The following is a 57671-nucleotide window of genomic DNA, read 5'->3' as shown; positions in this document are numbered from 1 at the left end:
CATCCTTCAAGAATCCCCTTAAGAATTTGAGAATTATTATTCAAAGTAATTTCCTCCTTTACCTTGTAATACATAGTATATTGATATTATATAACACTATACTATGTATTGCAAGGTATACCTTTTAGGTTAAATAAAAAAAGAGCAACAGCTTCTTAATTGCTATTGCTCTAACTTTTTCTATTTTGTATTGATAATCCTATAATTATTCTACCTTGAAATTTTTTGGTTGCTTTATTATAATTAATAAGTCTTTAAGCATGGCTATAGATTTAAATATTAATTTATCCGATGGCTACCATCCGTAACACCCCTATCCTCTTCAGGTGGGGGATGACGGCTGCTACGCCCCTGGATAAGTTCCTCTAAGACTCAGATTGAGAGATGTATTCCTTATAAGCAAACTCCACCCGAGTCTAAGAATCACTTGATCTCTACTTAAGCTTAGCCCTCAAAAACATTATCTTCATTCCCTTACTTCGAAACTTCTCTTCATATTCTGTCATTATATTTTCTTTGAAATCTGAGTTATGAAGATCGTAGGTATGGTAAATCAATTCAAATCCACTTTCGTTAAAATACTCTAATGAAGCATCAAATAAGTCTTTGTCATCACTTTTAAACCAAATCTCACTTTCAGGTTGTAAAAAGGTTTTGTATCTTTCTAGAAACCTTGAGTGGGTAAGTCTTCTTTTATTATGGCTTAATTTAGGCCATGGATTACAAAAGTTTATGTATATTCTATCTATCTCATTTTTATCAAATACCTCTTCTATAAATGCAATTTCTAAAGGAATTAGTCTTATATTATCTACTTCCCTTTCTACTTCATTTACTTTTCTTAGGGCATAAACCAAAACTTCATCTTTTAAATCTATTCCAATAAAGTTTATATCTTTATTAGCCTGTGCTTGTGTGCCTATAAATTTACCCTTTCCACAGCCAAGTTCTAGATAAATAGGATTGTTATTTTTAAATTCCTCTTTCCAATTGCCTTTTAATAGCTTTGGTTCTGTTATTACTTCTTTGCTTTGTTCTAATTCTGGTCTGGCCCACCATTTTTTTCTAAGTCTCATTTTTCCTCCTTGTAATAATGCTATAAAGCTTTTTAATACAAGATACGCTCATATTAAAAAGCCTTTGCATACGTAATATTATGTGTTTTTATTTTAAATTTCTAATATTTCAAAATAACTTTATGTATTTAAATTCAAATATCCATCCTAGTTCATTAAACTTACATCCCCGTAAGTTTAAATGAAACATTTATAAGCCCTTGTGCTAAAGCACGTGCAGGATTTCCAACTAAATACGAAGATAGTGGTGATACTATAAATATAATTAATACGATATTTTGGTATCTATTTATAGTTTCTGAATATTTATTAAATTCTTTAGGAAATATATCTCTTAAAATATGAAATCCATCAAATCCGGGTATAGGCATAAGATTTAAGAAAAATAACATACAATTAATTGTTAGGATAGGTTTAATAATTGCTATTAATACACTTACAAGCCTTCCCCCCACATAAAACTTACTCATAAATATAACTAATGAAAGTACTAAAGCACTAAATACAGCTAAAAATAAGTTTGCCAAAGGCCCTGCAAGGGATACCTTTAAATCATCTTTATATCTATTTTTAAATGCATAAGGATTTACCTGTACAGGCTTTGCCCAGCCAAAACCTAGAAGTAGAATCATTAAAAATCCTACTGGATCAACATGCGCTATAGGATTTAGGGTTAATCTGCCTTGAAACCTAGGTGTTTTATCCCCTAATCTATCTGCAACTAAAGCATGAGCATATTCATGTAAGGTAAAACCTAATAAAATTGCAGGTATACTTAAAATAATACCTAAAATATCAAAATTTCGTAACATAGTTGTCCTCCTAAAAATTAATCGATCTTTGTCTTGACTAGCTTACCTTGACTTGAACTTGCTATACCACCTTTATAAATTTGAAGAAATCTTCCTTCATACTTTAACTCTTCACCACTTATAGCATCTTTAAGTATACCTTCTAATTTAGCATTAATATATACTTTTCCATCTCCTGTTACATTTATATCTTCTTTATTTACTGGATTAGTTAGACTTATCTTACTCCAACTTCCTGGACTATCTTTTAAATTACCATAAACTATGGTTTTTATTTTTTCGCCCTCTTTATCTCCTATATAAATTGTATCTTCATTATCTACTCCTAATATATTAGGATTTTTTATCCCTGGAATTTCTATAGGATTTTTTATTTCTGTTGAGTATATTTTTTTATAAGTTATATCTTCATATAACAAATTATCCTCACGAGTTAATACCTTTATGTTACCTATTATATGAGACCTAGTTTCAACTTTATTTATGTCATGCATTATATTTACCCTGTATAGTGAAGATCTATTTCCTGTTTGTATACTTTTTACATATGTAGTGTTAGTAAGGGATGTTGCGATATTCTTTATAGATGAATCTGCATTAACTTTAGCTAAATTTACTCTTTCACCATCATTATCAGCTATTTCACCCTTTTCATTTTTTCCTGCATCATAGTATGTGAGTTTTAGTACGGTTCCTCCATTGTCTGAAGGCATCTTTTCTCCAATAAGCATTCTATTTTGATTTGAAATCCAGGTATAATAAGTTATGGTACATCCTTTTTCAGCTTCTACCTTTTTCTTTTCGCCAGTAAGTGTATTTATAACATCAATGGCTTTTTCATCATTATAAGCCAAATACTTTCCTGTAAAAGATACTGCAACATTTTGAGATTCTTCTGGTACTAATATATCTACATTGCTCTTCTTTTCTTCCTTTTTTTCTACCTTTTTAATTTTCATATTTGAAGTTCCCTTAGCTAAATAATAATTATTTATATAGAAGAAGCCTATAAATTGGATAGAAAGTGATAATAGACCCCATAAAATAATTCTTTTGAAATGTTTCATCTAATTCTCCCCTTTGATCGCTATTTAAACTATTTTACATACATACAAGAGGCACCGGTTCTTTCTCCTGTACTATCGCTTGGAGTATTTATCACTTCGTCTTCATAATACATAGTTGAAGATGATCCACCATCTAAATTAGTAGCATTTACTGCACCATACTCTTTTAACATTACGTCTTGGATATCTTCTAAAGTTGCTCCAAGTCCTGTAATGTTTCTTCCCTCGGTAACTAACATAAGTATAGCACCATCTTCCCTTTGTCCTATAGCTGTTCTAGGTGCATTTCCCCAAGCTTCCACACTAACCTTTTTACCATTTACTATAAGGGCTGGCCCGAAACTTACAGCTTCTGTGGCACCAAGCTTTTTAAGTTCAGCTACACTGTAGGGTCCTACTAAAAGCTTACCTTCCTTTGTTAAGGCAACCATCTCTCTCTCCTCACCATCTACAAGATCATTGTGTATTATCTTACCATCGGCCAATATTAACCCTTTAGGATTAGCTCCTGTACCCGTCCATTTTTTGCCTCCATTGGTGTCCTCAAAGGATCCCCCATTTATAGCTGCCACAGCATCCTTATCTCTAGCCATCTCACTAGTAAGCTGCCCTTCTGTATAAAGTTTACTCGTATATCCAACCTTAACTCTTGTAGGATCATGAACTATTAGCATATAGCCTTTAAATTTACCTGGTACATGTATATCTTGCCTCTCTATATTTTCATCATGCTTTTTAGATATCTTAATATCATTAGAACTTAGATCTTGCTTTACACTCTCAGCACCATGACTCCCTAATATGCTATCTATTCTTTCCTGTGACAAAAATGAAGTAGCTATCCATTGATGACTTAAAGTTGTCATAGCAGAACCTACTAGGGTAGTGGTTACATTCTTAAATGGTCCATAATAGGCTATAATTGGTGCAGTTGCTATTGTAAATATAATCTCGAATATAACAAATCCAGTAAATAACTTCCACGAAAATTTACTTTTACTCTTCTTTTTTATTTTCTTAGAATTCTTATTCATTCATTCCTCTTCTCCTTTATAACTCCATTTAGCTGTGCCTATATTTCCTATACGATGTATTTTGTAACTTAGTTATTTAAATGTAAATTTGTAGAATTATATAATAATACAATCCTAGAATATTGTTTAAAAGTTTTTAAATCTTTTTTATTATATAATTTATTCATTATAAAAGCAAATATATGCTTTATATCAGCCTTACAATATACTTATACATAAAGTTATACATAAAGTTATTAAATATCATAAAAAGCTTTAGTATTCCTGTAAATAATACTAAAGCTTTATTCTTTTAATCAATATCCATTAAAATATCAGTTAAGATACTTAAATCTATATTACTTTATTCTGCTATTTCTAAGGCAACTTCCATCATTTGAGTGAAGGTCTCTTGTCTTTCTTTTGATGTAGTTTCTTCTCCTGTTAACATACTATCACTAACTGTTAATATGGATAATGCCTTTCTATTAAACTTAGCAGCTATTGTATAAAGGGCAGTAGTTTCCATTTCAATTGCCATAACCCCAAATTTAGCCCACTTTTTCCAAGAATCTCTATCATCTTGATAAAAGCTATCTGCTGTAAATACGCTTCCTACTTTAACATTTATTCCAAGGCTAGTTCCATAATCATAAGCCTTTTTTAAAAGTTCAAAATTCGCTGTAGGTGCATAGTCTCTACCATCAAATCTTATCTTATTTATAGCAGAATCCGTGCAAGAGCTCATGGCTAAAACCATATTTCTAACCTTAACATCTTCCTGCATACTGCCACAAGTTCCTACTCTTATTAGAGTTTTAACATCATAACTTTGTATAAGTTCATTTAAATATATTGATATGGATGGTACCCCCATGCCTGTACCTTGAACAGATACTCTTTTCCCCTTATATGTTCCTGTATACCCATACATACCTCTAACTTCGTTATAACATATAACATCTTCCAAAAAGTTATCTGCTATAAATTTAGCCCTTAATGGATCTCCTGGTAATAGTACTATATCTGCTATTTGTCCTTCTTTTGCTCCTATATGTACACTCATTTAAACCCTCCTTAAAATATATGGCATCTTTAAATCTAACCTTCTAAATCTAAAACAGGTTAATATATGAAAAGTCCTCCTTCGATGCCTACAATATTATTAAAGTATATAACATATGTTAATCTTTTTCAATATGACATATTTATTGTATTTCAATCATAGATTATAATTTTGTATATTTAAAATGATACTTCTTGTTCAATTAAACCACTTAGAAGTACTCTTATATCTACAATTTTTAAAGAGTACCTTTTTATAATACAGATCTTTTAAATTCTTCTAGTCCTATTCTATCAATAAAGTCTCCTAGTTTTTCTCCAAAAGTTGCTGTTTCGTTATAAAAATTCAATACTCTCTCTACTAATTCATAAGCCTCTTTTTCACTTATATCTTTAGCTATTATATCCGCAAGTCTTGGGTTAAATCCTGCTGATCCACCTACTACAACTATAAACCCAGGTTTATCAGCTATAACACCAACATCTCTTGCATAGACACTTCCACAAGCATTTCTACATCCTGCCACGCCTATCTTAGTTCTATTTGGCATTTCAGCTCCATAAAACTTATTCAATAATTTCATGCCAATACCAATAGTATTATATTTTGATCTTTTACAAAACCCTGCTGGGCACATCTCCACATTTTTAACTGAATATTGACTTTTAACAGCTGGCTCCATACCTAGCTCTTCCCAAATCTTAGGCAAGTCTTCTTCTTTTAGATTTGTTATCATTATTCTTTGACCTGAAGTTATCTTAAGTACCCCATTATACTTTTTAGTTACTTCTGAAATTTTTATTAAAGTATCAGGAAGTATAAATCCTGCTGGTATAAATGGTGTAATTGCAAAGGTTCTCTTCCCATCTCTTATCTTTTGAAGGTTTCCGTAATGTGCTCCCATAATAAATCTCCTTATAATACATATTTTTTATTTTAACAATGAAATTTCATCTAAATTTAATAATAGAGTGATATATAAAAGTCCTCAATATAATTAAATTTTATCTGCTAAAATTCAATATATCAAGGACTTTTTATAATTATCATTTATTAGGTATTTTAAAAATATATTTGTTTAACCTATTTATTTTTAATACACCTTGATTATATAGATCTTTTATCTTATCCTAATATTTCTTTTATATCATTTTCTGCATTAGTTATTGGGCTAATTCCAAAGTTATCCACTAAAACTTGTAATACATTTGGTGATATAAATGCTGGTAATGTTGGTCCAAGCTTAATGTTCTTTATATTTAAGGATAATAATGTAAGTAATATACATACAGCTTTTTGCTCATACCAAGATAATATTATAGAAAGAGGCAGATCATTAACTCCACATTCAAAAGCGTCTGCTAGGGCTAAAGCTATTTTTACTGCTGAATATGCATCATTACATTGTCCTACATCTAGCAGTCTTGGAAGTCCTGCAACTGTTCCAAAGTCAAGCTTATTAAATCTATACTTTCCACAAGCTAAGGTCATTATAACTGTATCACTTGGAAGTGATGTTGCAAGTTCAGTGTAATAGTTTCTTCCAGATTTAGCTCCGTCACATCCACCTATTAGGAAGAAGTGCTTTATTAAACCTGTCTTTACTGCTCCAACTATTTCATCAGCATGACTTAATGTAGCATTGTGTCCAAATCCTACTAATATCTTCTTCTCATCTTCATCTTCATTCCATCCACCAAGCTCTAAAGCATGATTTATAACTTCACTAAAATCTTTAACTCCATTTTCATCTGCTAATATATGGTCACAACCTGGGAATGCTACTACTCCTGAAGTAAATATTCTATCCATATAACTTTCTCTTGGCTTTTGAATACAATTTGTTGTCATAAGTATAGCTCCTGGAATATTATCAAATTCCTTTTGTTGATCTTGCCATGCTCCACCAAAGTTACCTACTAAGTGAGAGTACTTTTTAAGTTCTGGATAAGCATGTCCTGGAAGCATTTCTCCATGAGTATATATATTAATACCTTTTCCTTCTGTTTGCTCTAACAATTGTTTTAAATCCTTAAGATCATGACCTGATATTACTATGAAAGGTCCTTTTTTCTTTGTAATTAAAACTTCTGTAGGTTCAGGATGACCATAGCTACCAGTATTAGCTTTATCTAATAGTTCCATAATTTTAAAGTTAACTTGTCCAAGATCCATATTTAATCCTACTAAATCACTTACAGATAAATTATTATCTAAAGTACTCATAAGGCCCTTATAAAAGAACTTATTCACTTCTTTATTTGTAAATCCTAGTACATAAGCATGGTGTCCATAAGCTGCCATACCTTTTAATCCATAAACACAAAGTTCTCTTAATGAACGTATATCTTCGTTTAATGACTTGTCTACCATTACTCCAAACTTTGCAGCATCTTCTATCATATCTTCTACTAAAGATGGAGCCATATAATCTGCTTCCTCAAATCCTTTTATATCAACATTTCCTGCTAAAGCTTTTACTTCTTTTTTTATTTCATTAGCTTTATTTATTAATTGAACTAATCTCTCATCATGGAAGTTAACATTAGTTAATGTTGTAAATAATCCATCCATCATAAATCTATCAATTTCGTCGCTTAACTCAATGCCTTTTTCCATGGCCTTATAACCATAAAAACCTATTCCCTTTAATTGATGTATTAGAAGATCTTGTAGTGCAGCAATATTTGCATTTTTACCACATACCCCTACTTTAACACAACCTTTTCCGCCTACAGTTTGTTCGCATTGGTAACAAAACATTTCACTTTGAATTTCTTTTTTTAGTGAAAGTCCTTCATTTAATGAATCTACCAATTCTGTAACATCCATACCATGTATTTCAGCTGCATCCTCTAAAGATTCCATTTGTGATGAAGGACATCCTATACATCCTAGTCCCTTTGACATTAATATTTCAGCTGCTTTTGGGTTAACCTTTAAAACGTCACCTATTACAGTTTCTCTTGTTATCATATGATCAATTCCTCCTTGAGATTTATTTAATTTCTTAACTATCTATATTCATATTCCAAAGTGTGAGCTTTATATTTTATAAAGCTAATCTTTTTAGTTTCTTTTGGAATACCTTATGATGCTATTCTACTAGACCTAACCTTTATTATCGGTAACAGATGTTACACTACTCTAAATTCTTTTAATTTCTTTTAATTTCTTTAAGTAATATCTTTAAAGGTTATATATATGAAATATTGTTTGCATCTAATTTTTTTTGTAATATATGTTACCGACAAGGGTAATATAATTTTATATTATTATATTAAATAATTAATTGGTTTTTGAAAGGAGAATAATATATGAGTAAATTTTTAGCACCTATACATTCATGGCTTTTTAATAAAATAAAGATTTCTGAAATGTTAGAAAAAGATATAGTAGAGGCCTTTGATAAAAAGTATGGTAATGCTTCTATTATATATGAAGAAATCGTTAATAACTTAGGACATCCTACAGAAGATCTGCCCCTTGAGGATATTATTGATAAATCTAATATTCATGGGTGGCTTCAAGAAAAGATATCTTTAACTGAAAAAAGAACTTCGGCCTTAGTTACAGAACTCATCTTAAAATTTGGTGAAGATTCTAAAAGTATCATTATAGATGCCTTTAAAGCTCAAGGAGAAATCTGCGGAAAAGAAGTTAAAGAAGATTCTTTCCTAGAAAGTCCAAGAGACTTATTTAAAGCTGTTAATAATTACATTTTAGAAGGTATGCCTTGTGATAATGTAAATAGCGTATCAGAGGATACTGAAGACAAAATACAATGGGTTACTTCTAAATGTCTTCACAAAAAATATTGGGATTTAGTAAATGGAGATATAAACACATTTTATATCCTAAGGAAGGCTTGGATTGAATCTTTTGTAGAAGCTATAAATCCGATGTTCCTATACAATCGAATTATAGAAGATAATAATGGAAACTGCACTTTTATAAATTCTATATATAAAAATAACATTTAATTTTCATAGTGTTAAAACTTTATAGTACTTATACAAAAGACGGAGGCTGATTACATATTTTATAAGTATCTTTTTATTTCTTCTATGGTTGCTACTTTTCCTATCATTTTAACTTTTTCATCTACAACAAGAGAAGGTGTTTGCATAACTCCATATTTTATTATTTCCTTTAAATCAGTTACTTTTTCTATGGAAGCATCAATACCTAATTCTGCCACTGCTTTACGCGTGTTTTCTTCTAGTTTCTTACACTTACTACATCCTGTACCTAAAATTTTAATTATCATAATTATATTCCTCCTAGTCTATATTAATAAAAATGAAAAAGCATTAAATAAATATCCTATAACTAGTATACCTACTGTTACAATAGCTATAAATGTAACTAGTAACTTTGATTTTACAACCTTACTTAACATTATTATAGAAGGTAATGAAAGAGTTGTTACTCCCATCATAAAAGCTAAAACTGTCCCAATACCAACACCCTTACCAACTAAAGCTTCTGCTATAGGGATAGTTCCAAATATATCTGCATAAATAGGTATCCCTACTAATGTAGCTATTAAAACTGAAAATGGATTATTATGTCCTAAAATTCTTTCTATTACTGACTGTGGAATCCAGTTATGAATAGCAGCTCCAATACCCACTCCTATTAAAATATATAACCAAACCCTTTTAATTATATCTTTAACCTGATCTTTTGAAAAGGATATTCTTTTTTTACGAGTCATTTCATCTGCTTCAATATCTAAATCTTGGGCTCCCCATACATAATCTTCAATATACTTCTCCATATTTAACTTTTCTATAATAGTCCCTCCTACTACTGCAAGAAGCAAGCCTACTATTAAATAAGCTACTGCTATCTTCATTCCAAAGAAAGAAACTAGCAACAAAAAAGATGCTAAATCTACTAAAGGTGAAGATATTAGAAAAGAAAATGTCACTCCTAGAGGAAGTCCTGCTGATGTAAATCCTATGAAAATAGGTATACTTGAACAGCTACAAAAAGGAGTTACAGTACCTAATAAAGCCCCTAGTATGTTTCCCTTTATACCTTTAAAATTGCCAAGAATTTTCTTCGTTTTTTCGGGTGGAAAATAACTTTGTATATATGATATCATAAAAATTAATACAGATAATAATATAAAAATCTTTATAGTGTCATAAATAAAAAAATGTATACTTCCTCCAACTTTATCATCTATAGATATACCCAATACTTTTTCAACAAATATACGTACAAGGTCCCAAAGCCATGTCATTTTCAATAATTGATTGTTTAACCAACCAAATATTTCAGATATAATAGTCATTAAAATTCCCCCATCTTTATATTTTATTAATGCATACTTGTAAGTTCAATATATTTTGCTGCAGCTTTACTTTTTTCTATATCAGATTTTAAAGTTGGATAATCATTTACGCTAGTAACTATATCTTCAAGTATCTCTTCAAATAATTTATCCCCTCTATTTAAAGAATAGAATATATACTGTTCTTTTCTTTCATCCTTTACTAATCCCATATCTCTAAGTCTAGCTAAATGCTTTGATACATTTGGCTGAGATATACCCGTAATACCACAAATCTGACATACACAAAACTCATTATGGAACAAAAGTACCATTATCCTAAGTCTTGTTTCATCTGAAAGTAGTTTAAAATAATTTATTAATTTATCTATGAAATTCATCTCCTTCCATGTTATTTAAAATAATTATCTTAACTTCATCTCTTCTCCTATTATTTCTTCCCATGCATTAAATATTGGTCTTATTATTTGAACTCCTATTTTCGATATAATCACCAATTCAGAATTTACCTTTTCATTATCAATTGGCTTATAATCTATTATGTTACCTACTACGTCCACTTGATTCCATCCATCTTCAAATTTTAAAAACCCTTTTATTCTATAACTATCTTTTTTAATAGTATCCAAAAACTTAGTAAGTTTTGCTTTAATTAATTCCCCATTATAGGTTAAGGTTAAGGTTTTTGGCTTGTTTTCAGGAGTATTAGTACTTTGCTCTGTACAATCCCATTCCTCATTTATAAGATTTTTTTCTAAGAAGTTGTAATCTGTTTTTCCATCTATAGACTCCACAATATCTACTTTATCATTTATATCTTTAATCTTTTCTTTAATTTCTTTTATCCTATCCTCCGCTATTAAATCTACCTTAGATATAACTACTAAATGACAAAATTTAAGTTGTCTTTCTACAGTCTCTATATCTTTTACTTGCTCTAAAAAGTTTGTGCCATCTACTATGCAAATTGCCCCTCTGTAATCATATGCATCACCTTTAGGCACCTTTACAGCTTCTAAAAACTCCCCTATATTAGATGGGTCCGCTAGCCCAGAGCTTTCTACAAAAACATATTCCATATTCCTATCTACCATTTCTATTAAAGAAGATATAAAAGAAAGTTGTAAGCATGAACAAAATATTGATCCTCTATTAATTTCTACAAGTTCCATTCCTTCTCTTTGTATTATGGTTCCATCAATCCCAATCTTACCAAACTCATTCATTATTACAGCTACCTTATTTCCTGATAAGTCATCTAGAATATTAGTAAGAAAAGTAGTTTTTCCTGCTCCTAAAAAGCCTGTAAGTAAATATAGTTTTGTTTTATTTTTCATTGATCTTCCCTCCTTATATTTTGGCTTTTCCATATAGTCACATGCTTATATGCGCATATGGGTATATTGATATATTAACTCCATTATTTTAGATTGTCAATAGTTCAACCAAGCTTAATAATTTGTCATCTAATAACAGTTAAACTTAATAATTCCATAGCTTAACATAAATCACTTCCTTCATCTTATTAATCACATCTCATCATAAATTACTTACTTCATTTTCTTTAAATTCAGGTATATTATAGCTTAGTTATATATATATATATATATTATTATTAATATTTATATAAAGAGGCTATGTATGAATATAAACGAAACATATAGACAAAATAATTATAGAAGATTTGATGCTGTAACCTATGCAATAACTTATGCCTTAAAGCATAATCCTAAATATAGATACTTTCCTCTTTTAGGTGACACAAGTGGCAATTGTGCTAACTTTATATCACAGTGCCTATTTGCTGGTGGTAGCCTTATGGACTTTAATCAACATCATCCTTGGTGGTATAAAAAATATAATGGAAATGTAATGAAGGATACTTGGTCCATTTCCTGGGCTGTAGCCCATTCTCTATATTACTTTTTAAAAGTAAATGAAAGTATTAACTCCCCCTATGTAAAAGGTTTAGAAGTCTCTAACAAAGAGCTCTTAGAGGTTGGAGACCTTGTATTTTTTGAGGACAATAGGCGCGTTATCTTTCATTCTGCTATTGTAACCTCTTTTATAGGCAAGGAACCTTTAATCTCTCAGAATTCATTTGACGCTTTGAATATACCTTTTAGAAGTTCTTGGACTGCTTATAAGATACATTTTGTAAAGATTATTATTTAATTTTCATTATTGATTATTTCTTATTATTATAGTATTATTAGCTATCAAGTGATTCTCAGGTTCAGGTGAGATTTACTTCTAAGAAGTGATATCTATATAAGCCTTATACGAATTTATACATTTGGGTAGAAGTGGTATCAAGTGATTCTTAGACTCAGGTGGAGTTTGCTTATAAGGAATACATCTCTCCATCTGAGTCTTAGAAGAACTTATCCAGGGGCGTAGCAGCCGTCATCCCCCACCTTGAAGAGGATAGGGGTGTTACGGATGGTAGCCATCGGATAAACTTTATTTAAGTCAAATAGAGTTAGCACAATCCATAAAAATGTAACTAGGAGAGATAATTATGAAAAAATATGTATGCATAGAATGTGGTTATATATATGACCCCGAGGTAGGAGATATTCAAAATGGTATATCAAAAGGTACTTCTTTTGATGATATTCCAGAAGATTGGCTTTATCCTGTTTGTGGAGAAGGTAAGTATGTTTTCGAAGAATTATAATAATAACTTTTAACATTTAGGATTTAGCTTAATGTAATAAATTAAGTTAAATCCTTTTTAGCTCTAAAGATCTATTCACATATAATGTATTTGATTCATATTTTATATTGTATCGATATTAAAAGGAAGGAAATTATGTTTAATTTTTATGATTTAGATTTTACTGAGCGTAACAACATGAGAGTTTATAATGACGACAATTCACTCCCTGAAGAAGTGGGCGAGTACGAGGTAGAAATAATGCCACCATATTATTATAATCCATATGGTATGAGGTCACAAAACCCAAGCTCTCCTCCTGGACTTCCACCTTCATTTATACCCTCTAAAACCCAATCAAATGTTAAGAGTTTCGGTGGACCTAGTACCTTTGCTATAGATGCTGGTGGTATAAGACCTTGTCTTTTTAAGTTTACTTATATATGGCAAACCAACGGAAGATCATATTGGTCCTACCTTACCTTTGTTGGTAGAAACTCCATAAGTGGTTTTAGATGGATGAATCGTAGATGGGTTTATTTCGGATTAGATTTAAACAGGATAGACTCTTTCTTTTGTTAACTAAAGGTTATATTCTCTTTTATAATTAGCTTTTCAATTAATTTCAATCCAATATAAAAAGCCCTTGATTGTTTTATATAAATCAAGAGCCTTTTATTTTTTAAATCTTTTTAACAACTATATGCAAATGTTCAGTGGAATCTCTATATTGTGGAAGCTCACAGCTTTCTACTGCAACCTTTAGTAAATTATCATATACTCCTCTATCTTCTTTATAAAGATTCAAGACTCTATCTCGAATCCCTGATAGAAAGCTTTCCACTCCAGCATATGATACAATATGAAATCCGCCTAGCCTTACTTCATCTAGTGCATGTACTGGTGTAGAAAAATATGCTTCTGTGAAACTATTGTTCTCATCAAAGGTCTGTTCATCTAAATACCCATAAACATTTTCTAATTCCCTAAATGTACTACTAAACTCTGTTATTCCAGCCTTTAATATCCCCCATGAATTTAAATAAGAAATTATAGCTATACCATCTTTTTTTAAAATTCTTAGGGTCTCTTTTAAAACATTTATTCTTTGCTCTTTATCTAAAATATGATACATTGGTCCCATTAATAAAACCCCATCATACTTATTACTTTCTAAAATGTTTAAATTAAGAGCATTTTCACATAAATATCCTTCTGCCTTTAGTCCTAATTCTTCAATATTCTGTTTTGCTATTTCAAGTTCCTTTTCAGATAGTTCTAATAGAGTTACATTGTATCGCTTTTTTAATAACTCTAATGAATATCTTCCTGGTCCAGAACCTATATCAATAATCTCACCTGTTTTAGGAAAATATTTATCTATAAGATGCATTGTACTATTAAACTCTATGCTACTATATGGATTATTTAATCTTTCAAGCTCCAATTGTGCATTTTCATCATAATAACCTTTTACTACCTCACTCATATTATACTCCTTTCAAAATCAAAATAAGATTCTATTAAAGCAATTTAATATTACTTTTTTCACAAAGCTTATGTATTTCTTCACCCCATAAAGAAGCTTGAACTTCTCCAATATGAGCTTTTCTAAGGAAGTACATACATATCCTTGACTGACCTATTCCCCCACCTATAGTATAAGGTAACTTACCTTCTAATAACATCTTATGAAATTCTAATGACCTTTTATGATCACAACTTGCAATGCTTAATTGTTTTTCTAGTGTCTTTTCATCTACTCTTATTCCCATAGAGGATAGTTCAAGTGCAATATTTAATATTGGATACCAAAATAATATATCTCCATTTAAGTTCCAATCATCATAATCTGGAGCTCTTCCATCATGTCTTTCACCTGACTTTAATGCTCCTCCTATTTGCATTAAAAATACTGCCTTCTTTTCTTTGCAAATAGCGTGTTCTCTTTCTTTTGATGTTAACTTTGGATACATATTTTCTAACTCTTGCGTAGTTATAAAGAATATTTCTTCCGGCAAAATTTTATTTAAACTAGCATACTCACTGCAAATATACTCTTCTGTTTCTTTAAATACCTTATATATGGACTTTACTATTCCTTTTAAAGTCTCCATATTTCTTTCTTCTTTTAAAATAATCTTTTCCCAGTCCCATTGATCTACATATATAGAATGTATATTATCTAGATCTTCATCCCTTCTTATGGCGTTCATATCTGTATAAAGACCTTCACCTTCCTTAAATCCATATCTATGCAAAGCCATTCTTTTCCATTTTGCTAGAGAATGTACTATTTGAGCTTCTCTTTCCTCCAATGCTTTAATTCCAAAGCTTACCGGCCTTTCTATTCCATTTAAATCATCATTTAATCCAGTATCGCTAGTTACAAATAAAGGAGCAGATACTCTTGTTAAATTTAATGCGTCCGTAAGATTATCTTCAAAATAATCCTTAACCTTTTTTATAGCTATCTCTGTTTCTTTTATATCTAACTTTGTTTCATATGCTTTTGGTATTATTGTTTCCATAATTGCTCCAACTTTCTATCACCATATAGGTTTTTTAGTTTAGAAAATAAATAATTTTATCCTTATAGATTCGATGAATATGGCCTAATTCATTGAAATAAAAAAAGCCCTTCATCCTAATAAATTAGGACGAAAGACTAAACTTCCGCGGTACCACCTAGGTTAACTAAAAGAGTTCACTTAATCAGCACGGAATCAATTAATGAATTCGATACTGTCCTAGCTTTAACGATTAGGCTCCGTTCAATACTACTCTCTTAGATTTCGCTTGAAAACTCCAGGATGTTCTTCCTTATAAATTTAGTATAGGACTTTCACCAACGCCTACTCGCTAAAACTTTCCCTTATAAGTACTCTTCCTATCAATGTTTATTATAAATATTTATTTCTTGTTATTATATAGTGTTAATAAGAAACTGTCAATATTATTATCATATTTTTTTATACATTCTTTATTATATATCAGATTTTAATATATGTCCCTTTAATATATTTGATGATTCTTTAAGACTTTTAAGTTCTTCTTCACTAAGTGGAACTTGCAATATCTTTTCCGTACCCCCTTTTCCAATTACTGTAGGTATACCTAGATATAAGTCTTCAATTCCATATTCACCGGTAAATAAACTTGAAACAGTAAGTATTGCCCTCTCATCTCTAACTATAGCCTCTACAATTCTTCTAATAGCAACTGCTACTCCATAGTTGGTATAACCTTTCCTATTTAGTATTTCGTAAGCTGCATTTTTAACATCTTCTGAAATTTTATTTTTAAAATTTGTATTGCAGCCCTCTATTAAATCATCACAATATTCATCCGCATTCATTCCAGCGATACTTGTAAGGCTCCATGCTGCAATCTCAGAGTCTCCATGCTCTCCTATTATATAAGTGTGTATATTTCTTGCATCAACTTTAAAGTGTTCACTTAACATATATCTAAACCTTGAGGTATCTAAAACAGTTCCTGAACCTATTACTCTCTCCTTTGGAAATCCAGAAAGTTTATATGTAATATAGGTTAATACATCTACTGGATTAGAAACTACAAGCAAAATTGAGTTTGGACTATACTTAACTACTTCTGGAATTATACTTTTAAAAACCCTTAGATTTTTATTTATTAAATCCAATCTAGTTTCACCAGGTTTAGGCCCAACTCCTGCTGTTATTATTACTATATCTGAATCTCTTGTATCCTCATAATCTCCTGCCTTTATATCTACTGGTTTCACAAAGGAAGCTCCATGAGATAAATCCATAGCCTCAGCTATTGCCTTGTCTTTATTTATATCTACAATTACTATTTCTGAGGCAAGCCCTCCAAGCATTAATGCATAAGCTGTGGTAGAACCTACAAAACCTGCCCCTATTATAGAAATCTTTGTACCTTTAATATTCATAAAACCTCTCCTTTGTTGTCAACTTCTAATTTATATCATTTATTAATATAATTTGCTATTTACAAAATATAATTCATGTAATTAAATATTCTATTATTTTATTTATACTAATATACTATATCAACTAAAAATTATTATCAATGATATAGCACAAAAAAACAGGCAAAGCCTGCTTTTTTATAAGGATTACAGTTGTAAAGGTTTAATAAAACTAATTTTACATGAAATGTGACAAAACAACGAAAAGCAGCCTAAAACCTGAATACGTCAAGTGATTCTTAGACTCAGGTGGAGTTTGCTTATAAGGAATACATCTCTCCATCTGAGGCTTAGAAGAACTTATCCAGGGGCGTAGCAGCCGTCATCCCCCACCTTGAAGAGGATAGGGATGTTACGGATGGTAGCCATCGGATAAAGTAACGTCAATACAAATATCAACTTAAATATGCAGCTTTAATTCTTAATTTCTGACCAAATTAAATCATAATACTTCACAGCATCACCTATATCCATTAAGTAATCTCCTTTTTCTAGTTCCTCTTTTGGTGGAAAAGACAAAGGACTTTCTAATATTTCTTTTGGTGTCATTGGATAGGTTGCTTCATTACAATTTGTATAAGGATAAACCTTAGTAAATTCTATACTAACATCTGATTCTAATACATAATTTAGGAATAACTCTGCCTCTTTAGAATTTTTTGAGCCCTTTGGTATTACAAAGTTATCTTGTTGTAAGAATAATCCTTCTCCTGGTATAATCGCTTTAAGATCCTTATTTTCAGCCATTGCAAAACCTGCTTCTGCAGACCAGGCAACCCCTATTGGAACTTCCCTGCTTATAAGCATAGCCTTAGAGTTATCACTATCATAAGCCTTTATATTAGGCTGAAGAGTCTTTAATTTAATTTTTGCCTCATTTAACTTATCAACATCCGTTTCATTAAAATCATATTTTAATGTTTTGAGTGTCATACCAATAACCCCTCTTGGGTCATCCATCATAACTATTGAATCTTTAAATTTCTCTTTCCAAAGATCATTAAAGTCTTTTATTTCGCCATCTTTTATTTTAGTAATGTCCACCACTATTATAGCCTCTGACCTCATATATGGAACACTATACTTATTTTCCTTATCGAAATATAAGTCTTTAAATTCCGATCCAATATTTGACCAATTATTTAAATTACTTGTATCTATCTCTTCAAGCATATCTTGCTTTCTCATTATATCCACCATATAATCTGCAGCTACAACTACATCGTATCCATTTCCACCCGCCATCATTTTAGCTAACATCTCTTCATTAGAACCATAGCTAGAATAATTAACTTTTATATTATATCGTCTTTCAAACTCCTCAATAACAGGCTGTGGTATGTAATCTGACCAATTAAAAATATTTAATTCTCCTTCATAATGAACAGCTTTACTAGAAGCCTTCCAAACTCCTAATGTAAATATAAAAATGAAGCTCATAAGAGTTGCTAGGAGTCTTTTTATGTTTTTACTTTTAATGTTATTAGACCTTATCTTTTCTGCAACTATAACCACAGTAACTGTTAGTATTATAAGTACAGTAGACAAGGCATTAATTTCTGGACTAACTCCGAACTTTACCATATTAAAAACCTTCAAGGGAAATGTCATACTACTAGGTCCCGCTACAAAAAAACTTATTATCACATCATCTATAGACAATGTAAATGCTAAAAGTCCTCCTGCAATAACTCCTGGCATAATGCTCGGAAGTGTGATCTTCATAAATGTTTGAAAAGGTGTTGCTCCAAGATCCATAGCAGCCTCTTCTATAGACTTATCAAAGCCTTCTAATCTAGCCCTTACTACCACCACAACGTAAGATATACTAAAGGTTATATGGGCTATAATAAGTGTTAATATACCACTACTGATTTTAGCCAAAGAAAAAAATGCTAGTAAGGCAATACCTAGAACTATCTCAGGTATAACTATAGGAATATATAGCATTCCATCCACTATAGACTTTCCCTTAAATTTTGATTTATATATACCAACTGCAGTGAGTGTTCCAATTATTACGGACACTATACTGCTCACAAATGCAATTATAAGGCTGTTTTTAACGGATACTAAAAGCCCACTATTAGTTAAAAGCTTTTGATACCATTTAAATGTGAATCCTGTCCAAGTAGCATTTAATTTGGATTGATTAAATGAAAATACTACAAGTATTATTATTGGAATATAAAGTATAAAGTAAATTAACGCTGAATAAACTTTTCCAAGAACCTTTAAATTATTCTTTTTCAACTCTACATCACCTTATCCTTATACTTAGATTTTGTAATCTTAAAATATCCACCTATTATAATAAGCATAACTACGATCAGTATAACAGAAATAGCAGATCCAAAAGGCCAGTCTCTTGCCATAAGATATTGATTCTTAATAAGGTTACTAATCAATATAACCTTACTACCTCCCATAAGGTCTGGTATAAAAAAGTATCCTAAGGTAGGTACAAATACCAAAAGAGCTCCTGCCATAACCCCTGGCATAGTAAGGGGCCATATTATCCGAGCAAAATTTTTAAATGGATTGGCTCCTAAATCTGATGCAGCTTCAATAAGGGACTTGTCGATCTTTTCTACAGAAGAATAAATAGGTAATACCATAAACGGAAACATCATATATACCATACCAATGAGCACCGATGTATTAGTATAAAGTAATTTTAAAGGTTCTGATATAAAATTTAGTTTTATAAGGTATGAATTAATTATCCCCTCTGTCCTTAAAAGTATTATCCAAGCATAAGTTCTTATAAGTGAATTAGTCCAAAAAGGTAACATTACCAACATAATAAGTGGACCACTAAACTTTTTAGGAGCTCTCCCAATAAAAAATGCAAAAGGATAAGCAAATACCAAGCAAATAACAGTGGTAAAAAATGCAATGATAAGGGATTTTAATAATATGTTTAAATATAATGGGTCCATGAATCTTATGTAACTTTCCAGGTTAAAACTGTATATAACCTCGCCAAACTCACCTCTTGTAAAAAAGCTTACAAGTACCATAAGCATAACCGGGACCAAGAAAAAACAAGTCATCCAAATTACTACAGGATAAAGAAGCCTATATGATCTTTTCTTTTTTTTCATTAGGCCCTTACCACCACTGCACTATTACTCTTCCAGGTTACAAAAACTTTATCCTTTTTATTTGTAAAATCAAAGCTTTCCCCCACAAATTCATTTATGACTATGTCTTTACCATTATTAAGTTCTACCACAGTTTTCAAAACAGATCCCATATATATTTTTTCCTTTAATGTACCCTCTAACCACTGGTCATCTAAATTAGGCTTGCTCTTAATCTTCAATCTTTCTGGCCTAACTGCTATACATACAAACTCTCCTATTGAAAATCCAAGGTCCTCTACTTTTATATTTTTACTTTGTCCTATCTCTAGTAAAGCCTTTTCATTTTCAATAGACGTAACTTTTCCTTCTATTAAGTTCGTCTCTCCTATAAAATCAGCTACAAATTTAGTTTTAGGTTTTTCATATATTTCTTCTGGAGAAGCTATTTGTTCTAAATTACCTTCATTCATCACAGCTATTCTATCAGACATAGTTAAAGCTTCTTCTTGATCATGTGTAACGTATATAAATGTAATTCCTAGTTCTTTTTGAAGATGTTTCAATTCTAATTGCATCTGTTTTCTTAGTTTAAGATCTAAAGCTCCTAAGGGCTCATCTAGAAGTAGCACTTTAGGGCTGTTTATAATAGCTCTAGCAATAGCTACCCTTTGTTTTTGGCCTCCACTTAGTTGTGATGGCATCCTATCCTCGTAGCCCTCAAGTCTAACTGTTTTAATCATTTCATTTACTTTTTCTTTGATTTTTGTCTTGGCTACCTTTTTCATAGTAAGACCAAAAGCAATATTATTATAAACATTAAGATGAGGAAATAAAGCATAATTTTGAAATACTGTATTAACATTTCTTTCATAAGGTGCCTTTAAAGAAACTTCTTCCTTATCAATATATATATTTCCACTAGTTAATTCTTCAAATCCTGCTATCATTCTTAAGGTTGTAGTTTTTCCACAGCCACTAGGACCTAAAATAGTTAAAAACTCTCCTTCTTTTACATCAAGAGATATTCCTTTAACCACTGGCTCTCCATTCTTTTCATAGGATTTAAACGCATTTACTAATTGAACAATTGTTTTACTCGCCAACTTATTCTCAACTCCTTACTTTACATTTGTTTTTTTATAAAAAAGAAAACTTCCCCACCTTTTTAAGGCAAAGAAGATATTTATTAAACAGTAGTCGAAAATATAATTTTCGTATAAAAATATATCATAATTACATAGTTTATACAATAGTTTTGCCTTAAATTTCACTGTTTTTTTTAATTAATACTATGAAATCACAAAAGCTACTAGATATGTTAAAAAACAATGCTTAAATATACCACTTATAATGTATAAAAATTTCTTTATATTTGTAAAACCTTTAGATTAAGTCTATCAAATTATTTAGAATACTTTTAATAATACATATTTTAATAAAGTACTTTATTTTTTTTAAAATACCTATATAATTGTTTTGTTTGTAAAAATAAATATATTCTATAATAAAATTTTTTTAATTTGATTATAGAATATATTTATGGAATTATTTAAGGAGGTGCTTTCTTATGAAAATAAATTTAATTGGTGTACCTATATTTTACGGTTGTGATAATAAAGGTGTAGAATTTGGTCCTGATATATTAAGAGAAAACGGTATCGATAATATTGCAAAGAAGTACGGTCATGAACTTTGTGATTTAGGAAATATTATTGTTCCAAAAGTGGATGAAAGTCATAAATATGTGGCACATAAAACTATGAAATATTTAGATACAGTAACGAAGGTAAATGAAGATTTAGCAAATGAAGTATACAATTCATTAAATTCAGGTGTTTTCCCTTTTATTATTGGAGGTGATCACTCCATAGGGCTTGGTAGTGTTTCTGGTGCTAGTAAATATTTAGATGATATAAGTGTTATCTGGGTAGATGCTCATGGAGATATAAACACAGATACAACCTCTCCATCTGGCAATGTTCACGGAATGCCTCTTTCCGCTTCTATGGGTATCGGTCACGAAGATTTAACAAATATCTTTTATAAAGGTAGGAAAGTTAATCCTAAAAATGTTTATATAATTGGAGCAAGAGATTTAGATAAAGGTGAGCAGGATCTCATTTCCAAGCTTGGTCTTAATGTTTGGTCTACAGAACATATAAAGAAAAATGGTATAGAATCTGTTATAAATGAACTTATTAAAATTTTAAGTAATAATGGCAGTAAAAATATCCATCTAAGTTTTGACATTGACGCTTTAGACTCAAAGTTAGTTCCTGGAACTGGTACGCCTGTGTCTAATGGATTAAGCATAGTTGAAGTTAAATATATCTTAATGTCTATTTTAGACACAAAGAATGTTAAGTCTATGGATTTTGTTGAGCTAAACCCTAAAATTGATAAAGATAATAAAACTCTAGAATTATCTTTAGAAATGATTGATCTAATATTTAGTCATATTTAAATTAATAAAAGTAATTCTCTTGTAGTGAGAGTATAATCATATAATTTTTAAGCTATCTTTTATTTAACTCAAACTGAACAACCTCTTCTTATTTAATAATAATAAGGTTTATGTTATAATTACTTTTATAGTTGTATTATTATCAGGAGGTTTACCAGATGAAATTAATTTTTTTTGATACCGAAACAACAGATTTAAGACCTGGCAGCATATGCCAATTAAGTTATATATTAGTAGACACTGCAACGAAACCTCAAAGAACTATAGGTAAAAACATCTTTTTTACAGTAGAATCTATGGAACCTTCTGCTGAAAAGATACATGGTTTTTCCTTAGAGTCTCTTTATGAATTAAGTGGTGGACTTTATTTTGAAGATCAATACGAGAGCTTCATGGATGACTTTTTATCTTCAGATATAGTAATAGGCCATAATGTTAATTTTGACATTAAATTTTTAAGGCATGAAGTTGAAGGTTGCGGGGAAGAGTTCAATCCAAAAATACCTTTTTGTACTATGGGCTACTACAAAAATATTTGTAGATTATCTAATAGTAGAGGAGATATAAAAAATCCTAAGCTAGAAGAAGTCATTGCCTTTTTAAACATAAGTAAGAGTAAAATTGAAGAGCTTAGCCAAAAGCTTTTTGGTGGATCAGGCAATTATCACGATGCAAGATTTGATACTACCGCTACCTATTTGATAGTTATAGAAGGAATAAAAAAAGGGTTTATTCCAAAGCAGTACTTTTCTAATATGCTAGAATCTAAAATTAACATTTAATTATCAAGTGAGTCTTAGAAGAACTTATCCAGGGGCGTAGCAGCCGTCATCCCCCACCTGAAGAGGATAGGGGTGTTACGGATGGTAGCCATCGGATAAATGAATTATTTAATATTTTTAAGGAATTATACTATTGGTTAATAATATAAACTTTTATTTTAACAAATTGTATATTCTTAATTCTATTACTTGTAAAGGATATATATTTTGTTTATAATGAATGTAGCTAATATTTATTACTAATAAATATCAGATCACTTATTTTAAACGTGAAGGAGGATTTTACCATGCAAAAATATATTTGTATAGTATGTGGTTATGTTTACGATCCTAAAATTGGAGATGAAGATAACGGAGTAGCACCAGGAACTAGTTTTGAAAATGTACCTGAAGATTGGGTGTGCCCACTTTGTGGAGTTGGCAAAGATCAATTTGAAGTAACTGAATAAAAAGACAAAAAGTCTATACACTTTTGAGTATAGACTTTTTATTTACTAAAATGCTCATTGATGCATCTGAAAGCTTGTCTTTTATTTGATTATAGTTTAAAATATTTATAAATAACTATTTAAGATAGTTGTACTATTTCATAAGTTTTATTCATCAAAGATTAAGTATTATATAATTAAAGGAGGCATTTTATATGGATTCTAAAGAATTAGATACTATCGATATGTTAAAGATTTTAAGAGATAAACCTACTTTAAAAGCTATAAATGATAAAGGGTGTATAGTTGGAGTTACTGGTGATGAAAAAAATATAAGCATTAGAAATACTGGTTATGAAAAGCTAAGCCTTGAAGATAATTGGGTAATGATTGAACCTATTGAATATGACAAAGCTAATGAGCTATTTAGAAAAGGTAGAATGGTAGAATTAATTTATCCAAGTGGCAGAAGAAAGCAATATAGAAAAATGCCTTTAGACGGCAATATAATTCTAGAAACAGACTTACCAATACCTAGCGATGGTCTTTGGTATTGTTACTGGTCTTAAACTATAAAATTATAAAAAATAGACTAGTGTACACTAGTCTATTTTTTATTTTATTTAGTCTTTTATCGAATTAATTAGTCAGACTTAAGATAAAATTTATAGGTTTAACAATGCTGTTAGTTTTGATTCTAATTCCTTGCATTTATCTTTATCCATAGGCTCAATGCCTTCTAATTTATACTTAATATCCATACTCTTATACTTATCTAGACCTAAGGTATGATAAGGTAATAATTCTACCTTTTCTACATTCTTTATTGACTTTATTAATTTAGAAAGCTCTGTTATATGTTCTATAGAATCTGTAATTCCTGGAATTACCACATGTCTTATCCAAATCTTAGCATTAGACTTTTCTACTGCATGCAAAAATCTCCAAGATTCTTTTCCATCCTTACCAGTTAAATTTAAATAGCTTTCTTCCGATACATTTTTTATATCAAACAAAACTAAGTCTGTGTATTTTAATATTTCATCATAGTCTGAAAGTCCGTATCCTGAGGTATCTAATGCAGTTTTAATTCCATTTTCCTTGCATAATTTTAAAACTTCTAGTAAAAACTTAGGTTGCATAAGTGGATCTCCTCCAGAAAACGTTACTCCTCCCCCTGACTTATCAAAATAAGACTTATACCTTGATATTTTCTTAATAAGGTCTAAAGCTTCAATTTCTTCTCCACCTTTAAAGTTCCAGGTATCAGGGTTATGGCAATAAGCACATCTAAGTGAGCAGCCTTGGAAAAATACTACAACTCTAATTCCAGGTCCATCTACAAGCCCCATAGTTTCAATAGAATGTATTTTACCTTTCATAATCTCCACTTCCTTTGTAATGCACATCAAATATAATCTTTCTACTAGAATATCAAGTGATTCTAAGACTCAGGTGGAGTTTGCTTATAATGAATACATCTCTCCATCTGAGTCTTAGAAGAACTTATCCAGGGGCGTAGCAGCCGTCATCCCCCACCTGAAGAGGATAGGGGTGTTACGGATGGTAGCCATCGGATAAATATAGAAAAGACTCCTATAGAGCCTTTTCTAAGATATATTACATTTTTTCGTGGAATGTTCTACTTATAACTTCTTTTTGTTGATCTTTTGAAAGTCTATTAAAGTTAACTGCATAGCCTGAAACTCTTATTGTTAATGTTGGATATTTTTCTGGATGTTCCATAGCATCTATAAGCATTTCCCTTTTAAGCACATTGACATTTAAGTGATGAGCCCCTTGACCAAAATAGCCATCCATTACAGATACTAAATTATTAATTTGGGTATCTTTTTCTTTTCCTAAAGCTTCTGGAATAATAGAGAACGTATTTGAAACTCCATCTTCACAGCAAGGATTATATGGTATCTTAGCTACAGAGTTTAGTGAAGCTAGCGCTCCTTCAAGATCTCTTCCATGCATTGGATTAGCTCCTGGTGCAAATGGAACTCCAGCGTTTCTACCATCTGGTGTAGCTCCAGTCTTCTTACCATAAACTACATTTGATGTAATAGTTAATACTGAAAGTGTGTGTTTTGCTCCTCTATAGGTTGGATGAGATTTTAATTCTTTTGAGAACCTTTCTACAAGTTCTACTGCAATATCATCTACCCTATCATCATCATTCCCAAACTTAGGAAACTCCCCTTCTATTTTGAAGTCTACTGTTATTCCATTTTCTCTTATAGGCTTAACCTTTGCATACTTAATAGCACTTAAAGAATCTGCAGCTACAGATAGCCCTGCTACACCAAAAGCCATAAGTCTCCCAATTTCTGTATCGTGAAGGGCCATTTGACCTGCTTCATAAGCATATTTATCATGCATATAGTGAATTATATTCATTGTATTTACATACAAACCTGCAACATACTCTAATACCTTTAGATAATTTTCTTTAACTTTATCATACTCTAAAATTCCATCTTCTATCTTTTCTATTCCAGGTACAACTAGCCTTCCTTTTTTCTCGTCAATTCCGCCATTTATAGCATATAATAATGCCTTAGCTAAGTTACATCTCGCTCCAAAAAATTGCATTTGCTTTCCTATTTCCATAGCAGAAACGCAGCAAGCAATAGCATAATCATCTCCATATATAGGTCTCATAATATCATCATTTTCATATTGAATAGAATCTGTTAAAATAGACATCTCAGCACAAAATTTCTTAAAACTTTCTGGCAACTTTTCTGACCATAATATAGTCATATTAGGTTCAGGTGCTGTTCCAAGATTAATCAATGTGTGTAAAAATCTATATGAAGTCTTTGTTACAAGGGGTGTACCGTTTTTACTTATTCCGCCTATTGATTCAGTTACCCAGGTTGGATCCCCGGCAAAAAGGTCATTATATTCAGGTGTTCTAAGATGTCTTACAAGTCTTAACTTTATTACAAATTGATCTATTAATTCTTGAGCTTGCTTTTCTGTTATAATTCCATTTTTCAGATCTCTTTCAATGTAAATATCTAAAAACGTACTTGTTCTACCAAGGGACATAGCAGCACCATTGCTTTCCTTTACTGCTGACAAATATCCAAAATATAAAAATTGAACAGCTTCTTTAGCATCTTTTGCAGGATTTGATATATCAATGCCATATTTTAATGCCATCGATTTCATTAGCTGTAGCGCCCTTATTTGCTCTGAAACTTCTTCTCTATGTCTCATAACTTCATCTAACATATCACCTTTTAAAGCCTTAAGATCTTTTTTCTTTTCACTTATCAAATAATCTACACCATATAAAGTTATTCTTCTGTAATCGCCAATTATTCTTCCTCTACCATAAGCATCAGGAAGTCCTGTTAAAAGTCCTGTAGATCTTGCTACCTTTATATCATCTGTATAAGCATCAAAAACTCCATCATTATGTGTCTTTCTAAATTTGGGGAAGTACTTTTCTATGTCCTCATCCAGCTTATAGCCATAAGATTCTAAAGACGTTTCAACCATTCTCCATCCACCCCAAGGATTCACTATTCTCTTTAAAGGTGCATCAGTTTGAAGTCCTAAAATGACCTCATTATCTTTATCAATGTATCCAGCCTCATAGTTGTCTATTCCTGAAACCCTGTCTGTAGCAACATCAATAATTCCTTTTTTAATTTCCTCAATTATTAATTCACTTGATTTTTCCCAAACCTTCTTTGTCCTTTCTGTTGGACCTTCTAAGAACTCCTTATCCCCTTCATATAACTTATAATTTTTTTGAATAAATCCCCTAACATCTATTCTTTCTGTCCATGAACCTAGTTTGAAATCTTCCCATTGTTTGAACATAGAAAACACCCCTTTTAAGTTTTTTTATATAAATCTTTTAATGTGGATCTTTTTAATGTGTGTCGTCTTTTTGCTTTTATTATCCATGATTTCATTATAATACTTTTATTCATGTTTGTTAATACCTTAACACGCTTTTATAATATTTTTAATATTCAAAACTGGCTGTAAGCATTGACTTTACTAGCTTTTAGTGATAAAATATTATTATAAAATATAACAGTAAATTTTATAAACTGATACAGTTCGTTAGCTAAATAGTTCTATTCTACTCTCTGTTTATCTTTTTATGTTTTATTATCATTTTTATGGCCTTTTAATTTAATTGCTTTAGGTTTAGGTAAAAACATAGAATTTAGCCAAACACTAGATTGGTATAGATATATAAAATGATAACTTTATTTCACAAACTTTCATTTGATAGTAAATTTCAAAAACTTAGGAGGATTTGTAATGGAAAAACGAATGTTAAACCCTACAGAAATAGCCAGTGAAGTAATAACAACTTACGAGGCAAAAGCTAACTACGCTCCCCTTAAATCATTAATTTTAGGTATCTTATCTGGAATGTTTATAGCTTTGGGTGGATTTGCTTCTGCAACAGCTTCTCATAGTATAACCAATTATAGTATTTCTAAACTAATTGCAGGTGCAGTATTCCCTGTGGGACTAATATTAGTAATAATTACAGGTACAGATCTTTTCACTGGAAACGTTTTACTTACAGTGCCTTTATTACACAAAAAGATAACATTTAAGCAATTAATAAAGAATTGGGTAATAGTATACTTCGCCAACATGGCTGGTGCAATAATTGTATCCTTATTACTATTTTACGGCGGATCTTTAGATGTAAATCACGGAGCCCTTGGGGCTTATAGTATTAAGGTAGCTTATACTAAGTCAAGCCTGCCTTTTATAAGGTCTTTTTTAAGTGGAATACTTTGCAATATACTAGTTTGTCTTTCAGTTTGGATGTCTTTTGCAGGAAAAGATATTATAAGTAAAATATTTGCTATCTTCTTCCCTATAATGGCATTTGTAGTATCTGGCTTCGAACATAGCGTAGCTAATATGTATTATTTTTCTATAGGTCTTTTAGCAAAAACAAACCCGGAATTTGTTTCTACTCTTGGTATTTCCGAGAGTCAATTACAAAGTTTAAATTTAAAAAACATTATAAGTAACCTTGTGCCTGTAACCTTAGGAAATATAGTAGGTGGAGCCCTTTTTGTAGGAGCACCCCTTTATTTAGCTTTTATACGTACCAATAAAGTCTAAATTATAATTTTCAATATTTACTAGGTTCTTAAACCATAATATAAAAATAAAATAAGCACGGCCTATATAGGTAGTGCTTATTTTATTTTGTTTTATATGTATTATCCTTAATTCCAACTATTTATTATCATATCCCACATCATCTTACCGCTCTTAGCTAAAGTAACAATTCCATATACATCGTTTGGTACACCTTTTGACATCATAGTAAATGCAAAGTTACCTTTTGGCACTTGTATAAATGATGTATCATTTTCTACTCCGCTTAAGTCGCCAGTCTTATTTGCTATATTTTCTTTAATTTCTTCTCCCATATAAAAAGCTAACTTATTTTTCATTTGCTGCTTTTTCATAATTCTTATAACCCAGCTGCTATTTTTTTTATTTAGATAGCTAGAATTGTATAAATGCTTCCAGCAAAGGCATAAATCATAACTACTAGTTATATTCTGTATTCTACTATCTACATCCTTTTCTTTTTCAACTCTTCTATTTAGTTTAGTGCTTTTTAAGTCCATTTCTTTAAAGATACTGTTAATTTTACTCATACCTACAAGATCCACAAGCTTATTTGTAGCCGTATTATCACTTTGTATAAGCATAGCAATAAGAAGTTCTATCAAACTATATTCTTTTTCTTCAAACTCATGGATTATACCATTACCCGAAACTTTATCATCTATCGAAACAGAAAGTTTATCATTAAGACTAATATTTCCTATTTCTGATTCTTTTAATATAGCCATGGCTATAGGGAGTTTGATACACCCTGCAGATATCATAGGAACGTTTTCATTATATCCATATATATACCCACCATCTAAATCCTCAAAGTAAAAACTATAATCACCTATTCTTGATTCTAAATACTTCTTAATTTCCTTCATGTTTACCTCCAACTTTAATGATTATTGTATGAATATTAAAGATATATTTTTACTTATTTAAGTGTTTCAAAATACGGTATTCTTTGTATTAGATTTAACCGCAACAACACCTCAAAGATACCTTTTTGGCATTAATTTTATATTATTTATGATGAAAGCAACTAAAACTACCTTTTATTTAATTATACACTTTAAATGATATCTATTACACATAAGATAATAATTTTGCACTTATACCAAATATGAGGACTGTTAAAATATTAGCATACTCTTTATAAAGCATTATGGTTATATATCATACCCAAGTTTTATAAATATAATTAAATAACCATATATGCTTCTACTTAATATAGATTTTTATTTTATTACATTTAAAGCAACTAGTATTATAAATATAGCCGCTACGGATAATCTATATATTGCAAATGTTCTCATAGGTTTTTTCTTTAAGAATGCTATAAATCTGTCTACTACTAATAATGCTGTAATAAAAGCTACAACAAAGCCTACTGCTAGTGCAATCTTTTCATTAGCAGCCACAGATGAAAAGTCGAATTTTTTAAGTTCAAGTCCTGATGCTCCTATCATTACAGGAATAGCCAAGAAAAATGAGAATTCTGTAGCAACTGTTGTTGAAAGCCCAGCTACCCATCCTCCCATTATGGTAGATGCCGATCTAGACATTCCAGGCCACATAGCAAGACACTGAAATAACCCTACTTTAAAAGCCTGCCCATAACTAATATCCTCTAATTCTCGTACTACAGTGTTACTATTTTCTCTTTTCCTAAAGTTATTTTCAATAACTATAAGAAGTATACCCCCTACTACAAATCCAATGATTACAGTTTTACTATTAAAAAGATATTGTTTAATAATCTTATTTAAAGCAAATCCCATTATCATAGCTGGTATTGTCGCTACAATTATATTAAGCCAAAACCTTATACCTTTTTTCTCAAGTTTAAAGAAAGATACTATCATTTCTCTTATTTTTGCCCAATATAAAACTACTACTGCAAGTATTGCTCCAAGTTGTATAACCACTTCATACATATCAGAAAAATTGCTACCATTAAACTTAATTAAATCCCCCACTAAAATCATATGCCCTGTAGATGATATAGGTAAAAATTCAGTTATTCCTTCTACAATAGCTATAATAATTGCCTTAAAAATTATTAACATATATTTATTTCTCCCCTTTTAGAAAATTTGGTTTTTAATATTATATTTTAATATATACTTATCTATTATAAGGTATATTAATAACTTTTGTCTATTGATTGGCTTATCAAAATAATAAATACTTTATTATTTATAAATAGTAGCTATTCTTTTAACTTTTTCCTCCACATCATTTACACTTATAAATCTAGCTTCTCTTATGGTTTCTTTTTCTTCTACATATAATAGTACAACTGGAATTGTAAATATAGAATATCTTTCCATAGCAAGTTTAACATCATCAATTTCTATATATGCTGCTTTAATGTTAGGGTATTCTTTTAAAACCTTACTAATCTTAGGCAATAATGCCATACAAACCCCACAAGTTTCATCCCCAAAATAAAGAAAACTAAAATCATTGTTTTTAATAAATTCTTCAATTTCCTCTAATGAATTTAATTTAATCATAAAGCATACCTCCTACTTTTTATACTTTTATATTAATACCCCCATTAGGTATTTGCAAGTGATTCATAATCTTTATTATTTATACGTAAAAAAAGCTTGTATATTCAAGTATACAAGCTTTTCTTTATTATTTATTATTCTTATATAATCTTTCTACTTGATCCCAATCTACAACTTTCCACCATGCTTCTATATAGTCAGGTCTTTTGTTTTGATATTTTAAATAGTAAGCATGTTCCCACACGTCTAAAGCTAAAATAGGTATATTACCATCTGTTATTGGATTATCCTGATTTGGTGTAGACACAATTTGAAGTTTTCCATCTTTATTTAAAACAAGCCATGCCCACCCACTTCCGAATCTTGTAGCTGCAGCTTTACCAAAGTCTTCTTTAAATTTATCAAAGCTTCCGAATACCTTGTTTATCTCTTCTTTTACCTGCCCTTTTGGTTCTCCACCTTTATTAGGGCCCATAAAGTCCCAAAACATAGAGTGATTATAGTGACCTCCTCCATTGTTTCTTACCGCTACCCTTATATCCTCTGGTACTGAGTCTATATCTTTTAGAAGTTCTTCTAATTCCTTATTTTCAAGTTCAGGATGTTTTTCTAATGCAGCATTAAGGTTATTTATATATGCTGCATGATGCTTAGTATGATGTATTTCCATAGTTGCTTTATCTATATATGGTTCTAATGCATTATAATCATATTTAAGTTCTGGTAATTTATATTTCATTTAAATTCCCTCCATTTATTTTTATTAAATTTGTTTTTATAACTTTAGTTTTAATTTATTGATTATTCTTATTATATCATAGTTGATATTAATAATCAATATCGTTTATATTTATTTAATGTTATAAACGTAGATAAAGAATATACTAAAGATAAGTATCTTTAGTATATTCTTTATGCTGATTTTTATTCTAATAATTATTTTTTGTAATTAATTATTATTTCTCTTACAGGTGTTTTTCCATCTTCCGAAAGAATTATTTTATTTTCACCTATCTTAAGTTTTAAATCAAAGTATTGATTAACTTTGTAATACTCCATTCCATCTATACTGGCGTAATATTCCTTTACCATAGAGCTGTCTTTAAATGCACCTACAACAAACTGTAACTCTTCATCTTTATCTGCACTAGGATCTTTTTTCATAAGAATAAATGTAGCTTTATCATCGCTTTTAGCATTAGAGTACTCCTTGTACGGACTTACCTCAAATAATTCACTACTGTTTACGTATAAAGAAGGATTTTCATAAGACTTTAAACCTTTTATTTCTGGCATATTTCCTTCTGGTAGATAATTTATAAATGAATTACTTTTTTTAACCCCAATAAAGTTATTATCAATAGGTATTGAATAAGAATATAAATATTTTGAAATTTCTTTTTTATATTTCCCTAAATTTTTGGATTTTTTTATCCCTATTGTATCTATATCACTTTTCAAAAGTTCTATAGCATTTAATGGAATATCATCTTTGTAAAAGCAGGCATTATTAGCCACATCTATAGCCACCCACTTATTTAAGTCTTTACTCCACACTTCTGATATGTATAAAGATGAATCCTTTTTATTAAATTGACCATCCTTAACTTTAAATTCACCAACTCTTGCTTGTACACCCACAGACCTTAAAGCTTGTGTAAAAACTATACTCATATCTTTATCAGAAGCCTTTTTAGCATCTTTTAAAGTATCTATTATTGACTTTGCATCTTCTTTACCACTTATACTACCTTTGTTAAATTCAAACATTTCATAGGTCCACTCCAATATTTGTTCAGCTTTATCCATATCTTTTTCTAACCCATCTACTTTAGAGGATAATTCATATTCATTGGATAAACTTTTCAAATAATCAGATTCAAAATCTTCATTATAAAACTTTATATTGGTACCTGTGTAAATATTATCCCATTTTTCGACTAATACACCTTTGGATTTACTTAAACTATTCTTACAACCAAAAGCAAATGTGCCAAAAGCAGACACAATAATTAGAATTAATATACCTTTTTTTACTACAGATTTCATAAATTAAAACCTCACTTAACTTTTTATTTAAATTCTATTTTATGATAAAATTATATACTAAAAGCTCAAAGTTTCCTATAGTAATTAGATCTTTTTAAATCTTTTACAAAAAGTGTCTCTTCAAAATATTTTTGAAGAGACACTTTTTAACTTTTATATTTAAGTTTAATAGATATTTTATTCTATAGTAGGCCCTGCTTTTACTACATCATTTGAAACTTCTTTAAACTTTTTGAAATTGCTATTAAACTTTTTAGCAAGTTCTATAGCTTTTTCATTATAGCTTTCTTTGTCTTCCCATAAATTAATTGGATTTAATATTTCACTTGGAACACCCTTACATTCCATTGGCATCATCACCTTAAATATTGGGTGTTCTTCCCACTTAGTATCCTTTAATCCACCCTCTATAGCTGCTGTAACCATAGCTCTTGTATATGGTAATTTCATTCTAGAACCTACTCCATAAGGGCCACCACACCATCCAGTGTTAATAAGATATACATCTACTTCGTTACTATCTATTCTCTCTCCTAAAAGTTTAGCATATACCGCTGGATTCATTAACATAAAAGGTTCTCCAAAACATGCAGAAAATGTAGCTTGTGGTTCTTTAATTCCTCTTTCTGTACCAGCTAGCTTACTTGTATATCCTGACATAAAGTGATACATAGCTGCTTCCTTAGATAACTTTGAAATTGGAGGCAATACACCAAAAGCGTCTGCTGTTAAGAATATAATAGTATTAGGGTTTTTACCCTTACCACCTGGTTGTATATTATCAATGTGGCTTAGGTTATAAGCTGCCCTAGTATTTTCTGTAAGGCTATCATCATCGTAATTTGGGATTCTATTTTCATCTAAAACAACATTTTCTAATAAAGCTCCAAATCTTATAGCTTCATATATATCTTTTTCTTTGTCTTTATCTAGGCTAATGGTTTTTGCATAGCAACCACCTTCAAAATTGAAGACGCCTTCATCCCACCAACCATGCTCGTCATCTCCTATAAGTTTTCTTTTAGGATCTGTAGATAAAGTAGTCTTACCTGTTCCTGATAGTCCAAAAAATATTGCTACGTCTTCATTTTCTCCTACATTAGCAGAACAATGCATTGGGAATACTCCCTTTAAAGGTAACAAGAAATTCATAACAGAAAACATGGACTTTTTGATTTCTCCTGAATATTGAGTTCCACCTATCAAAACTATCTTTTTATCAAAATTCACCAATATAAAAGCTTCTGAGTTTATTCCATCTTTTTTGCCATCAGCTTTAAATCCTGGAGCTGAAATTACTGTAAAATCAGGCTTATCTAAAAATTCTTTATCATAATTGTCATATCTTCTAAATAATTGGCTTGCAAAAAGCGCCTGAGAAGCATATTCACATACTGCCTTTACAGATAGCTTGTACTTTTCTTCCGCTCCTACAAAGCCATCAAAAATGTAGGCATCTTTATCTTCTAAGTAATCTAAAACTTTTTTATAAAGATTGTCGAAAACGTCTTCATTTATAGGAAGATTTGTGTCTCCCCAGTTTATTTTATCTTCAATGCTCTTTTGCCTTACTATAAATCTGTCTTTAGGTGAACGTCCTGTATATTTGCCTGTTTCAACAACTAATGCCCCACTTTTTGAAAGACATCCTTCTCCATTTTTTAAAGCGTCTTCTATAAGCTTTGCCTCTGGTAAATTTTCATATACATTTTTTACTTTTAAATTTAAATATGATAGACTGTTTAATCCCATATTTCTTCCCCCTATAATATATAATCTCTTTACAATCAAATTATCACATAATAGTTTGTTTTTTGCAATAAATATTTTGTTTTTATATTTAAAAGATTATGTTGATGAATTTATTCCTTCATTAAGACACCTTTTTTATTCATTAGTATATTCTTTATATTATATAAAACAACTATAGGATAAAACTTGCTCGAATTATACTAAAAAAAATCATAGTGGATCATTATGTGTTAATTACCCAGCCCATCATATCTTTTTATTGAAATTTTAAATATTAGTTTTGATATAAAATAATATATTAATATGATAACAACTACTATATTATTAATAACTACATTATCTTTTAATAATATAGTGTTAGCTGGTAAGTATCCTATTAAGGCAATAGGGAAAACTGTCATAACCATATTTTTCACTACTTCCGGGAAAATATTTATTGGATAGTTCGTTAAATCTAATGTAGTCATTATAGAATCATAGGGGGTATATGTATATCTTGTATAGAATAATACACTAAGCGAAGTCAACGCAATTGAAGCTATGAATAAGACTCCTAAAATAGACAACCCCACCATCTTCAATAATATAATAGAAGTAATACTTTTATTCAGCTCTTTTAGACAAAAAAAGAATAAAGTTATATAAACTATGATATTCACAAGTGGTTGTATGCTAACTTCTCTCATTCTTAAATGTAGAACAATATCTAATGGTTTTGTTAGCATCATTTCTAATTCTCCATTAAAAATGTATCTTTTTAAGTTCCTATAGTTTCCATATAAGATACTATATATAGACATGTTCAAAGAAGCTATGGCATATATTAACATTATCTCATACTTACTCCAATTAGCTATATTAGTGATATTATTATACAGTATCTCTATATAAGATAAGCTAATTATCATGTTTATTATAACCATAAAAAATCCAATTAAGAAATCCTTTCTATAATTAGTTAAGTTTTTAAAATTATATTTAACTAAAGCAAATACTATTCTTATATTATATAATGCCTTTTTAACCACCATATATTATCACATCTCTCTCAGAGCTTCTAAAAGTTACTCTAATTAGTATAAGAAATATTAAAATCCAAGCTATTTGCAAAAATAAGAAAACCATATTATTATAGCTTCCATTAATTAAAGTAGTTGTAGGTCTATAAACAATTCCTGGAAAAGGACTATATTTTAAAATATTATTTAATTCTTTTGGAAGAAAGTCTAACGGAAACATACTTCCTGAAAAAAATGTGAAAATCGATTGCTTTACAATGTTAAGTCCCCAACTATTTTCAAACCAAAAGGTTAATAAACCCATTAATATATCGAATAGCATATAGGTAAAGACCCCCATAACCCCTAATAATACAAACCAAAATAAGTTCTCACCTGTTATATTTGCATTTGAAAAAGATAAATAAATAATAAAAACAGGCGCTAATATCAATACATTACTTGCTGCTATACCTATATTTTTGTAAATCACATTGTAAGGGTAGTATGTTGGTTTTACTAAATAATTCATAATATTTCCGCTTCTCATATCTAAACTCATAAAATAAATATTTGGATATGATATTAAACATGATAAAAATACACTTGAACCTATATAAATTTTATAGCTATTCATAGTCCAATTAGCTATTCCATTATATTTAAAAATACTACTCCAAAGAAAACTTAAAAATATATACCTAAATATAACCATTACTATCAGATCAAATATTATTCCAATATCATGAAATTGAATCTTTGAGCCCATCTTTATCCATATTGCATATTTTTTTAAAATATTCATTTTATTATACTTACCCTTCATATATATTTAGAATTATTTGTTCAAAGTTTGTAGTTGATAAATTGAAATTATTAGGTGCCAATTCCTTATCTAATAATTCCATAATTTTAAAAGGTATTGAATTATCTTCTTTATTAAAATATATTAATAAACAATTCTCTTTATATTCTATATGTTTGATATTCTTTTGGTAATCACCTAACATTCTCCCTAACTCATCTATACTCAATAATTTGTTAGGAGATTTTAATGTTATTATATATTCACTTGCATAGGTTTCATAAAGCGTACTTATTGAATCATCAAAAATTAATTTCCCTTTATTTAAAATCAATATCCGATTACATAAATTTCCCACATCCTTTAAATCGTGAGATGTAAAGATAATAGTATTCTCAATCTCTTTATGGATCTCTAGAATAGTATCAAATATCTTTTCTTTAGTTAAAATGTCAAGTCCAATAGTTGGCTCGTCTAATAATAACAATTTTGGCATACATAATAAATTACCAGCTACTTCACATTTCATTCTCTGTCCAAGACTTAATTGCCTCGCTGGTCTATATAATAAATCATTTAACTCCAACATTTGATCTAGCCATCTTAATCTTTCTTGAAATTCGTCCCTAGGTATATCGTATATTCTACTAATAATTTCATAAGAATCTGTCACCTGCAGATTATCCCATAGCTGTCCTCTATGTCCAAATATAACACTCATATTTTTTTTAAATTCTTCACCTATAACTTCTTTACCATCCAAAGTTAATTTAATTTCCCCACTGGTTTCTGACAGTACTCCGCATAATATCTTTGTTAATGTTGATTTCCCTGCTCCATTAAGTCCTATTAATCCACAGATTTCACCTGATTTTATAGAAAAAGAGATATCATTAAGTGCTTGAATACTTCTTTTCTTTCTTTTAAACAGAGAGTCCCCTTTTTCAATTATTCTATATTCTTTTGATACACCATTTAATGAAATTTCCATTTTACACCCCTATATAACAGAATTCATATTAAGCTTTTAAAAATCTATAATATAACTTTTTAATAATAAAGGCATGCCTTTTCAAAATAGATATTGTAAGGTTTTGTTAGATACATATATCCCACTCCTACTAATTTAATTTTATCATAGTAAGTTTCTTTAATAAACACTATATTATCACTCCTTTGGAGTATATTTGAATATACAAGGTAAATGCTAAATTTATTTTGCCTTTCAATTCATGGATTTACTATGATATACTAATATAAGAAAATTATAAAATAAAAAAGGTGATGTACTTATATGGGAACAAAGCCAACTAAAAATGGCAAAAAGGGTTTTGGATATACTTTTAAATTATTAATCATTATTTTTACTACATTATTTCTACTCCTAAGCTTTTCCTTTGCGTTTAAATTAGGTATCGAAAATACTTTTAATACTTTATCAACCTTTATAAATCATTCTTTATACTCTATTAAAGGTGACATTATAGATATAAAATCCTACTATAATACTTTAAATAATGAAGGAAAAAAAGGTGCTAATGTAGACGAAATAATTATTACCTTAGCAGGAAAGCTTAATTGTAATGATGCAATACCTACTACATCTAAAGGTAAATTAAAATACTTAATGAATTTAGATAGTTTAGTAGACCAAGATACAGTTACCTTCTTATCCCTTAACAAAAGTAGCACATTAAAAGCTGAGGAGCCTTTTATAAACAGTATTAATTCTTCTTTAGAGGTTCTTAATTTATCAAATATCGAGGGAAATGCTAACTTAGATTATCTAAAGCATTCAAATACCTTTAACATTTACAACGCCCTGCATCTTAATGTAAAAGGTATAAATATAGTGTTTTTTGAGTATGATGAATCGCTTATGGATAATGATTCCTTGTTAACCTTAAAAGAAGATATCTATGAATTAAAATCTAAAGATACCTTTTTAATTCTAGTTAGTAAAGCTCCAAAAGAGAACATTAAGGAAAGTAATAAAATAAGCCACTCCCTTATAAAATCTGGCGCTGATATAGTAATGTATTTAGATAGTACAAACTACTCTGTAGAACAATATAAAAATAAATTTATAATTAAAGGCTTACCTCCTTTAATGTCTAAGGAAGAAGAAATATCACCCCTCCCTTTGTATCAACTTAGCATAGTTTTTTCTGAGAAAAGTCTTGTTTCTATTGGTATTAAGGTGTGGCCTTTTAAATTAAATTATGAGTTGTCGCATAACATGTATATCCCACAATTATGTGACAAAAATCAAGGTAAACCACTTATTAATCTACTAAATAAAAATAGTAGAAACTTAAGTTTCCCTTTAAGTGATAAATTTAACTTTATAAACATTAATTCTTTAAATACAAAATAAAAATAGTAGTTTAACTTATCTTTATGTAAATGGGTATTAATTAATGATAAGCTAAAAGCTACATATTCTTTCAAGGTGGTGTCTAAAATAAATATAAAATCTTTTTTCAGCATAATTACGTCTAAACTAATCTTAAAAATATCTCAAAGTTTTTTGCAAGGTGGTAGTAACTTTCCAGGTAAAGTAGCATTAAAAATAGATAAAGATATATTAAAAATCATAAGTAAGGGTTATAAAACTATAATCATAACAGGTACTAACGGGAAAACGACTACCACAAGTGCCACTGTAAATATATTTAGGCAAAAAGGTTATGAGGTTATAACTAATAATACTGGTGCAAATATGTTTCCTGGAATTGTATCTTGCTTTTTAGATAATTATAAGTTTTTTAAAACAAAATCTACAAAAGATAAAGTGGCAATTTTAGAGGTTGATGAGGCTAACGTTAAGTTTATAACAGAATATATTAAACCTGAAGTAATAAGCATAACCAATCTTTTCAGAGATCAATTAGATAGATATGGTGAAGTTTACATAACCTTAGAAAAGATTCTAGAAGGAATAAAAAAATCGCCTACCTCAACTTTAATATTAAATGGTGATGAATCACTTCTAGGAAATCTATCAGTACCAAACCCTTTAAGGTACTATGGATTTAATAGCTTTAATTTAGGTGATAAAACTATTGAATTAAATGCTGATGCAAAATTTTGCACTGTATGTAAATCTCCCTACAAATATAATTTTATAACATATAATCATTTAGGTGACTTTCTTTGCGATAATTGTGGTTATAAAAGGCCCCTTTTAGATTATCATATAGATAATGTTATTACTTTAACCTCTAAAGGCTCCTCTTTTATTGTAAATGATGCAGAGTTCTTTATGCCTCAATCTGGAACATATAATATATATAATGCTTTGTGTGCTTATTCTATAGCAAAGTTTTTTAATATTAAAGATTCTATAATTTCTACTTCTTTATTAAAACAAGATGCAAGTTTTGGAAGACAAGAATCCATTGATATAGATGGAAAAGAGGTCAATATAATCTTAGTTAAAAATCCTGCAGGATATAACCAAGCAATCGATACCTTATCGCTAGGTAAAGATCCAATGTCTATAGCGTTTTTGTTAAATGATAACTATGCAGACGGAAGAGATGTTTCTTGGATTTGGGATGTGAGCTTTGATAAGCTAAATAGCCTTCCTATTTGCGATGTTATAATTGGCGGATATCGTAAATATGATATGGCTGTAAGACTAAAAATTAGCGGTTTAAATCAAGACAACTTTAAATTAAGTGCTAGCGATGATGAAGTATTAAATAATATAATAGGATGTGAGTCTAATAAAGTATATGTACTAACTACCTATACAGCTATGATTAATTTTAGAAAACACCTAAATTCAAAAGGATATCTAAAAAAACTTTGGTAAAATAAAGGAGAGTATAATATGGAACTTAATATATGTCATCTATATCCTGATCTTTTAAATGTTTATGGAGATGTTGGAAACATTGATATATTAAAATATAGAGCATCAAATAGAGATATAACTGTAAATACCTATAACGTCTCTTTAGGAGATGAATTTGATCCTCTAAAATACGATATCGTATTTTTTGGTGGTGGACAGGATTATGAACAATCCATTGTATCTAATGACCTAATTAAATATAAAAAAGATCCTTTATCTAAGTATATAGAAGATGGTAAGGTCCTTTTAGCTATTTGTGGTGGCTACCAACTACTTGGTAAATACTACACCACAGCTTCTGGCACTAAATTAGAGGGTCTGTCTTTATTAGATATTTATAGCGAAGCTTCAGATGTTAGATTTATAGGTAATACTATAATAAAAAATGAAACCTTTAACGAAACCTATGTAGGCTTTGAAAATCACTCTGGAAGAACTTATATAGGTGATTTAAAACCTTTAGGTAAATGTCTAGAAGGCTTTGGTAATAACGGCCAGGATGGCAATGAAGGTTGCATTTATAAAAACACCTTTTGTACTTATTTTCATGGTTCTTTACTTTCTAAAAACCCTGAACTTGCAGATAGGCTTCTTTTAACCGCATTAGAAAATAAATATAAAGAAGATATAACATTAACTCCTTTAGATGATGATTTAGAGTTAAAAGCGAAAGATCATATTATAAAAACCTATCTAAAAAAATAAAAAGATTGAGCTTGAATAATGTATTCTAGCTCAATCTCTTTTTATATTCTTAAATATTTAAGTACACGTATTTAACTATCTTTATTTACCTTTTATCTAATTTGTTTTTTAATATCCATTACATTATAATTTAGTTAATTACTAATTCCATCTAAAAGGAATTTCCATACTAACTTGTCACCACTCCTTAAAGTATAGTCTGAAGCTCCTATTCCTGGCTTAACACCATTAACATAATAACACCACCCACTAGATTTTCCTTGAGATCTTTCTTTTAATCCCGCAATACTAGAAAAGTATCCAGATTTTACAACGGGAGGCTCTATGCCACTATCACTTAAAATCTTTCTAGTAACCGTTTCTACTTTCTGGCCCTCAATATTTACATATCCAGAAGCTATAACATCTCCAGTGATATCATTGACTATGGTTACATTAAGTTCTTGCTTCTTTTCTGGTTCCTTTGTATTTGTGTTATTTTTAGTTTCAGTCTTTACTTCATTATTTTTGATTTCACTACTTTGTATATCACTTTTTGATTCTTTGCTAGGCTCTGAAACCTTTGTTTCAAACTGTAACTTTTTATTTTCTACACTGTCCTTCTCATTTACAGTTTCTTTATTTTCTTCTAACTTATCTTTATTTTCTTCTTCTAAAGTGATCTTTTGGTCATCATCCAAAATAGGCTCATCTTTAGCTTCTTCTACTTCAGATATTGTGCTACTATCTAAGCCCTTAGTACTTAATTTTAATTGTTGTTCCTTGGTAAAGGATTTTGAAAAAAGCATCCCACCTACACTAATTAAAATTACAAATGCTAAGACACCTAACTTTTTTTTCATATACTTCGCCTCTACTTTATTTAATTTTTTTAATTCCTGAAATAATGAAGGCAAAAGATACAATAATCATGGAATAAAAATTTATAAGGCTACCTGTTTTAGGTAATACATCAACTGATGATTTATTTGCATTTTTATTGTCTTGTACTACATTATCATTTACAATTTCTTCTGTCTCTTTAATTTCACCACTCTTATCTTCTTCACTTTCTTTTATCTTAAAAGAAGGAAGATTTTTAACATCTTTAGATCCCTTATAATAATCGTATACTCCATTTTTACTAAACTCATCTAAACTTATAAGAGCTCTTAAAGCTTCCTCTGTAGAAATATAATTATTTTTAGACTTATCATCATGATTAAATTGTCCATTATCTCCACTATAAGATAAAAGTGCTGACACTAGGTCACCTTTTTCTTTAGTAAACATCTCTCCTTCAGGATTTATTCCCAGGGAAGTAAGAGCTATTATAGCAAAAGAATTAGTCTCACTAGCAATACCATATTGACCTAAAATATCACCATTTTCATTTTGTAATAAAGCTAAAGTTTTTACAGCCTCATCCACTGAATCCTTTACCTTCTTATTATCTATACCTTCTATTTCTCTTCCTCTATAATAAGGTGATAGCGCGCTGATTACAACTGCTGTCATATCTGGATCTATTTTGTCACCATACCATGTCCATCCTACTAGGTTCTTATCATCTGCTTTATAAGATAGTTTTAAATTTAATAGTGATTCTATTAATTCCTTTTCTCCAATCTTATAGTCATCTTTAAGATCTAAATAATTATAAGCAAGTAGTCCAAAGGCTACCTCATTATTATAAAAATCATTAAGGTTTCTATTATATAGTTCTTCCACTAAGTTATGTCCTGCAAAATCATAAGAAGAGTATCCTAAAGCTGTAAGTGCCATTATTTTCGACTCTATATCTATTGCATTTAGCTCACTCAAACCTTCTTTTTCTATCTCTTCTACCCAATCTTTTAAATAACCTTCATCTGACTTAATCCCATATTTATCTAGAGACAAAGCTGCCCATGAGTTAGATGAATTGTTTTTGATATAATTTAAAGTTAATTCTAGTTGACCTTTTATATCCTTTGATTTTTTTACTTCTTCTTTTTTTATTGAGTTATCATCATTAAAATATATAAGAGGTTTGTTTAAATTGTCTATAACAAATTTACCTCTATCTTTTATAACTATTGGAAATTTATCTTTTTCATATCCACTAATACTATATTGATGTTCTCCCTTTTTTAAAGCTTCTACTACTATTTTTCCTTCTGCATTTGTAATATATTCTTTATCATCTATAGTAACTTTAGCATTTTTTATTGGATGAACTATATCTTTATTTGATACATAATCAAAATTTTTGAATGAAAATATCATTTCAAATGGTTCATTTTCTTTTATTACTTCTTTGTTAAAGTCTATAGTGTTTATATAAGGGGTATCAAAGTTGCCATAATAAACTACTATATTGTCGCCTTTATTTAATTTATAGCTATCTATTGATAAACCAGCAGCCTCTACCTTAGTTCCATTTTTAACATAGTATAACCATCCGTCATACCCGCCAAATTTTCCACTATTAACTCCACTTATGCCCTTTATAAACTTTCCATACTGACTATCTTCTGCCTCAAGGCTTATATTGTTTTTCTTTAAAACCTTCTCTAAAACTTCATAGGCAGTAGTACCAGTTTCTGTTCCTTCTATTATAGTTTTATCAGGGGCTTCAACCCTTATACTTACTTCTTCACCAATTACTTCTGATGCCTTAGTTATATTTAAAGCACCAAATTGAAATATAAGTAGCATAGCTCCTACAAATAAACTGATATATTTATTAAACTTTCTTAACCCTTTTTCCATTTAACTCACTCCATTCTTTTATTTTTTTAAATCTTTATGTTACTTAAATTTTAACTTTTATTTAGTATAAGTATAATATAACCTATCCTTATATCTATTTAATACGTTATAAAATTTATCATATAATATTAATACAAATATAAAATTACCTACAGCATGCATTATGTCGAAGGGAAGCCCTGTTGCATAGGCAGCTAATATAGTCTTCCAGTTAATCGGCCTTACAAAGCCTATAACATGCCATATATTCATTATCCAATCAAAAGCAAAGCCATAAATAAAGCAAATTAAGGCAAACATTTCTATGGATGGCTTTTTATTTTTTAAACCTATAAGTCCTGAAACAGCTCCAACTATGCCCCAAGCCATCATTTGCCATGGGGTCCATGGACCTTGGCCTAAAAATATATTTGATATAAAGGCTGCTGTGCTACCTACTAAAAATCCTTCATAACTTCCAAAAACAAGTCCTGATAATGCCACCAAAAAAGTAGTAGGCTGAACACCTGGTATACCTGAAAAAGGCACCCTACTTACAGCTGCTACAGCACTTAAAGTAGCTATTAGAGCTATTTCCTTAGTTCCTTTTTTGCTCTTTTCTAAATATAGAAAGTTTATAACTAAGGTTGCAATTACAAATACCGTTAAGTAAAAAGAAAGTTTATCATAATCCTTTAATGTTAGACTTATAATAGCCATTGAAAATGGCATTAGTATAGATATTATCATTATTAACTTCTTCATAGTGTTCTCCTTAAGTCCTTTTTGTAAAAAGTATTTACATCTTCTAGCTTAAAAACATTTTTATTTATATTGTTAAATAGCTTATGTAGGGTAGTAGTATAATAAAACCCTTCTTTAAATACCTTTTGCATATCACCGTCAGAAGTTATCTTTCCATTAAAAAGCATTATAAATCTATTTGCTACGTTTGCTGCAAAGTCCATATCATGAGTTATCAAGATTATAGTAACACCCGTGCTGTTAATTTCTTTTAATATTTCTTGCAATCTTTTCTTATTTTCGTTATCAAGTCCTCTTGTAGGTTCATCTATTAATAAAACCTTAGGCTCTAAAACTATCATTGTTGCTATTGCTAGCCTTTGCCTTTCTCCACCACTTATATCTCTTGGGTTTTTATCTTTTAAATGTTCTAAATTAAGTCTTTTAATAACCTTATTTATTTTTTCCTCATCTTTTATGTTGTAATTATCTAAAGTAAATTTAATCTCATTATATACCGAATCTCTAGATATATAATCATTAGGGTTTTGAGATACATATCCAATGCTTTTATAAAAATCTCTTTTATTTATATCCTTTATATTTTTGTTTTGAAATCTTATGTCTCCCTTATATTCAATTAAATTCATAATAGCTTTGAAAAATGTAGATTTTCCTGCTCCATTAGGACCAATTAAAGCACAAAAATCTCCTTTTTGTATATTTAAATTTATATTATTTAATACTAAATTATCATCATAGTTAACTTTTAAATCCTTAATAGATATTTCGCCTTCCCCTTTTTCCTTATTTGAAAAAAGCCTACCTAATAAGAATTTACTCTTTGCTTCTTTATGTTCTTTATTTTCATTAGGACTTTCTGCTATTTTTATCTTTCTACCTAATTGTTTTTCCATGATTATTCTAGCATTTTTAAAGGTCTTTGGACTTTCTCTAATATCCATACATCTCAAAGCCTCAATGTAGGATGGCATAAAACTACTATTATTTGTATTCAAAAAGTCTTCTGGAATTCCGAAAAAGTCTATTTCTCCTTGTTGCATGAACATTACCTTGTCAGAAAACTCCATCCACCTTTCCATTCTCTGTTCTATTACTATAATTGTTACACCTAGTTCTTCATTTATCTTTTTAATTAAATTTATGATTTCTTCAGCTGAAGATGGGTCTAACTGTGATGTTGGTTCATCTAATATTATACATTCATCTCTCATAGCTAAGGCTGAAGCAATAACTACCTTTTGCTTTTCTCCTCCTGAAAGAGTTTTTATATCTCTATTATAAAAGTCTAAGAGACTACAAAATTGAAGTGATTCAAATAGCCTTTTTTGAATATCTGAGGTTTCAAGTCCTATGTTTTCAAGTCCAAAGGCTATCTCTCTATGTACTTTATTCATAATTAATTGTTTTTCAGGGTCTTGAAATACCATAGATACATTTCGCCTATGATTATCACCTGTTTCATTAATACAATTAACTCCTTCAATTTCTATATTTCCCTTTAGCCTTCCACCATAAAAGTTCGGTATGCTGCCTGATATTACCTTAGCTAAGGTGGATTTTCCTGATCCAGATTTCCCAATTACTAAAACAAATTCTCCCTTTTCTATATCTATATTTATATCTTTTAATGAGTCATTAACAGCATTTGGATACTTATAACTCAAATTGTTCAATTTAATGTGATTCATCTTAGTTTTCCTTTCTAGTGATTGTACTTTTTATTATAAAAAAGTTTGTAATAGCGCTAAGTGTTATTATGCTCCCTATAGTTAATGAATATATTGATATCATATTTATATTTTTAAAATTATTGTAAATATCAAAGTTAACTTTATAATATTTAGATATTACAAAGTAGCTAATAAAACTTATAACTGACATGGATATAACTAAAACATCACTAAAAAAATATTCTTCCTTTTCGTATATTCCTCTATTTCCTCTAAGTGAACCTCTTATGTAACAAGATTCTGCTATATCAAAGGAATTTTCTAAAGAATCTTCAAGGAGTATTGAAAGTATTGGAATGGAACTTTTTATTCTAGCCCTTATGCCTTTTACTTTATAATCAAGTCCTCTTATAGTGTATATGTCTTTAAGAGTATTTAATCTATTTTCCATATTAGGTATAAGTTTAATTCCTATTAGCATCATAAGTGAAGTCTTTGGTAATTTGTTTGAAAAATATGAAACTGCTCTATCAGAATCTATCATAAGTTCTAATGAAATAAATATAATAAATACTATAAGTATTTTATAACTCATTATAAGGGCATAAACTATTACTTCTAAATTTATCTGCCTTCCCAAAATGATTATTAATTTAGTGTTTCCTGCCTGTACAAAAAATGAATTTATAATTAAAGTCACTAATGCTAATGAAAAAAGGTAAGGCAAGGATCTTTTGTATTTATAAAACCCCTTATATAAATAAGCTACAGTAAGATTCCATATAAGTATCGATGTTAATATAATAAAATTATTAGTTAACAGGGAAATAAATAGCATAATAAGATTTATAATAATTGTTGTCATAGTATGATATCTTTTCAATAAAGCCCACGTCCTTTAAGGTGTTTTGTTTCCTAAATATTTTAAAGCTATCTTTACATAATAGTTAAATTTGCATCTTAACTTAAATATTATGTACCTAATCTTTATTTAAAATGCAAAAAGCCGAACTTAAAAGTTCGGCAAAGATTCAAAGTTTTTAAATCTCTACCTTCCCTCCGAAGGCAATTAAAATTTATGCATCTTAAAGAAATAACAATAAAGTATACTAGTATACTTTATATATTTAATTACTTTTTAGATGTTTTAAAGAAAATATAAGATATCCTGGCTTGCACTTCTTCCTCTTGGTAGCCTTCCCAGAAAATCCAGTGGCTATTACCTTCGTCCATGCTTACAGTAGCGGGGGCTGCTACGGGATTCAACCGTATTCCCTTATATATTCTATATTAAATTTATATTATAATAAGTTTATCATTAAAATCTTTAATAGTAAACATTCTATCTTTAAAATAAATAAGATTCTAATTAAGTTATACCTTTATGAGTTTAAATTTAACAATATATTTTATATATTAAACAGTAAGGGTGTATTATCTATAAATTTTGGGAAACAATAAGTTTATAAATCTTATGGTGGTGATTATATGAATATTACAAGTATTTCTGTATCTTATGTATTCTTAGTTATACTTATTATTAACCTATTGTGTTTTTTATATTTCAAATTTTTATTTGTATCTTCTTCAAAGGAAAATAAAAAACATGATGCTATAGTAGGCGATATGAAAGATCCAGATTCCTGGCGTAAAACTAATAACAGGATGTCCTATACTTCTTTATTTTGGTCTTTAATTTCATTAATACTATTTATATATACAAAATTCTTTTTAAGCTCTAAGCTTATAAACATATTCATTCCTTTTGCATACATATTTATTATAATCATAAGCTTTTTAGTATTGTCTAGAAAAAAATGATTATTGAAATAAATATTTTAGTTTGGTATATAGTTTAAGAGTAGCTCTATAAATAATAAAGTGCTACTCTTATTTCTACTAATATATATAAGCTATATTTTATTTAAACTTCTAAAATAACTATCTTAACTAATATATTTTATTAATTTAACTTTTCATCTTTTTTAAAAGATATCCAACCTTTTTTATTTAAATATTTAAGGTATAAGATAAGTCTATCATATATAGGATCACACTTATCTCCAAACTTTCCAAAAAGCATTTTTCCAATATCATGTATGTTATTTTTCCCATCTATTAAAAGCCAAACTGCACTTCCCATACTATCAAGTTCAACATCACTTTTATAAGGCTTTTTCACAAGCCATCTTAGTGCCTTTTCTAAAGGTTTATCATGTATAAATATAAGATACACGCTTCCTTTTCTTACCTCATATAAATCATGTTTTATTATTGGAATATAAAGAAGAAAATTATCGGAGTCATCTTTTGCTTCACTTGATGATGATTTCCACATATATGATCCTCCTAAAATTTTAGGAGAGCTTAGCTCTCCTATTATACTAATTATTATCTATTTTAACAGTATATCTATAGAACAATGTGGCAAATATAAATAACACTACTGCTGACGTCCAGTTACTGCCAGCTATACTTGGCATTATTTTAGGACCTATTGCAAGAGCTGAATCTAATTTTAATGCTGCAAATATTGCTATTATTATTCCAACCAAAGCATCTCCAGCCACTAAACCTGATGCAGTAAGTATTCCTTTTTCATTTTGAATCTTAAGTTGATTTTGATCTTTCTTATATTTCTTTTCTACAAGTACTCTTAGAATACCACCTATTAATACACCAGCACTTAGGTTTATTGGTAAGTATAATCCTAATGCGAAAGGAAGCACTGGTATTCCCATAAGTTCACACATGAATGCAAGAGTCATTCCAGCTATAACAAGTGTCCAAGGTAACTCTCCACTCATAACACCTTGCACAATCATAGCCATCATATTGGCTTGAGGAGCTGGTACATCTGCTGATCCTAATCCGTAAACATTACTTAACATAAGTATTACAGCTCCAATAACAACAGAGGATACAACTATTGCTATAAACATACTAATTTCAACCTTTTTAGGAGTTCCTCCTATAATAAATGTGGTTTTCAAACTTTGTGCCGATCCACCTGCTACAGCTACAGCTACACAAACTATAGAAGATGCTATTATTGCTGCTAACATCCCTGCATCTCCAATTTTTCCTGTAGCCTTTAATATACCTGTTATAAACAATAAAGATGCAATAGTCATACCTGATATAGGGTTATTTGAAGTACCTATAAGCCCTACTATTCTAGCAGAAACTACTGCAAAGAAGAATGAACATATAATTGCGAGTATGGCACCAAGCCAGCCTGTTCCAACTGTCTTTGGCATAATCCAAGATAAAACAAATACTAATACAGAACCACCTATAACCCATGTGATTGGTAAGTCCTCATTTTTTGACATATCCGCATTAGATTTCATACCTGATAAAGCTGTTTTAAAAGATCTTACTATAGTTGGCATAGATTTTATTATACTTATAAGTCCACCAGCAGCTACTGCACCAGCACCTATATACTTTACGTAGGAAGCTGAAATTTCTTTTGCTGACATTTCAGAAATTAATTTTACAGATGGAAATATTACAGTATTTATGCTATCCCCAAAGTACTTTATTAGTGGTACTAGTGTAAAATTAGCAACTAATGCTCCCGCAAACATATACATAGCTATTTGTATTCCAACGATGTAACCAACTCCGAGTAAGGATGCCATAGCATCTATTCCAAATACAGTTCCATGAAATGGCTTTATAATCCATACTGGAGATTCTCCCCACAATTGAAACGCACCAGAAAAGAACTTATATATACCTCCACCTAAAAGACCTGTCATCATGTTTCTAAAACCACTTCCACCTGCACTACTATTCACAAGCACTTCAGCAGTAGCCATGGCTTCTGGATATATAAGGTTTCCATGTTCTTCAACCATTAAATATTTTCTAATTGGTATGACAAATAAAATTCCAAGTAATCCTCCTAATATAGCCACTATAATAATGGTTGTTAGCTTTAATTCATGTCCTAATACTATAACCGCAGGAATAATAAAAATTAATCCTCCTGCAAGTGACTCTCCCATAGATGCCATAGATTGAATAATATTTGTTTCTAGTATATTATTTTTTTTAAATATTCCCTTTAATATTGATGTTGCTATAATAGCTGCCGGAATACCAGCTGCTATAGTCATGCCTACCTTTAGTCCAAGATAAGTATTAGCAGCGCCAAAAATAATAGCAACTATACATCCAAAAACTATGGATATAACAGTTATTTCAGAGAATGCATCTTTTACAGAAATATAAGGTATATAATCTTCTCCTTTAATATCTCCGTAAGCTGTACTAGATAGTCCTTTTTTTTCTTCCATTACATTTACCCCCCTATTTGATTACATCTATTAAAGTATATGAATCTTTCCTTCTGCAAATCCCTATAAGTTAATATTTTCATGTTAAATCTTAAAGTAAGCAAGCATAAATTATAATGATAAAAGTTCTGATACAATCATTGTGAAAGCCTTTAAAATATATTTATAACTTTAACCACCCCTTCGTAGCAATATTTTTAATCAGTATTAACTAGTATTTTATATACTATAATTATACATTCATCAACATACAAAAATCAACAGTAAATTCCAAATTATAAATCCATTTCGAATATTCTGAGTATTGTTTTGAATATTAATATTCATTATTTGCTTCTTTCTTTTTTATTATATCTATAAACTCTTTTACTATTCTAGCAGTAAATCCCCATATAACATGGTTTTCATACTTGTAAAAGTATTGTGATAACATCCCCTTAGAAAATTTATAATTTTCTCCCCTATTTATTAATTCAAAAGGAAAGCCCTCTGTGCTTTTAGGACCTATCTCCATTTCATAAAATGTGGGGTCTTCCTTTAAAAAGAACTCTAGGGGAACCTTAAATATATGGTCTACTTCATAAGAACTTGGAATTATATCCTTATTACCCTTAAGCTCTCCTATGAAAGTATACATAATGCTTCTATAAGGAGTTACAAGATAATCCATTTTCCCTATGTATTCTATGTCTTTTCTTACTAAATTTAGTTCCTCCATAGTTTCTCTTATAGCTGCTTCTTTTGGTGATTCATCTTCTTCAATTTTCCCTCCTGGAAGACACACATCTCCTGGCTGATGTCTTAAGTTTAATGCTCTAACTTCAAATATTATATAAGTCACCCCATTTATTTCTTCTAATAAAATCATTACAGAACTCTCCCTAAAATTCCCCATTACTCCAGCTTTTCTTTTATTAAACACACTTTTTATATGTTCCATAGCCATTGTATCACCTCTATTATAGTTGTTTTATCTTTTTAAAAATGTTATACTAATTGAGATTTTAGACACTTACCTAAAATAATATTATATCATTTTAAATGCTATTGTAATACATGAATGATATTTTACAATAAAAAGTATATGCCTAAAACTAATAAATGTTAATAATATTTTTATATAATTAAATTTTAAAAGGAGAGATTTTATGAAAAAAGTTACCTTGCTAAAAAGTATGGTTTTAGCGCTATCTTTAAGCTTATTTTCGCCTATAATTTCTGTTAAAGCTGATCCCATAACCGTTCCAAAGATTTATGCCAAATCTGCTGTAGTTATTGACATGGATACTATGGACGTAATACTTGATCTTAATTCAGAAGATAAGATGTATCCTGCAAGTACAACAAAACTCATGACCGCTATATTACTAGCAGAAAATAAAAGTAAAGAAGAAAACTTAACCTATACTAAATCTGCTAAAGACCAACCAGCTTATTCCTTAAATGCTAGTGTAAAACCTATTAACATAGGTACAACTATGACAGCTGGCGACGTAATGAAAGCCCTATTATTATATTCAGCTAATGATTCTGCTTATATAATAGCAGATAACGTAGCAACAGATTCTGATTCATTCATTAAAATGATGAATGAAAAAGCTGAAGAATTCGGAATGAAAAACACGAATTTTATAACTGCAAATGGCTTACATAATGAAAATCATTATAGTACCGCCTTAGATCTTGCCATATTAGGTAAAAAGTCTTATGACAATCCATGGGTTAGAGAGACTTTATCTATAAAAGAAGATTCCATTCAACTTCCTAGTAATGATAAGTTTTTAATGGAAAATAGAAATAAATACTTAGGGAAAAATGGTAACTTAGGTGGCAAAACTGGTTATACCACTGAGGCAGGTAAATGCTTTGTTTCAATATATGAAAGAGATGGAAGAAAACTTGTATCTGTAGTTTTAAAATCCATATTTGATAGTGAAGATTTAGCTATGTTTAATGACACTGAAAAGATTATAGATGCTAGCTACAGTGCAAAGAAAACTATCCTTATAAATAAAGATGACATTGTAGAAACCTTGCCAATACAATATAAATCCTTTGGATTTTTTGGTCCTTCTAAAACCATAGATGTTCCTTTAATAGTGAAAGAAGATATTGAATACTATGAAAATCCTATAAATAAAAAATATCTTGAAAAAGACATAAATACCGCTGGTTTAAACCCTTGGAAATTGAATAAAAACCTTAGTGCTGGGAAACTAACATTAAAAGAACCTTTATCTTCAAAAAAGTATGTTTTATATCCTAGTGTATCAAAATCAGATTTAATAAAAGCTAATTTACTTATTTATATAGGAACTTTAATTTGTACAATCCTTATAATAACTATTATTTTCTTTTTTAAATCCAAGGTAAAAAGAAATAAAAACAAAAAAAGATACTTCTAATATTAGAAGTATCTTTTTTTTATCTTTATATAGACTCTTCAAACCGCTTTTTACTAAACCTATTATCGGCATTTACAAAGAACACTCCTGTAATTATAATCATGCTCCCTATTACCTGCACAAAAGTAACACTCTCCTTTAATATAAGTGCCGATGCTGTTAAACTTATTATTGGTTGTAAATTAATATATGTAGTTATAACAGTTGGTCCTAACTTTTTCAAGCAAAAAATATATATTATATATCCTACAACAGAACATGCTATGGAAAGATAAAGTATATTAATAATAGCTAAGGATGATGGCATGGTTGGTTTTGATATTAATAAAGCAGGGCTTAGAAAAATGGTTCCAAATATAGTCTGATAAGTGCTTATAGTTATACTCTTATATTCCCCCTTAAACTTACTAGTTACGATATTATATATAACCCAACTTATAGCTGCGCCAAGAGCCATTAAGTCACCTAAAGTCCCCGAAGAAAATAAATTAACCTTGTCTTTACTTGAAACAACTATTATTATTCCTATCACACTTAAAGTAGCTCCTAATATTTTAAATGTAGTAAGTTTTTCTTTAAATATTATTCGTTGTGATAGTAATGTAAATATTGGTATTGACGATATAAGAATAGATACATTTGAAGCAGACGTAAATGATACAGCATAATTTTCAAAAAAGAAATATAAAGCTACTCCAAAAAATCCCCCAAGCATCATTTTAATCTTATCTTCTTTTAGTACCTTTTCCTCTGGGTACTTTAACTTCATTATAATATATAAAATTATAGATGCTATTAAAAATCTATAAAATGCCACAAGTGTAGGTTCTATTTCTAAAACTACTACCTTAATGCTTAAATAGGATAGTCCCCATATAAACATCAGTAATATGGCTAGTCCGTGATACACTTTTTTATTTTGCATTACAAATCCCCCTTAATTTAAATAACCATATTTAGATTATAAATGAACCTTTACAATAATTCATTAAAATATTTATAAATCTTATCTAATATTTAATATTCTGTTATATAATGTGATATATAACACATAACTAATTTAACCTTGTTTCAAATTTGAATTAATTATGTGAAACATAACAATTTAAAATTTTGTATTAATAGGGGGAATATTTATATGAATTATATTGATGTTAGAAGCGACACCGTTACTAAACCTACAAAAGCTATGAGGGATGCTATGTATATTGCTAAAGTAGGTGATGACGTTTATGAAGATGATCCTTCTGTAAAGGAGTTGGAGCTTCTTGCTGCTACTATTACTGGGAAGGAAGCTGCTTTATTCGTACCTAGTGGAACCTTTGGAAATCAATTAGCACTGTTTACTCATTGTAAAAGGGGATCTGAGGTAATTCTTTCTGATAGCTCTCATATTGTTGTGCATGAAGTAGGTGCTGCTTCTGTCATTGCAGGAGTTCAACTTAGAACTATAGATTCTATAGATGGAATTATAAGTCCAGCCGACGTATTAAAGCGTATAAGAAAGGGAAATGACATTCATTTTCCTGAAACTTCACTTATATGTATGGAAAATGCACATTCCAATGGTAGGGTTATTCCCTTAAGCAATATGTCCGAAATTTACAGTATAGCAAAAGAATATAATCTACCAGTTCATCTTGACGGTGCTAGATTATTTAATGCTTCTACCTATCTTAATAAAGACCCAAAAGAAATAACTAAATACTGTGACTCTGTAATGTTTTGTCTCTCAAAAGGTCTCTGTGCTCCTGTAGGTTCAATTTTAGCTGGAGATAAAGACTTTATACGTAAAGCTAGGAAGAATAGAAAGCTTATGGGTGGTGGCCTTAGGCAATCAGGATTTTTAGCTGCAGCTGGCATAGTAGCCTTAAATGATATGGTTCAAAACCTTAAATATGATCATGAAAACGCAAAATTGTTAGCACAAGAATTATCAAAGATACCACAAATAAAAATTAATCTTAAAGGTGTGCATATAAATATGGTTTTCTTTGAAATTGATTTAGATGATAATAAAAGTGAAGAAATAGTTGGATTCTTTTATGAAAATGGCATAAAAATAAATCCTCCTGAAGATGGAGAAATGAGATTTGTTACAAACTATTGGATAGAAAAAAAAGATATAGAAAGAATAATATCTACATTAAAAGCATTCATAAATAGATAAGGAAGAAATTTAATGCCCTTCCTTATCTAATGTTAAAGTTATTATTTGTTTATCATTTTTAAGGCATTTGAGAAAGAGGTACAAACTCAATACCTCTTCTTTCTAATTCTTTAGTTTTATTTTTAATAGCCTTTGCTGTTACCTCTCCTCCCTCAACCCCTACATGCCCTATAGCAATAGCCTTTCCTTCTTTAATGGCTAAGTCTGCAACCTTATCTAATTGTTTTTCTATGGAAGAAATATCTTTATTATTATCAAGAAAGATATTTCTTCCATAATATTTTACGTCCAGGTTCTTTGCTATATTTTCTGCAATATTACTAGAGGTTGTCTTACTATCTAAGAAAATCTTATTATTTTTTTTTAAACACTCCATTATTATTCCTACTACCCTCTCATCTTTCATTGCCTTTGATCCCATATGATTGTTAAGTCCAACTGCACCATCTATTTCCTTAAAGGCCTCTTCCACTCTAGTGTTTATTTCTGCATCTTCTAAATTAACAGTTATACCTCTTGGCCCAAGCCAACTCGCTTTACCTATTTCAGGTTCCATAGGTAAATGAACGATTGTTTCTATACCCTTTTCTTTCGCCTTTTGTGAATCCTTTACACTAGAACTCATAAAGGGCATAATTGCAGCAGTAAATGGAATGCCAATATCCATCATCTCTTTAGTGCCCTTACTATCATTACCAAAGTCATCTATAACAATAGCAACATAATAAGTGTAGGTTTCATTAAAAGTATTTTCACCCTTAAGATAAATTATTCCAAAAACAGAAATAATACAGATTATAATAATTATCAGTGCTACAATTATTTGTTTTTTCTTTATAACAATAAACATTTTATCACCCCTATACTATTTATACTTTTCTTTTAGTAAGTTTATGTTGAATAAATAAAAGTTATTGCTAATTTATATTTATAATAAAAAATAAGTATCTTGATTAATCAAGATACTTATTTCTCTAGTTAAAAGTATTATGCTACATTTTCCTTTTTCTTTTTATATTTATCATTTAAGAATAAATATACTCCAACTAATGTAATAAGTGATCCTAATGTTATTAGTTGTGATGCACCTACTATTGAACCAGTCTTTGGTAAATTTGTTTTATTAATTGATGTTTTTGAATCTTTATCTGCTATAATTACTTCATCTCCACCCTTTTCTGGGTCTTGGCCTGGATCTAACTTTGGTTCATCTATAGTAGTATCTTTTCCATCTATTAGATGTTTTTCATATTCAAAAGATACGTGTCCCATAGATTTTATTATCTTAGCCATAGAATCTCTTATTGGCTCTCCAGTATCTACTACATCCATAGCTCCTGAGAAATCATAATTATCTCCCTTGTCATACATAAAGTCATTAGTAACTACAGTGTAATATTTCTCCATATCTATTGGAGTTCCATCTAATAATCTCATAGATGTAATTCTTTCTCCAGCCTTTGCATCCTTATCATAATATACTTTTATTCCATAAAATTGACCCCATCCAAATCCATCTGGCATTATACCATGTTCTATTACTCTTTTAAGGTCGGAACCTTTAAGCTTCATAGTTACAAGTGTATTATCAAAGGGGAATACTTCATACATCTTACCCATAGTTATACTACCCTTTTCTATAGGTGTTCTTATTCCTCCACCATTAGTTATACCTATTTGAACTCCTGCAGCTTCAGCCATAAGTTTTGTTGTAAATTGGCCAAGTACTGACAGTCCTTCATCTCTATTATGAGTTAAGTCGGTATCTAAAGTGGCTATTTCTTCATTTAAAATTGGTGCTAAATCTTTGTTATATTCATCATACATATTTTTAACTGCTGAATCTTCAACCAAATCTTTTCTTAAATATAAGTCTTCTACACTATTCATAATTTTAAGTAGCTTTCCACTATCCTTATTAAATGCTAGGGATAATCTAGCTAAAGATCTTCCATTATTTCTAGCTTGTACAACTGGAATATCATTTACTGTACCATTTACATATTGGTGTGAGTGAGCACTAATAACAGCATCAATGCCTTTAGCATTCTTAGCTAAGTCTGCTGCTTCTCCTGTAACTTC

55 protein-coding genes, 1 riboswitch and 1 other annotated feature (2 of these 57 cut by a window edge) are annotated in these 57671 nt (G+C 29.7%); of the genes, 15 read left to right on the top strand and 40 right to left on the bottom strand.

Going from position 1 to position 57671, the window contains the following annotated elements; genetic code table 11:
• From BV55_RS0110895 to hcp, 8 genes are all read right to left on the bottom strand, one after another.
• On the bottom strand, positions 1 to 44 hold the 5' portion of the coding sequence (locus tag BV55_RS0110895) for a PadR family transcriptional regulator (RefSeq protein ID WP_029452853.1). Its footprint begins 289 nt before the window's first position; the window shows 44 of its 333 coding nt (coding positions 1-44); it begins with the start codon at positions 42 to 44; the stop codon falls past the left edge of the window.
• A 390-nt stretch (positions 45 to 434) separates the two neighbouring features.
• Positions 435 to 1076: a tRNA (guanosine(46)-N7)-methyltransferase TrmB gene (trmB, locus tag BV55_RS0110890; protein WP_029452852.1), complete on the bottom strand. Its 642-nt coding sequence runs from the start codon at positions 1074 to 1076 to the stop codon at positions 435 to 437.
• A 161-nt stretch (positions 1077 to 1237) separates the two neighbouring features.
• Positions 1238 to 1888 (bottom strand): site-2 protease family protein, encoded by a 651-nt coding sequence (locus BV55_RS0110885; RefSeq protein WP_029452851.1) that lies wholly within the window; start codon positions 1886 to 1888, stop codon positions 1238 to 1240.
• A gap of 17 nt (positions 1889 to 1905) precedes the next feature.
• Positions 1906 to 2955 carry a hypothetical protein gene (locus BV55_RS0110880; protein WP_029452850.1) on the bottom strand — a complete coding sequence of 350 codons (1050 nt, stop codon included), beginning with the start codon at positions 2953 to 2955 and terminating at the stop codon, positions 1906 to 1908.
• Positions 2956 to 2984: 29 nt separating this feature from the next.
• On the bottom strand, positions 2985 to 3989 hold the full coding sequence (locus tag BV55_RS0110875; RefSeq protein WP_035794376.1) for a phosphodiester glycosidase family protein: 1005 nt from the start codon (positions 3987 to 3989) through the stop codon (positions 2985 to 2987).
• Positions 3990 to 4332: 343 nt separating this feature from the next.
• The gene (gene deoD, locus BV55_RS0110870) at positions 4333 to 5034 is read right to left on the bottom strand and encodes a purine-nucleoside phosphorylase (RefSeq protein WP_029452848.1); all 702 of its coding nucleotides are present in this window, start codon (positions 5032 to 5034) and stop codon (positions 4333 to 4335) included.
• Between the two features lie 253 nt (positions 5035 to 5287).
• Complete coding sequence (locus BV55_RS0110865) at positions 5288 to 5938, bottom strand: nitrite/sulfite reductase domain-containing protein (RefSeq protein ID WP_029452847.1); 651 nt, start codon at positions 5936 to 5938, stop codon at positions 5288 to 5290.
• Between the two features lie 221 nt (positions 5939 to 6159).
• Positions 6160 to 8010, bottom strand: a complete 1851-nt coding sequence (gene hcp / locus BV55_RS0110860) for a hydroxylamine reductase (RefSeq protein ID WP_084170548.1) — start codon at positions 8008 to 8010, stop codon at positions 6160 to 6162.
• A 341-nt stretch (positions 8011 to 8351) separates the two neighbouring features.
• Here hcp and BV55_RS0110855 point away from each other — a divergent pair, with 341 nt between their 5' ends.
• Positions 8352 to 9017, top strand: coding sequence for a hypothetical protein (locus BV55_RS0110855; protein WP_029452845.1), 666 nt, complete (start codon positions 8352 to 8354; stop codon positions 9015 to 9017).
• Between the two features lie 59 nt (positions 9018 to 9076).
• On the opposite strand, the gene BV55_RS0110850 is transcribed toward BV55_RS0110855, so the two are convergent.
• The 4 genes from BV55_RS0110850 to BV55_RS0110835 are packed head-to-tail and all read right to left on the bottom strand — an operon-like array spanning position 9077 to position 11676.
• Positions 9077 to 9304, bottom strand: coding sequence for a thioredoxin family protein (locus tag BV55_RS0110850; protein ID WP_029452844.1), 228 nt, complete (start codon positions 9302 to 9304; stop codon positions 9077 to 9079).
• An 18-nt stretch (positions 9305 to 9322) separates the two neighbouring features.
• The gene (locus BV55_RS0110845; RefSeq protein ID WP_029452843.1) at positions 9323 to 10339 is read right to left on the bottom strand and encodes a permease; all 1017 of its coding nucleotides are present in this window, start codon (positions 10337 to 10339) and stop codon (positions 9323 to 9325) included.
• A 26-nt stretch (positions 10340 to 10365) separates the two neighbouring features.
• A complete protein-coding gene (locus tag BV55_RS0110840) occupies positions 10366 to 10719 on the bottom strand; it encodes an ArsR/SmtB family transcription factor (protein WP_341349702.1) in 354 nt (117 codons plus the stop codon).
• A gap of 24 nt (positions 10720 to 10743) precedes the next feature.
• Entirely contained in the window at positions 10744 to 11676 is a 933-nt protein-coding gene (locus BV55_RS0110835; protein ID WP_029452841.1) for a CobW family GTP-binding protein, read from the bottom strand.
• 310 nt (positions 11677 to 11986) lie between these two features.
• Between BV55_RS0110835 and BV55_RS0110830 the strand changes: the two genes are divergently transcribed.
• The 3 genes from BV55_RS0110830 to BV55_RS0110820 all read left to right on the top strand — a co-directional run bounded on the left by BV55_RS0110830 (position 11987) and on the right by BV55_RS0110820 (position 13580).
• Positions 11987 to 12514, top strand: a complete 528-nt coding sequence (locus BV55_RS0110830; protein ID WP_029452840.1) for an amidase domain-containing protein — start codon at positions 11987 to 11989, stop codon at positions 12512 to 12514.
• 346 nt (positions 12515 to 12860) lie between these two features.
• Positions 12861 to 13019, top strand: coding sequence for a rubredoxin (locus BV55_RS15385; RefSeq protein ID WP_084170547.1), 159 nt, complete (start codon positions 12861 to 12863; stop codon positions 13017 to 13019).
• 135 nt (positions 13020 to 13154) lie between these two features.
• Positions 13155 to 13580, top strand: a complete 426-nt coding sequence (locus tag BV55_RS0110820) for a hypothetical protein (protein ID WP_157469650.1) — start codon at positions 13155 to 13157, stop codon at positions 13578 to 13580.
• Between the two features lie 100 nt (positions 13581 to 13680).
• On the opposite strand, the gene BV55_RS0110815 is transcribed toward BV55_RS0110820, so the two are convergent.
• From BV55_RS0110815 to BV55_RS0110790, 6 genes are all read right to left on the bottom strand, one after another.
• The gene (locus tag BV55_RS0110815; RefSeq protein ID WP_029452838.1) at positions 13681 to 14487 is read right to left on the bottom strand and encodes a class I SAM-dependent methyltransferase; all 807 of its coding nucleotides are present in this window, start codon (positions 14485 to 14487) and stop codon (positions 13681 to 13683) included.
• A 34-nt stretch (positions 14488 to 14521) separates the two neighbouring features.
• The gene (gene asnA, locus BV55_RS0110810) at positions 14522 to 15529 is read right to left on the bottom strand and encodes an aspartate--ammonia ligase (protein WP_029452837.1); all 1008 of its coding nucleotides are present in this window, start codon (positions 15527 to 15529) and stop codon (positions 14522 to 14524) included.
• 122 nt (positions 15530 to 15651) lie between these two features.
• Positions 15652 to 15904 (bottom strand) — a binding site (T-box leader).
• An 80-nt stretch (positions 15905 to 15984) separates the two neighbouring features.
• On the bottom strand, positions 15985 to 16932 hold the full coding sequence (locus BV55_RS0110805) for an L-lactate dehydrogenase (RefSeq protein WP_029452836.1): 948 nt from the start codon (positions 16930 to 16932) through the stop codon (positions 15985 to 15987).
• 453 nt (positions 16933 to 17385) lie between these two features.
• Positions 17386 to 19224 (bottom strand): extracellular solute-binding protein, encoded by a 1839-nt coding sequence (locus BV55_RS0110800; protein ID WP_029452835.1) that lies wholly within the window; start codon positions 19222 to 19224, stop codon positions 17386 to 17388.
• 2 nt (positions 19225 to 19226) lie between these two features.
• The gene (locus BV55_RS0110795; RefSeq protein ID WP_029452834.1) at positions 19227 to 20078 is read right to left on the bottom strand and encodes an ABC transporter permease; all 852 of its coding nucleotides are present in this window, start codon (positions 20076 to 20078) and stop codon (positions 19227 to 19229) included.
• Positions 20078 to 21163, bottom strand: a complete 1086-nt coding sequence (locus BV55_RS0110790; RefSeq protein WP_029452833.1) for an ABC transporter ATP-binding protein — start codon at positions 21161 to 21163, stop codon at positions 20078 to 20080. The genes BV55_RS0110795 and BV55_RS0110790 overlap by 1 nt, the downstream gene beginning before the upstream one ends.
• A gap of 464 nt (positions 21164 to 21627) precedes the next feature.
• Between BV55_RS0110790 and rocF the strand changes: the two genes are divergently transcribed.
• The 4 genes from rocF (at position 21628) to BV55_RS0110770 (ending at position 24303) form a co-directional block, all read left to right on the top strand.
• Positions 21628 to 22524: an arginase gene (rocF, locus tag BV55_RS0110785; RefSeq protein ID WP_029452832.1), complete on the top strand. Its 897-nt coding sequence runs from the start codon at positions 21628 to 21630 to the stop codon at positions 22522 to 22524.
• A 158-nt stretch (positions 22525 to 22682) separates the two neighbouring features.
• The gene (locus BV55_RS0110780) at positions 22683 to 23306 is read left to right on the top strand and encodes a 3'-5' exonuclease (protein ID WP_029452831.1); all 624 of its coding nucleotides are present in this window, start codon (positions 22683 to 22685) and stop codon (positions 23304 to 23306) included.
• A gap of 287 nt (positions 23307 to 23593) precedes the next feature.
• A complete protein-coding gene (rd, locus tag BV55_RS15380) occupies positions 23594 to 23755 on the top strand; it encodes a rubredoxin (protein WP_084170546.1) in 162 nt (53 codons plus the stop codon).
• A gap of 194 nt (positions 23756 to 23949) precedes the next feature.
• Positions 23950 to 24303 (top strand): hypothetical protein, encoded by a 354-nt coding sequence (locus BV55_RS0110770; RefSeq protein ID WP_029452830.1) that lies wholly within the window; start codon positions 23950 to 23952, stop codon positions 24301 to 24303.
• A gap of 96 nt (positions 24304 to 24399) precedes the next feature.
• Here BV55_RS0110770 and pflA read toward each other — a convergent pair whose 3' ends face one another.
• Positions 24400 to 25119 carry a pyruvate formate-lyase-activating protein gene (gene pflA / locus BV55_RS0110765; RefSeq protein ID WP_029452829.1) on the bottom strand — a complete coding sequence of 240 codons (720 nt, stop codon included), beginning with the start codon at positions 25117 to 25119 and terminating at the stop codon, positions 24400 to 24402.
• A 235-nt stretch (positions 25120 to 25354) separates the two neighbouring features.
• Complete coding sequence (gene pflB, locus BV55_RS0110760) at positions 25355 to 27580, bottom strand: formate C-acetyltransferase (RefSeq protein WP_029452828.1); 2226 nt, start codon at positions 27578 to 27580, stop codon at positions 25355 to 25357.
• A 453-nt stretch (positions 27581 to 28033) separates the two neighbouring features.
• Here pflB and BV55_RS0110755 point away from each other — a divergent pair, with 453 nt between their 5' ends.
• Positions 28034 to 28861, top strand: coding sequence for a formate/nitrite transporter family protein (locus BV55_RS0110755; RefSeq protein ID WP_029452827.1), 828 nt, complete (start codon positions 28034 to 28036; stop codon positions 28859 to 28861).
• A 107-nt stretch (positions 28862 to 28968) separates the two neighbouring features.
• Here BV55_RS0110755 and BV55_RS0110750 read toward each other — a convergent pair whose 3' ends face one another.
• The 9 genes from BV55_RS0110750 to BV55_RS0110710 form a co-directional block, all read right to left on the bottom strand.
• Positions 28969 to 29748 carry a serine hydrolase gene (locus BV55_RS0110750; protein WP_029452826.1) on the bottom strand — a complete coding sequence of 260 codons (780 nt, stop codon included), beginning with the start codon at positions 29746 to 29748 and terminating at the stop codon, positions 28969 to 28971.
• Between the two features lie 357 nt (positions 29749 to 30105).
• Positions 30106 to 30936: an undecaprenyl-diphosphate phosphatase gene (locus BV55_RS0110745; RefSeq protein ID WP_029452825.1), complete on the bottom strand. Its 831-nt coding sequence runs from the start codon at positions 30934 to 30936 to the stop codon at positions 30106 to 30108.
• A 126-nt stretch (positions 30937 to 31062) separates the two neighbouring features.
• Positions 31063 to 31386 carry a thioredoxin family protein gene (locus BV55_RS0110740; protein WP_029452824.1) on the bottom strand — a complete coding sequence of 108 codons (324 nt, stop codon included), beginning with the start codon at positions 31384 to 31386 and terminating at the stop codon, positions 31063 to 31065.
• A gap of 127 nt (positions 31387 to 31513) precedes the next feature.
• A complete protein-coding gene (locus BV55_RS0110735) occupies positions 31514 to 32125 on the bottom strand; it encodes a superoxide dismutase (RefSeq protein ID WP_029452823.1) in 612 nt (203 codons plus the stop codon).
• Between the two features lie 197 nt (positions 32126 to 32322).
• Positions 32323 to 33435: a transglutaminase domain-containing protein gene (locus tag BV55_RS0110730; RefSeq protein ID WP_051652491.1), complete on the bottom strand. Its 1113-nt coding sequence runs from the start codon at positions 33433 to 33435 to the stop codon at positions 32323 to 32325.
• A 177-nt stretch (positions 33436 to 33612) separates the two neighbouring features.
• Positions 33613 to 35187: a phosphoenolpyruvate carboxykinase (ATP) gene (gene pckA, locus BV55_RS0110725; RefSeq protein WP_029452821.1), complete on the bottom strand. Its 1575-nt coding sequence runs from the start codon at positions 35185 to 35187 to the stop codon at positions 33613 to 33615.
• A gap of 230 nt (positions 35188 to 35417) precedes the next feature.
• Positions 35418 to 36218 carry an ABC transporter permease gene (locus BV55_RS0110720; protein ID WP_029452820.1) on the bottom strand — a complete coding sequence of 267 codons (801 nt, stop codon included), beginning with the start codon at positions 36216 to 36218 and terminating at the stop codon, positions 35418 to 35420.
• Positions 36208 to 36990, bottom strand: coding sequence for an ABC-2 family transporter protein (locus BV55_RS0110715; RefSeq protein ID WP_029452819.1), 783 nt, complete (start codon positions 36988 to 36990; stop codon positions 36208 to 36210). The genes BV55_RS0110720 and BV55_RS0110715 overlap by 11 nt, the downstream gene beginning before the upstream one ends.
• A gap of 10 nt (positions 36991 to 37000) precedes the next feature.
• On the bottom strand, positions 37001 to 37981 hold the full coding sequence (locus BV55_RS0110710) for an ATP-binding cassette domain-containing protein (protein WP_029452818.1): 981 nt from the start codon (positions 37979 to 37981) through the stop codon (positions 37001 to 37003).
• A 303-nt stretch (positions 37982 to 38284) separates the two neighbouring features.
• Here BV55_RS0110710 and BV55_RS0110700 point away from each other — a divergent pair, with 303 nt between their 5' ends.
• The 3 genes from BV55_RS0110700 (at position 38285) to BV55_RS0110690 (ending at position 41557) form a co-directional block, all read left to right on the top strand.
• Positions 38285 to 39367 carry a hypothetical protein gene (locus tag BV55_RS0110700; RefSeq protein ID WP_029452817.1) on the top strand — a complete coding sequence of 361 codons (1083 nt, stop codon included), beginning with the start codon at positions 38285 to 38287 and terminating at the stop codon, positions 39365 to 39367.
• 78 nt (positions 39368 to 39445) lie between these two features.
• Positions 39446 to 40810: a Mur ligase family protein gene (locus BV55_RS0110695; RefSeq protein ID WP_029452816.1), complete on the top strand. Its 1365-nt coding sequence runs from the start codon at positions 39446 to 39448 to the stop codon at positions 40808 to 40810.
• 18 nt (positions 40811 to 40828) lie between these two features.
• Entirely contained in the window at positions 40829 to 41557 is a 729-nt protein-coding gene (locus BV55_RS0110690; protein WP_029452815.1) for a type 1 glutamine amidotransferase, read from the top strand.
• A gap of 134 nt (positions 41558 to 41691) precedes the next feature.
• Here BV55_RS0110690 and BV55_RS0110685 read toward each other — a convergent pair whose 3' ends face one another.
• From BV55_RS0110685 to BV55_RS0110665, 5 genes are read right to left on the bottom strand one after another with little or no spacing between them, the layout of a single operon-like run.
• Positions 41692 to 42399, bottom strand: a complete 708-nt coding sequence (locus BV55_RS0110685; RefSeq protein ID WP_157469648.1) for a DUF4430 domain-containing protein — start codon at positions 42397 to 42399, stop codon at positions 41692 to 41694.
• Between the two features lie 16 nt (positions 42400 to 42415).
• Positions 42416 to 44290 carry a DUF4430 domain-containing protein gene (locus tag BV55_RS0110680; protein WP_029452813.1) on the bottom strand — a complete coding sequence of 625 codons (1875 nt, stop codon included), beginning with the start codon at positions 44288 to 44290 and terminating at the stop codon, positions 42416 to 42418.
• 57 nt (positions 44291 to 44347) lie between these two features.
• On the bottom strand, positions 44348 to 45034 hold the full coding sequence (locus tag BV55_RS0110675) for an ECF transporter S component (RefSeq protein WP_029452812.1): 687 nt from the start codon (positions 45032 to 45034) through the stop codon (positions 44348 to 44350).
• Positions 45031 to 46725: an ABC transporter ATP-binding protein gene (locus tag BV55_RS0110670; RefSeq protein ID WP_029452811.1), complete on the bottom strand. Its 1695-nt coding sequence runs from the start codon at positions 46723 to 46725 to the stop codon at positions 45031 to 45033. The genes BV55_RS0110675 and BV55_RS0110670 overlap by 4 nt, the downstream gene beginning before the upstream one ends.
• Position 46726: 1 nt before the next feature.
• The gene (locus tag BV55_RS0110665; protein ID WP_198023215.1) at positions 46727 to 47347 is read right to left on the bottom strand and encodes an energy-coupling factor transporter transmembrane component T; all 621 of its coding nucleotides are present in this window, start codon (positions 47345 to 47347) and stop codon (positions 46727 to 46729) included.
• 501 nt (positions 47348 to 47848) lie between these two features.
• Positions 47849 to 48025, bottom strand: a riboswitch (cobalamin riboswitch).
• Between the two features lie 170 nt (positions 48026 to 48195).
• Between BV55_RS0110665 and BV55_RS0110655 the strand changes: the two genes are divergently transcribed.
• A complete protein-coding gene (locus BV55_RS0110655) occupies positions 48196 to 48528 on the top strand; it encodes a membrane protein (protein WP_029452809.1) in 333 nt (110 codons plus the stop codon).
• Between the two features lie 142 nt (positions 48529 to 48670).
• Here the strand turns inward: BV55_RS0110655 and BV55_RS0110650 are convergent, their stop codons facing one another.
• The 3 genes from BV55_RS0110650 to BV55_RS0110640 form a co-directional block, all read right to left on the bottom strand.
• Positions 48671 to 49045 carry a PqqD family protein gene (locus BV55_RS0110650; protein ID WP_029452808.1) on the bottom strand — a complete coding sequence of 125 codons (375 nt, stop codon included), beginning with the start codon at positions 49043 to 49045 and terminating at the stop codon, positions 48671 to 48673.
• A 46-nt stretch (positions 49046 to 49091) separates the two neighbouring features.
• On the bottom strand, positions 49092 to 51014 hold the full coding sequence (locus BV55_RS0110645; RefSeq protein ID WP_029452807.1) for an OPT family oligopeptide transporter: 1923 nt from the start codon (positions 51012 to 51014) through the stop codon (positions 49092 to 49094).
• 316 nt (positions 51015 to 51330) lie between these two features.
• Entirely contained in the window at positions 51331 to 51960 is a 630-nt protein-coding gene (locus BV55_RS0110640) for an NUDIX hydrolase (protein ID WP_029452806.1), read from the bottom strand.
• Between the two features lie 202 nt (positions 51961 to 52162).
• Between BV55_RS0110640 and BV55_RS0110635 the strand changes: the two genes are divergently transcribed.
• Positions 52163 to 53419, top strand: coding sequence for a D-alanyl-D-alanine carboxypeptidase family protein (locus tag BV55_RS0110635; RefSeq protein WP_029452805.1), 1257 nt, complete (start codon positions 52163 to 52165; stop codon positions 53417 to 53419).
• A 25-nt stretch (positions 53420 to 53444) separates the two neighbouring features.
• Here the strand turns inward: BV55_RS0110635 and BV55_RS0110630 are convergent, their stop codons facing one another.
• Complete coding sequence (locus BV55_RS0110630) at positions 53445 to 54344, bottom strand: DMT family transporter (RefSeq protein WP_051652490.1); 900 nt, start codon at positions 54342 to 54344, stop codon at positions 53445 to 53447.
• Between the two features lie 213 nt (positions 54345 to 54557).
• Here BV55_RS0110630 and ltaE point away from each other — a divergent pair, with 213 nt between their 5' ends.
• Positions 54558 to 55589, top strand: a complete 1032-nt coding sequence (ltaE, locus tag BV55_RS0110625; RefSeq protein ID WP_029452803.1) for a low-specificity L-threonine aldolase — start codon at positions 54558 to 54560, stop codon at positions 55587 to 55589.
• Positions 55590 to 55647: 58 nt separating this feature from the next.
• Here the strand turns inward: ltaE and BV55_RS0110620 are convergent, their stop codons facing one another.
• Complete coding sequence (locus tag BV55_RS0110620; protein ID WP_029452802.1) at positions 55648 to 56439, bottom strand: divergent polysaccharide deacetylase family protein; 792 nt, start codon at positions 56437 to 56439, stop codon at positions 55648 to 55650.
• Between the two features lie 137 nt (positions 56440 to 56576).
• Positions 56577 to 57671, bottom strand: the final stretch of a protein-coding gene (locus BV55_RS0110615) for a 5'-nucleotidase C-terminal domain-containing protein (RefSeq protein ID WP_029452801.1). It continues 2415 nt past the right edge of the window; the window shows 1095 of its 3510 coding nt (coding positions 2416-3510); the start codon falls outside the window, past its right edge; the stop codon is at positions 56577 to 56579.

Source organism: Clostridium algidicarnis (genome assembly GCF_000703125.1).
GTDB lineage: Bacteria > Bacillota > Clostridia > Clostridiales > Clostridiaceae > Clostridium_L > Clostridium_L algidicarnis.
The sequence above is the reverse complement of the archived record's forward strand: the minus strand, read 5'-3'. Positions and strand labels throughout refer to the sequence as shown.

Bases quoted from the DNA above. Each gene is read 5' to 3' on its own strand.
- BV55_RS0110620 (WP_029452802.1), bottom strand. From the start codon at position 56,439: ATGTTTATTGTTATAAAGAAAAAACAAATAATTGTAGCACTGATAATT.
- BV55_RS0110820 (WP_157469650.1), top strand. From the start codon at position 13,155: ATGTTTAATTTTTATGATTTAGATTTTACTGAGCGTAACAACATGAGA.
- BV55_RS0110755 (WP_029452827.1), top strand. From the start codon at position 28,034: ATGGAAAAACGAATGTTAAACCCTACAGAAATAGCCAGTGAAGTAATA.
- BV55_RS0110840 (WP_341349702.1), bottom strand. From the start codon at position 10,719: ATGAATTTCATAGATAAATTAATAAATTATTTTAAACTACTTTCAGAT.
- BV55_RS0110845 (WP_029452843.1), bottom strand. From the start codon at position 10,339: ATGACTATTATATCTGAAATATTTGGTTGGTTAAACAATCAATTATTG.
- ltaE (WP_029452803.1), top strand. From the start codon at position 54,558: ATGAATTATATTGATGTTAGAAGCGACACCGTTACTAAACCTACAAAA.
- BV55_RS0110735 (WP_029452823.1), bottom strand. From the start codon at position 32,125: ATGAAATATAAATTACCAGAACTTAAATATGATTATAATGCATTAGAA.
- BV55_RS0110740 (WP_029452824.1), bottom strand. From the start codon at position 31,386: ATGATTAAATTAAATTCATTAGAGGAAATTGAAGAATTTATTAAAAAC.
- pckA (WP_029452821.1), bottom strand. From the start codon at position 35,187: ATGGGATTAAACAGTCTATCATATTTAAATTTAAAAGTAAAAAATGTA.
- BV55_RS0110635 (WP_029452805.1), top strand. From the start codon at position 52,163: ATGAAAAAAGTTACCTTGCTAAAAAGTATGGTTTTAGCGCTATCTTTA.
- BV55_RS0110690 (WP_029452815.1), top strand. From the start codon at position 40,829: ATGGAACTTAATATATGTCATCTATATCCTGATCTTTTAAATGTTTAT.
- BV55_RS15385 (WP_084170547.1), top strand. From the start codon at position 12,861: ATGAAAAAATATGTATGCATAGAATGTGGTTATATATATGACCCCGAG.
- rocF (WP_029452832.1), top strand. From the start codon at position 21,628: ATGAAAATAAATTTAATTGGTGTACCTATATTTTACGGTTGTGATAAT.
- BV55_RS0110855 (WP_029452845.1), top strand. From the start codon at position 8,352: ATGAGTAAATTTTTAGCACCTATACATTCATGGCTTTTTAATAAAATA.
- BV55_RS0110675 (WP_029452812.1), bottom strand. From the start codon at position 45,034: ATGAAGAAGTTAATAATGATAATATCTATACTAATGCCATTTTCAATG.
- BV55_RS0110750 (WP_029452826.1), bottom strand. From the start codon at position 29,748: ATGAAGGAAATTAAGAAGTATTTAGAATCAAGAATAGGTGATTATAGT.
- BV55_RS0110655 (WP_029452809.1), top strand. From the start codon at position 48,196: ATGAATATTACAAGTATTTCTGTATCTTATGTATTCTTAGTTATACTT.
- BV55_RS0110805 (WP_029452836.1), bottom strand. From the start codon at position 16,932: ATGAATATTAAAGGTACAAAGATTTCTATAATAGGGGCAGGTTTTGTA.
- BV55_RS0110780 (WP_029452831.1), top strand. From the start codon at position 22,683: ATGAAATTAATTTTTTTTGATACCGAAACAACAGATTTAAGACCTGGC.
- BV55_RS0110650 (WP_029452808.1), bottom strand. From the start codon at position 49,045: ATGTGGAAATCATCATCAAGTGAAGCAAAAGATGACTCCGATAATTTT.
- asnA (WP_029452837.1), bottom strand. From the start codon at position 15,529: ATGGAAACAATAATACCAAAAGCATATGAAACAAAGTTAGATATAAAA.
- BV55_RS0110850 (WP_029452844.1), bottom strand. From the start codon at position 9,304: ATGATAATTAAAATTTTAGGTACAGGATGTAGTAAGTGTAAGAAACTA.
- BV55_RS0110745 (WP_029452825.1), bottom strand. From the start codon at position 30,936: ATGTTAATAATTTTTAAGGCAATTATTATAGCTATTGTAGAAGGAATA.
- BV55_RS0110645 (WP_029452807.1), bottom strand. From the start codon at position 51,014: ATGGAAGAAAAAAAAGGACTATCTAGTACAGCTTACGGAGATATTAAA.
- BV55_RS0110880 (WP_029452850.1), bottom strand. From the start codon at position 2,955: ATGAAACATTTCAAAAGAATTATTTTATGGGGTCTATTATCACTTTCT.
- BV55_RS0110795 (WP_029452834.1), bottom strand. From the start codon at position 20,078: ATGAAAAAAAAGAAAAGATCATATAGGCTTCTTTATCCTGTAGTAATT.
- BV55_RS0110770 (WP_029452830.1), top strand. From the start codon at position 23,950: ATGGATTCTAAAGAATTAGATACTATCGATATGTTAAAGATTTTAAGA.
- BV55_RS0110865 (WP_029452847.1), bottom strand. From the start codon at position 5,938: ATGGGAGCACATTACGGAAACCTTCAAAAGATAAGAGATGGGAAGAGA.
- BV55_RS0110730 (WP_051652491.1), bottom strand. From the start codon at position 33,435: ATGAAATCTGTAGTAAAAAAAGGTATATTAATTCTAATTATTGTGTCT.
- BV55_RS0110670 (WP_029452811.1), bottom strand. From the start codon at position 46,725: ATGAATCACATTAAATTGAACAATTTGAGTTATAAGTATCCAAATGCT.
- BV55_RS0110680 (WP_029452813.1), bottom strand. From the start codon at position 44,290: ATGGAAAAAGGGTTAAGAAAGTTTAATAAATATATCAGTTTATTTGTA.
- hcp (WP_084170548.1), bottom strand. From the start codon at position 8,010: ATGATAACAAGAGAAACTGTAATAGGTGACGTTTTAAAGGTTAACCCA.
- BV55_RS0110885 (WP_029452851.1), bottom strand. From the start codon at position 1,888: ATGTTACGAAATTTTGATATTTTAGGTATTATTTTAAGTATACCTGCA.
- BV55_RS0110640 (WP_029452806.1), bottom strand. From the start codon at position 51,960: ATGGCTATGGAACATATAAAAAGTGTGTTTAATAAAAGAAAAGCTGGA.
- trmB (WP_029452852.1), bottom strand. From the start codon at position 1,076: ATGAGACTTAGAAAAAAATGGTGGGCCAGACCAGAATTAGAACAAAGC.
- BV55_RS0110700 (WP_029452817.1), top strand. From the start codon at position 38,285: ATGGGAACAAAGCCAACTAAAAATGGCAAAAAGGGTTTTGGATATACT.
- BV55_RS0110630 (WP_051652490.1), bottom strand. From the start codon at position 54,344: ATGCAAAATAAAAAAGTGTATCACGGACTAGCCATATTACTGATGTTT.
- BV55_RS0110710 (WP_029452818.1), bottom strand. From the start codon at position 37,981: ATGGAAATTTCATTAAATGGTGTATCAAAAGAATATAGAATAATTGAA.
- BV55_RS0110720 (WP_029452820.1), bottom strand. From the start codon at position 36,218: ATGGTGGTTAAAAAGGCATTATATAATATAAGAATAGTATTTGCTTTA.
- rd (WP_084170546.1), top strand. From the start codon at position 23,594: ATGCAAAAATATATTTGTATAGTATGTGGTTATGTTTACGATCCTAAA.
- deoD (WP_029452848.1), bottom strand. From the start codon at position 5,034: ATGAGTGTACATATAGGAGCAAAAGAAGGACAAATAGCAGATATAGTA.
- BV55_RS0110835 (WP_029452841.1), bottom strand. From the start codon at position 11,676: ATGAAAAATAAAACAAAACTATATTTACTTACAGGCTTTTTAGGAGCA.
- BV55_RS0110715 (WP_029452819.1), bottom strand. From the start codon at position 36,990: ATGAATATTTTAAAAAAATATGCAATATGGATAAAGATGGGCTCAAAG.
- BV55_RS0110875 (WP_035794376.1), bottom strand. From the start codon at position 3,989: ATGAATAAGAATTCTAAGAAAATAAAAAAGAAGAGTAAAAGTAAATTT.
- BV55_RS0110685 (WP_157469648.1), bottom strand. From the start codon at position 42,399: ATGAAAAAAAAGTTAGGTGTCTTAGCATTTGTAATTTTAATTAGTGTA.
- pflB (WP_029452828.1), bottom strand. From the start codon at position 27,580: ATGTTCAAACAATGGGAAGATTTCAAACTAGGTTCATGGACAGAAAGA.
- BV55_RS0110815 (WP_029452838.1), bottom strand. From the start codon at position 14,487: ATGAGTGAGGTAGTAAAAGGTTATTATGATGAAAATGCACAATTGGAG.